The organism is Streptomyces sp. NPDC031064, assembly GCF_055570965.1.
This window is the reverse complement of record NZ_JBVIGF010000002.1, coordinates 616,987-674,657: the sequence shown is the minus strand read 5'-3', so window position 1 is coordinate 674,657 and position 57,671 is coordinate 616,987. Positions and strand designations below refer to the sequence as shown.

The window sequence follows — 57,671 nt, the reverse complement described above, 5'->3', positions numbered from 1 at the left end:
CGGGGCTTGATGGCGGTCAGGGCGGTGACGTCGAGGGCCTCGGCGGGGCCCACCGTCACGGTGTTGTTCACGGGCGAGATGTCCAGGACGTAGCGGGGCTTGCCGTCCGGGGCGGGGTGGCCGATGCGGAGGCCCTTGCGCTGGCCGATGGTGAAGCCGTAGGCGCCCTCGTGGGTGCCGATCTTGGCGCCGGACTCGTCGACGATGTCGCCCTCGGCCTTGCCCAGGCGGGAGGCGAGGAAGCCCTGGGTGTCGCCGTCCGCGATGAAGCAGATGTCGTGGCTGTCGGGCTTCTTGGCCACGGCCAGACCCCGCCGCTCCGCCTCCGCGCGGATCTCGTCCTTGGTGGTGAGGGTGTCGCCCAGCGGGAACATCGCGTGCGCGAGCTGCTTCTCGTCCAGGACGCCGAGGACGTAGGACTGGTCCTTGGCCATGTCGGAGGCGCGGTGGAGCTCCCGGCTGCCGTCCTCGCGGGTCACGATCGTCGCGTAGTGGCCGGTGCAGACCGCGTCGAAGCCCAGCGCCAGGGCCTTGTCCAGCAGCGCCGCGAACTTGATCTTCTCGTTGCAGCGCAGGCACGGGTTGGGGGTGCGACCGGCCTCGTACTCGGCGATGAAGTCGTCCACGACGTCCTCGCGGAACCGCTCGGCCAGGTCCCAGACGTAGAAGGGGATGCCGATCACGTCGGCCGCGCGGCGGGCGTCGCGCGAGTCCTCGATCGTGCAGCAGCCACGGGCGCCGGTGCGGAAGGACTGCGGGTTCGCGGACAGGGCGAGGTGCACCCCGGTGACGTCGTGGCCGGCTTCGGCGGCGCGGGCGGCGGCGACGGCGGAGTCCACGCCGCCCGACATGGCGGCGAGCACACGGAGGGGGCGCTGGGGAGTCTGAGTCATAGCCCTACCAGGGTACGGGCCCCGGGAACCATGCTCACGTGCGTATGCGTTGACGATCACATGGACGGGAAAAAGCGGGGGACGGTCGGCCGTCGCGCGGTGCTGATCGGCGGTGGGGCGGCGGTCGTGGGCGCGGCGGTGCTGGCCCGGGACGAGCTGCGGCGGGCCTGGTACCGGGTTCCGGGGGTGGAGAAGGACCGCGTCGAGGGTGCGCTGGACCATCCGGGCGCGCAGTGGACGGCGGCGTCGCGGGCGAACTGGCGGCTGGCGGACCGCCCGGACGACTTCACCATCGACCGGGTCGTCATCCATGTCGTCCAGGGCGACTTCCCGACCGCCCTGAAGGTGTTCAAGGACCCGGAGCACGGTGCGGCGACGCACTACGTCGTCCGCAAGGACGGGCACGTCGCGCAGATGATCCGGGAGCTGGACGTGGCGTTCCACGCGGGCAACCGGGACATGAACGAGCGGAGCATCGGCATCGAGCACGAGGGGTTCGTGGACCGGCCGCAGGACTTCACGGCGGCCATGTACGCGTCGTCCGCGAGGCTGACGGCCGGGATATGCGCGCGGTACGGCATCCCGGTGGACCGCGAGCACATCATCGGCCATGTGGAGGTGGAGGGGACCGACCACACCGATCCGGGGCCGCACTGGGACTGGGACCGGTACATGAAGCTGGTACGGGACGCCTCGCGGGCGCCGCGGACGGCCGCCGGGACGGCCGCTAGCTGAGTCCCGCCGTCCGGGCCCGCTCCACCGCCGGGCCGATGGCCTTGGCGACCGCCTCGACGTCGGCGCGCGTCGAGGTGTGGCCGAGCGTGAAGCGCAGCGTGCCGCGTGCCAGGTCCGGGTCGGTGCCGGTGGCCAGCAGGACGTGGCTGGGCTGGGCCACGCCGGCGGTGCACGCCGAGCCGGTGGAGCACTCGATGCCCTGGGCGTCCAGGAGCAGCAGCAGCGAGTCGCCCTCGCAGCCGGGGAAGGTGAAGTGGGCGTTGGCGGGCAGGCGGCCCTCCGGGGCCGGGTCGCCGCCGAGGATGGCGTCCGGGACGGCCGTACGGACGGCGTCGACCAGTTCGTCGCGGAGGGCGCCGATCTCGCGGGCGTACTCCTCGCGGCGCTCGGCGGCCAGCCGGCCCGCCACCGCGAAGGCGGCGACGGCGGGTACGTCGAGCGTGCCGGAGCGGACGTGGCGCTCCTGGCCGCCGCCGTGCAGCACGGGCACGGGGCTGTACTCACGGCCCAGCAGCAGCGCCCCGATGCCGTACGGGCCGCCGATCTTGTGGCTGGAAACCGTCATGGCGGCGAGGCCCGAGCCGGCGAAGCCGACCGGGACCTGGCCGAAGGCCTGGACGGCGTCGGAGTGCAGCGGTACGTCGAACTCGCGGGCGACGTCGGCCAGTTCGGCGACCGGCATGACGGTGCCGATCTCGTTGTTGGCCCACATCACGGTGGCGAGGGCGACGTTCGCCGGGTCGCGCTCGATGGCCTCGCGGAGCGCTTCGGGGTGCACGCGCCCGTAGCGGTCGACGGGCAGGTACTCGACGGTGGCGCCCTCGTGCTCGCCGAGCCAGTGGACGGCGTCGAGGACGGCGTGGTGCTCGACGGGGCTGGCCAGCACCCGGACGCGGCGCGGGTCGGCGTCCCGGCGGGCCCAGTACAGGCCCTTGACGGCGAGGTTGTCCGCCTCGGTGCCGCCGGAGGTCAGGACGACCTCGCTGGGGCGTGCGCCCAGCGCCTCGGCGAGGGCCTCGCGGGCCTCCTCGACGGTACGGCGGGCCCGGCGGCCGGCGGCGTGCAGCGAGGACGCGTTGCCCGTCACGGCGAGCTGGGCGGTCATCGCCTCGATCGCCTCCGGCAGCATCGGAGTGGTCGCGGCGTGGTCGAGGTAAGCCATGGTGCAACGATTCTACGAGCCCCCCGCCGACGGAGTATCAGCGCCGTATCGGCCGTATGGGACCCGGCGTCAGGCGATGCTCCAGGAGACCGTTCCGTCCAGGCTGACCAGCGTGGCGAGCAGGGCCAGGTCGGCGATGCCGAGACCGAGGCCGAGCAGGGCCCGCCCACGGCGGGTGGTGCCGCGCCGCAGTGCGAGGACGGCGAGGCCGATGGCGATGGGCCCGAGCAGGATGTTCATCACCAGCAGGCCCACCAGCCCCAGGACGAACGCAGCGACGGCCATCCCGTCGGCGTCACGGACACGGCTCCCGGTCCGGGAGCGCGGGGTCGAGGTGGTGAGTTCCATGGCGGTCTCCTCAGCGGTGCTGTCGTTAGCGGTGCTGTCGTTCCCGGATCGCGAAGATCAGCAGCCAGGCGCCGATGACGGCGGCGGCGACGAGAGTGACCGGGACCGGTACGTGGGCCGCGGTCCCGATGACGACACCCAGCATGAGCAGGGCGGCGACGATGAAGAACATCCGATGACCTCCCTCGGTCCTCTGTAGGGGCTGAATCGGAAAACAGTTGTTCACTGACTACCCAGTCTAGCGAGTGCCATCACTGGAGCGTCCGGGAGAACGGTTGTTTACTGAATGGCATGAGTCACACCTCCGGGATCCGGCAGGCCCAGAAACAGAAGACCCGTCAGGCCCTCCTGGACGCCGCCCTTCAACTCCTGGAGGGCCAGAGCCTGAGCAGCCTCGGCCTGCGCGAGGTGACCCGCGCGGTCGGCGTCGCCCCCGCGGCCTTCTACCGGCACTTCCGCGACACCGCGGACCTCGGCGTCGCCCTCGTCGACGAGGCCCTGGGCAGCCTGCACGGCACGATCCGTACGACCCTCGCGGCGACCGGCGACAGCGACGAACGGATCGCCGCCACCGTCCGGTTGATCGCCGGCCTCGTACGCGAGTACCCCGCCCACGTCCGGTTCATCGCCCGCGAACGGCACGGAGGCGTGGCGCCCGTACGCGAGGCGATCGGCGGCCAACTCGACCGGTTCGCACGGGAGGTGGCCGACGAGCTGGCCGGGCACCCCGAGAGCACGGGGTGGGAGCGGGACGACCTGCTCATGCTCGCCGGGCTGTACGTCGACCACATGGTGATGACCGCCTCGGCGTTCCTGGCGACCCCGCCCGACGCCTGGGACCGCGTGGCGCGCACCGCGCGGCGGCAACTGCGGCTGGTCAGTCTGGGGCGCCGCCACTGGCTGGAGTGACGTCCGCGTACAGGGCGAGCACCCCCGCCGCCCGCCGCGCCAGTTCGGCGCGCACCTCGGGCGGGTCGAGAACCTCCAGGTTCGCCCCGAAGGCCAGCAGCGCGCGGGTGTGCGGCACGTCCGGGAAGGCGAGCTCGATCCGGGCCCACTCCCCCGCCGGCTCCGGCTCCGGCTCGCCCGTCAACAGCCCGCCGTGCAGGCGCGTGAAGAGGTCGAGGCGCGACAGGTGGACCCTGGCCCGTACGCGCAGCCCCGCCGGGCGCTCCTCCACCTGGCGGCGCAGCACCTCCCACACGTCCGCGAGCTCCACCCCGGCCCGCCGCCGCACCGGGGCGTCGGTGACCGTCGCCCGCCGGATCCGGTCGGCGCGGTAGAGGCGGGGCGCGCCCCGGTGGTCCGCCGCCAGGTACCAGACTCCCGCCTTCGCCACGAGCCCGTACGGATCGACGGTGTACGTCCGCGCCTCCTCCGCACCGCTGTGGCGGTAGCGCAGCCGCAGCCGCCGGTCCGTGAAGACGGCGTCGTGCAGGACGTCCAGGTCCACAGCGGGGCTCGGGCCGCGCAGCCAGCGGTCCGGGTCGACGAGGATGCGGCGGCTGGTCAACTCGGCGGCCGGGCGGTGCGGTTCCGGGAGGGCGGCCATCACCTTGCGGAGCGCCGAGCCGAGGGCCCGGTCGAGCCCGAGCGCGGCGTGGGCGCCCTGGGCGGCGAGGACGAACAGGGCGCGCGACTCGTCGGCGGTCAGCCCGGTGACGTCCGTCCGGAAACCCGGCAGAAGGGCGATGCCACCGTGCCGGCCGCGCTCGGCGTAGACGGGGACACCGGACGCGGAGAGCGCCTCGACGTCCCGGTAGATGGTGCGTACGGAGACGTCGAGGCGCTCGGCGAGCTCGGTGGCGGGGACGAGGCCCCGCGTCTGGAGCAGCAGGAGGATGGAGAGCAGCCGGTCGGACTTCACCCCAGGGACATTAACCCCGTGGTGCGCGCGCGAGTTGACGGGACTGGGCCACCAGGCGGTCGGCGCTGTCCCATACTTCGGCGTCCTCCTCCAGGAAGCCGCCCGCGAGGTTGCGGGTGGTGATGGAGACCCGCAGCGGGCCGGGGGCGGGGCGGCAGCGTATGTGGGTGGTGAGCTCGACGGTCGGGGTCCAGCCGGTGAGGCCCAGCTCGAAGGAGGTCGGGGGCAGGGCGTCCACGGTGAGCAGCAGGGACAGCGGGTCGGGCTCGCGGCCGTCGGCCAGGCCGAACCAGCCGCGCATCTCGCCCTTGCCGGACGGGGCGCCGACGGCCCAGCCCAGGGTGGTGGGGTCGAGCTTGATGTCGAGGCGCTCGGTGATGGCGGAGGAGCCCGGGATGGGCGCCGGGCCGTCGGACGGGCCGAGGCAGTGCTCGCGTGGCGGGATGGCGGGCGGCTTGGCCGTGGTCCGTACGTCGTCGGGCAGGGAGTCGAGGTCACCGTAGGAGGCGAGGACCCGGATGCGCTCGACCTCGGTGCCGTCCTCCGCGTACTGGAAGAGCGAGGCCTGTCCGGTGGAGAGCGTGCGGCCGGTGCGCACCGTCTCGGTGCGGATCACGGCGGGGCCCGGCACGGACGGCGTCAGGTAGTGCGCCGAGATCGTGAACGGGTCGGGGTGCGGCAGGGCGTCGCCGAGCGCACGGCCGAGCAGGGCGAGGAGGTAGCCGCCGTTGACGGCCTGGATGATCGTCCAGCCGGCGGAGAGCTCCGCGTCGTAGACGCCGGGCTCCCGGAGGGTCACCGCGGTGTCGCGGTCGAACTCGCTGTCCATGCCCGGCACAGTACAACAGGAAACTACTAAGCGGTAGCTTTCCCCGGGAGCTGCTCCTCGGAGGCGGCGGAGCGGCGGTTCCAGGCCCGGGGCGCCCGCCAGTGGAAGCGCATGGCCAGCAGGCGGAGCAGGAACGTGGTCAGGGCGGCGAGGGCGCTGGTGAAAGGGTTCAGCATCTCGAAGCGGATGCAGAGGGCGACCATGGTGGCCCCCACGATGGCCGGCACCGCGTACAGGTCGCGGTCCCAGCGCAGCAGCGAGGGCACCTCGTTGGCCAGCACGTCGCGCAGCACGCCGCCGCCGACTCCGGTGGCCAGGCCCAGCACGGCGGAGAAGGTGAGGCCGAGGCCGTGCTCGTACGCCTTGGTCGTCCCCGCGACGCAGAAGAGGCCCAGCCCGGCGGCGTCGAAGACGTTCACGGCCGCCTGCGTGCGCTCGACGACCGGGTGGAGGAAGAAGACGAGCACGGTGGCGACGAGGGGCATGAGGAAGTAGCCGAGGTCGGTGAACGCGGCGGGCGGTACGGCGCCGATGACCAGGTCACGGAACAGCCCTCCGCCCAGGGCGGTGACCTCGGCGAGGACGGCGATGCCGAAGACGTCGAAGTTCTTGCGCACGGCGAGCAGGGCGCCCGAGATCGCAAAGACGAAGATGCCCGCGAGGTCGAGCGCGTGTTGCACGGAGGGGGTGAAGAATTCCTGGAGCACCGCCCAATTGTGCCGGTTCCCCCCGGGGGCTCCGCGCCCGCCGGACGGCTGCCCCCGGACGCGTCGTCCCGGCGCCCCCGTGCTCGGCCCCCGTGCCCGGTGCCCGCGGGGCGCCCCGCCGGGCTCGGTCGCCGTCGGGGCCGCTCCGGGGATCGTGTCCTGGGCTCTCCTTCGCAAGCTCAGTCGCTTTACGCCCAGAACACGACCCACTGCGCGTCCCCTTTCGTGGCCGGCCCGGGGCGCCGGTCACGGGGGGGGCCGCTCCCGGACGGTCAGGGCTTCTTCGGGGCGTCGTCCTCCGAGGACGGGGCGGAAGGCTCCGTCCCCGCCGTCCTCGTCGCCGCCACGATCTCGATCGCCTCGCCCGACGAGGCCAGGGGCGCGTCGCCCGGGGCCTGGTCCGGGGCGTTCTCGGGGTGGTGGCAGGCGACGCGGCGGCCCGGGGCCAGCTCCAGCAGCGGCGGCTCCTGGGTACGGCACATCTGCGTGGCCTTCCAGCAGCGGGTGTGGAACCGGCACCCGCTCGGCGGGGCGATCGGCGACGGCACGTCGCCCTTGAGCAGGATGCGCTCGCTCTTGGCCCCGCGCCGCCTCGGGTCCGGTATCGGGACCGCCGACATCAGGGCCTTGGTGTACGGGTGCATCGGCGCCTCGTACAGCGGCGTGCGGTCCGAGAGCTCGACGATCTTGCCCAGGTACATCACCGCGATCCGGTCCGAGACGTGCCGGATGACCGACAGGTCGTGCGCGATGATCACGTACGTGAGGCCCAGCTCGTCCTGGAGGTCGTCCAGCAGGTTCACCACCTGCGCCTGGATCGACACGTCCAGCGCCGAGACCGGCTCGTCCGCGACGACGAGCCGCGGCTTCAGCGCCAGGGCGCGCGCGATGCCGATGCGCTGGCGCTGGCCGCCCGAGAACTCGTGCGGGTAGCGGTTGTAGTGCTCGGGGCTCAGCCCGACCCGCTCCAGAAGGCCCTGGACCTCCTTCTTGACCCCGCCCTCCGGCTCGACGCCCTGGAGCCGGAACGGCGCGGAGACGATCGAGCCGATGGTGTGCCGCGGGTTCAGCGAACCGTACGGGTCCTGGAAGATCATCTGGATGTCGCGCCGCAGCGGCCGCATCCCGCCCGTGCTCAGGTGCGTGATGTCGGTGCCGTCGAACTCGACCTTGCCGCCGCTCGGCTCCAGCAGCCGCGTGATCAGCCGGCCCATCGTCGACTTGCCGCAGCCCGACTCGCCGACCACGCCGAGGGTCTCGCCGCGGCGCACCTCGAAGTCGATGCCGTCGACGGCCTTCACGGCGCCGACCTGCCGCTGGAGCAGGCCCTTCTTGATGGGGAAGTGTTTGACCAGGCCCTCGACCTTGAGCAGGGTCTCGGACGTCTGGGAATCCGTCGTGGCTTTGGTGTCGGTCACAGCTTCGGCGCAATCTCTTCGGTCCAGATCCGCGTGCGCTCCGCCCGCTCCATGTGGCAGGCGGAGAAGTGGCCGGAGCCCACCTCACGCAGTTCCGGGCGCTCGGTGCGGGTGATCCCGCCCTTGGGCACATCCGCGTACGGGCAGCGCGGGTTGAAGGCGCAGCCGCTCGGCACGTTGATGAGGGACGGCGGCTGGCCCTTGACCGGGATGAGCCGGTCGGTCTGGTCCCGGTCGATACGGGGCATCGACCCGAGCAGGCCCCAGGTGTAGGGGTGCTGCGGCTCGTAGAAGATCTTGTCGACCGGGCCGCGCTCCACGCACCGGCCGCCGTACATCACCAGGATGTCGTCGGCGATCTCGGCCACCACGCCCAGGTCGTGCGTGATGATGACGACCGCCGAGCCGAACTCCTTCTGGAGGTCCCGGATCAGGTCGAGGATCTGCGCCTGGACGGTGACGTCCAGCGCGGTGGTCGGCTCGTCGGCGATCAGCAGCTCGGGGTTGTTGACCAGCGCCATGGCGATCATCGCGCGCTGGCGCATACCGCCCGAGAACTCGTGCGGGTAGGAGTCCACGCGCTTGCCGGGCTCGGGGATGCCGACGCGGTCCAGCAGCTCGATGGCGCGGGCGCGGGCGACCTTCTTCGGCACCTTGTTGTGGATGCGGTACGCCTCCACGATCTGGCTGCCGACGGTGTAGTACGGGTGCATCGCGGACAGCGGGTCCTGGAAGATCATCGCCATCTCGCGGCCCCGAAGCCGCCGCACCTCGTCGGGGTCGGCGCTCACCAGCTCCTTGCCGTCGAGCCAGATCTCGCCGCTCACCCGTACGTTCTTGCCGCGTGCGCCGAGCCGGTGCAGGCCCATGATCGCGAGCGAGGTGACCGACTTGCCGGAGCCGGACTCGCCCACGACGCCGAGGGTCTTGCCCTTCTCCAACTGGAAGGAGAGCCCGTCCACCGACTTGACCAGGCCGTCGTCGGTCGGGAAGTGCACCTTGAGGTCGCGTACGTCGAGGAAGGCGCGCGGTTCGGAGGTGCCGGGGCGGTCCTCCACCACGGCGCCGGTCTTGGACAGTTCGGTCATGACACCCTCACGCGCGGGTCGACGACGGCGTACAGAAGGTCAACCACGAGGTTGAGGAAGACGACGAAGAACGCCGCGAGCAGTGTGACGCCGAGGATCGGCGGCAGGTCGTTGTCGGTGATCGACTTCACCGCGTACTCGCCGATGCCGTGCAGCGAGTACACCGACTCGGTGATCACCGCGCCGCCGAGGAGCAGGCCGATGTCCATGCCGAAGACGGTGACGATCGGGGTGAGCGCGGCCCGCAGGCCGTGCTTGGCGACGACCCGCCGCTCGCGCATGCCCTTGGCGCGGGCGGTGCGGATGAAGTCCTCGCTCATCGCCTCCAGCATCCCGGAGCGGGTGAGGCGGGCGTAGATCGCCGCGTACAGCAGGGCGAGGGAGCACCACGGCAGGAAGAGGGTGTTCGCCCACTGCGAGGGGTTCTCGGTGAACGGGACGTACGTCCGGCCGAAGATCTCCAGCTCGTAGCTGAAGAGCAGCAGGAAGAGCTGGGCGGTGAAGAAGATGGGCAGGGAGACGCCGGCGAGCGCGCCGCTCATGGCGGCCCGGTCGAAGAACGAGCCGGGCTTGAGGGCCGAGATGACGCCGACGACGATGCCGGAGACCAGCCACAGCACGGCCGCGCCGATGGCGAGGGAGATGGTGACCGGGAGCCGGTCGACGAGCTGCGGCCAGACCTCCAGGTTGGTCTTGAAGGAGTAGCCGAAGCAGGGCGCGTCGCACTGGACGGTGGTGGGACCCCGCTCATAGGTGGCGCCGGTGACGATTCCCCTGATGAAGTCCCAGTACTGGACGTAGACCGGTTCATCGAGGCCAAGATTCCGCTTGACCGCCGCGATGTCCGCGGGCGTGGGGTTCTTGCCGATGTACTGCTGGGCCAGTTGATCGGCGGTCTGGCCGGCCAGCTTCGGCAGGATGAAGAAGATGCCGAAGGTGACCGCCGTGACGACCAGCAGCAGGATCACTGCCGCGATCAGCCGGCGGATGATGTACGAGATCACGGGGACCGGCGCCGGTGCCCGCGGGCCGCACCGTGGATGCGGGGGCCCGCGGGCACCAATGCCTTCACCTGCCTTCCGGGGCTACTTCTTCGTGGTGCCGATGTTGAGGTAGTCGTACTGACCGCTCCAGGCCGCCGAGGCGACCATGTTGGTGCCGTGCGGCGAGCGGTAGTTCAGAACCTTGAAGTACGACAGCGGGACGATGGCCGCCTGCTCCATGACCTTCTTGTCGACCTCGACGTACGCCGTGTTGCGGGCGTTCTCGTCGGTGTTGGCGATGGCGTCGTCCAGCAGCTTGTTGATCGTCGGGTCGTTCAGCTCCGACAGGTTGGTGTTGCCGGACTGGCCGATGGCCTTGCCGTGCACGATCTGCTGGAGGTAGCCGTAGCCGGTCGGCCAGTCGGCACCCCACTGCATCATGATCAGACCGATGTTCTCCTTCTTGGTGAAGGACGGGACACCGGCGTAGTCGCTGAAGTACTTGCTGCCCGGGTACTGCTTGATCTTGGCGTCGATCCCGACCTTCTTCAGCGAGGCGACGACGGCGGTGGCGGCGTCGACCTCCTGCTGGCGCTCACTGCGGGCGGAGATGAAGGTGGAGATCTTCTCCTGGCCGCAGGCCTTCAGGTGCTGCTTGGCCTTGGCGACGTCGCCCTTGTTGCCCTCGGAGGGGTACAGGTCGAACTTCTGGTGGCCGGGGAGGTCGTTCGGCATCACGGTGGTGGCGATGTCACCGCGGATCGGGCCGCCCATCGCGGTCTGCACGGAGACCTTGTCGATGGCGTACTGCACGGCCTTGCGGCACTCGACGTTGTCGAACGGCTTCACCTTGGTGTTGATCGCCGTGTAGACGAGCCGGCCGCCGTAGGTGTTGTCGGTGTTGGCCTTCAGGTCTTCCTTGGACAGGATCTCCGCCTGCGTCTGGGCGTCGACGCCACCGCCCTTGAGGTCGGCGATGATGTCGCCGGACATCAGGTCCTTGTCGATGGTGGCCTGGTTGACCTTGAGGTTCAGGACGATCTTGTCCGGGTACTGCTTGCGCAGCGGGTCGGTCTTGGCGTCCCAGTGCTCGTTGCGGACCAGGACGACCTGCTGGCCGTCCTTGTACGTCTCGAACCGGTACGAGCCCGTGGAGAGGATGGACTTGGTGTAGTCCGCGCCCTTGTCCTTGGCCCTCGGCACCGGGGCGGTCTGCGGGGCGCTGACCAGGTAGTCGAAGTCCGCGAACGGCTTGTTGAGCTTGAAGACGATGGTGTGGTCGTCCGGGGTCTGGATGGACTCCAGGCCCTTCTCGCTCTTGTCCTTGTACGGGCCCTTGTACTTGGCCGGGTCCGCGAGGAGCTGCTGGAAGTAGTTCGGGCCGTTGGACAGCACGTCACGCGCGAAGTTGGAGCGCTCGACGGCGTACTTGACGTCCTTGGCCGTGACCGGCGTGCCGTCGCTGTACTTGACGCCCTTGCGGATCTTGTACGTCCAGGTCTTGCCCCCGTCGCTGGGGACACCCATGCCCTCGGCGAGGTCGGCGACGAGCTCGTTGCCCTTCTCGCCGGGGCCCGGCTTGAAGGTCGTCAGCGGGCGCGCGTAAAGGCGGCTGAAGTTGTAGATGAAGGAGTAGTACGTGTTGCCCGGGTCGAACGACTCGGGAGCGTCGGCCATCGCGTAGGTGACCGTTCCGCCCTTCTTGTCCGAGGCGTTGACGACACCGGTCGTCGCGGCGTTCGCCTTGGCATTGCCCTTGGCGCTCTGGCCGTCGTCCGCCTTGCTGCAGCCCGCGAGGAGCAGGCTGGCACTGCTGACGACCGCGATCGCGGCCACTGCTGACCTTCGCATTTTCGTCGAACTCCCCTTTGTTTTCGGAAACATGTCGGTACGTTCCCGGCCCGTTGGTGCGGCCGCCATGGGTGACGTGGCAGACGTCAGCGGCTGCGCGGGTCGAGAGCGTCCCGAAGGCCATCACCGAGCAGGTTGAAGGCCAGTACGGTGATGAAGATCGCGAGGCCGGGGACGAGCATGAACTGCGGATCAACCTGGAAGAAGTTGACCGCCTCCCTCAGCATGCCGCCCCACGAAGCCTGCGGTGGCTGGATTCCGACGCCGAGGAAACTGAGCGACGCCTCGAAGATGATGTTGGTCGGAATGAGCAGTGTCGCGTAGACCGTGATCGGCCCCACGAGGTTCGGCAGCAGCTCGCGGAAGAGGATGTACGGGCCACGGGCCCCCATCCCGCGCGAGGCGTCGATGAACTCGCGTTCCCTCAGGGCGAGGGTCTGGCCGCGCACGATACGTGCCATGTAGGGCCAGTTGAAGAACCCGATGACGAAGATCAGCACGCCGATGTGCAGGGGCAGGCCCTCCAGACCGAAGGCACCGCCCTGGAGCGTCGCCGAGATGGCGATGGCGAACAGCAGCAGCGGGAACGCCAGGAAGGTGTCCATCAGCCGGCTGATGAAGGTGTCCACACGGCCGCCGTAGTACCCGGCGATCAGGCCGAGCACCACGCCGATGACGTTGGACAGGATCGTCGCACCGAAGGCGACGACCAGCGAGACCCAGGAGCCCTCCAGGATCCGGGCGAGGATGTCGCGGCCGAACTTCGGGTCGACGCCCAGCGGGTGGTCCCAGCTCATCCCGCCGAACCCGCCCTTGGGGAGCGAGGTGTTGGGATCGACCAGGTCCTGCTGGAAGGCGTTCGGGTCCAGGCCCAGCAGCGCCTGGAGGGGCCGGGAGAGCATGGCGACCAGGATGAGCAGGACGACGATCACTCCACCGGTCACTGCCATCTTGTCCCGCTTGAAGCGGGTCCAGGCGATCTGACCGAGTGAACGACCTTCGATCTGCTTGGACTTGACGCCTTCAAGTACGGCCTCAGGCGCCGCCTCGGCCTGTGATCCGGTGGTCTCAATGGGTGCGGTCATCGTCCCTCGTGCTCGCCCGTGCCGACGGTCGCCGGCAGTGCTCGACGAACCGTCCGGGTCTGCGGCACGGTCCGTTCAGGGAGTGCGCGAATGCGCTGCACGCATGTGCGACGCCCCCTGGTTGGGGGGAGTCTTCAATGGGTTCACGATCACCCGCCAGACCTCACCGGGAATGTTTGCGCAACCGTGATGCGGGTTGCCGGCTTCCGTTATCCGGACGCAGTGATCGCCTCAGCGGACCAACTCGGCCACTATCGAAGCGAAACGGACACTCCGGCGGTCACCCTGCGGACACCGCCGTCGTCACCCGGCGGTCACCCTCACGGTCGCCGCGCGGTCGTCCCCGCGGTCACCCTCGCGGTCACCCTCACGGTCGCCGCGCGGTCGTCCTCGCGGTCACCCTCGGGGCGGGTAGCCGTACCCCGTGCCGGGCACGATGGGCGCGGTGGCGTGCGCCTCGCGGTCGTAGAACGGGCGGGCGTTGGCCCGCAGCCACATCGTCACCGGGTCGTACTCGTCGGACATCGCGACCGTCGACACGGGCAGGCCGTCGGGGACGGCGGTGACGGACTGGGCCATCATCGCGCGGACGGCATCGACCGACGCCTGGCCGGTGTCGTACAGGTCCAGGCCGATGGCGAGGTACGGGGTGCCCAGGGCGGGCTGGACCCAGGCGCGGCGCAGCGAGCGGACGGCGGGGGTGCGGTGGGCGTTCTGCGTGAGCAGGGCGTAGAACTGCGGGATCTGGATGGCCGGTTCGGACAGCTTGAGCGGGCCGGCGGGCATCCGGTCCAGGCCGGTGGCGATGCGGCGCAGGTCGGGCCAGGGGATGCCGACGCCGCCGCCCGGGGCGTGCGGATTGAGCCAGATGCCCCAGCGGTCGGGGTAGAGGGCGCGGGCGATGTCCCGGCCGCCGATGACCTCGTGGGCGCGGTTCCAGCCGGAGACGGCGAGCTCCTGGGCGGAGGTGACGCACGGGGCGTAACCGAGGCCGTCGACCTCCATGTTCCCGTACTGGGCGTCGGGCGAGCCGGCCTGGCCGTGCCAGAGCAGCATCCAGAGCCGGCCTTCGGCGAGGGCGTGCAGGAGCGCCTCGTACGCGTCGTAGCGTCCGGGCGTCACCTGGCTCAGCAGGTGCTCGACCTGCCCGGCCGCCGCTCCGGCCGCCGCGGTGCCTGACGCGCTCACCCTGGGTCCCGCCCCTCTTCCGTCCACCCGACCAGCTTATGCGTGCCCGCGCTGGTAGAAGGGCCGTACCTTCTCCAGCATCCAGTCGCCCACCGGGTCCTGCGCGATGTCGAGCAGGACCATGTTGACCGGCCACGGCACCTGTGCCCGGCCCAGCGCCCGGCCGAGGGCGTCCATCGGTACGTTACGGTCGGCGCCCTCCCAAGAGGAGAGCTGGACGCCGATGAAGAGGGTGGGGTCGCCGCCCTCGATGCTGGCGAGGCAGCGGCGGGCGGTCAGGACGGTGGCGGTGGCGTCGAACTCGGCGGCCGCGGCGGACAGGAAGTCGACCGGGTCCTCCTGCCAGTCCGGCTCGAACAGCCGCACCCGGGCGCCGCTCGCGGGGCCGTCCAGCGGAGTGCGTCCGGCCCGGCACAGTTCGGCCACGGCGGGCGGCGGCAGCGGGGCGCCGACGGCCCCGCCCGGGTTCACGGCGATGCCGAGCTGCGGCGGCAGGCCACGGGCGAACTCGACGGCCGGGGCGACGGCGTACGCCATGTGGGCGCCCACGCACTGGGTGAACTGCTGCTCGGAGCTGTAGACCGGGACGTACCCCTGCCCGTCGATCTCCAGGGTGGGCAGGTCCAGGTTCGGGCTGTCGGGACCGCCGCCGTTGGGAAGGGGCACCCAGACGTGGCTGCGGCCCAGGACCTCGAGGAGGCGGCCTCCGGCCGCGGGGTTGCCGAGCGAGGCGGCGAGCACCTCTTCGAGCTCGTTGCCCGGCCATGCAGTGTCCACTGGTGCTCCCGGTCCTTCCCCGCGTGTGCTGTCGCTGCCCGCAGCACCCTAACGCGGGCCGCCGCACCGTGGATCAGTGGAACGCGATCCGGGTCAGCGCGGACGCCGCCGGCCGGTCCAGCAGGATCGCGGACGCGCACCCGCGCGGCACGACGCCCCGCTCCGCGTCCCGCACCAGCCGGCCCACCGCCCGGCGGTGCCGCCCGAAGGCGTACCCGGACACGCCACGGCCCCGCTCCCGCTGGCCCTCCCGGGCCGTGCCGGGCGTGACGTCCAGCAGGAACAGGTGCAGGGCCGTGCCCCGCCGCGCCGCCTCGCGGGCCAGCCAGCGCCGCACCCAGGCCTGCGTACCGCAGTCGTGCACGACGACGCTCCGCCCGGCGCGCAGCGCCCGCCGCAGCCCCGCGTAGTGCGCGAGCCGGACGAGGGGCCGGTAGACGGCGTACGGCAGGAAACCGGGGACCCGGCGCTCCCAGCGTTCGCGGGCGTCCTGCGAGTCGATGCCGCGTCCCTGGGCCGTCCGGGCGATCAGGGTCGACTTGCCGCTGCCGGGCAGGCCCGAGACGACCACCAGGTCACCGTCGGTGAAGGTCAGCGCCCGGGGCCCGCGCCCGCCCCGGTCCCGCAGGTCGCGCACGACCGGCAGGGCGGGCGCGGCGGCCGCCGCCCGCCCCCGCGCGGGCAGCCCCGGCTGGGCGGGCACTCCCGTGGTCGTCGCGTACGCCCCGGTCCGCTGCAACGTCATCGCTACTCCCCCTGCTAGGGCCCGGCGGGTCCCTGGGTCGGCTTCTGTCGACCCTTGCCCAAGAAGTGTAAAGAAAGGGTAATAAGCCACAAGCGATTTGCCGACGAGACCCCGCGTGCAATGATGTGCGCGCCAAGCGCAGTGCGGTCGCGTTCGACCGTACCCACAACCGCATACCGGCCGCTTGAATCCGCGCGGGAGAGTTCCGGGTCCCGCCCGGGCGCCGAAGGAGCAAGTTCCTCCCTTGAATCTCTCAGGCCCCGTACCGCGTGGATGAGGCAGATCTGAAAAGCGGGCCGCCGTGGCGGCTCCACCCAAGGTGCAAGCCGAGGGCCGTCCCCGTACGGTCACGGTGAACCTCTCAGGTTCCGATGACAGATGGGGAGGATCGTCTTCGAGCCATGCCCTGGGAGCCACATCCATGAGCACTGCCCCCCGCCTGACCGCCCTCGATGCCGTGCATCGCGCGCTGGGCGCCACCATGACCGACTTCGCGGGCTGGGACATGCCGCTGCGGTACGGGAGCGAGCGCGACGAGCACAACGCCGTCCGCACGAAGGCCGGACTCTTCGACCTCTCCCACATGGGTGAGATCACCGTCACAGGCCCGCGGGCCGCGGACCTCCTGAACTTCGCCCTCGTCGGCAACATCGGCAGCGTCGGCGTCGGCCGCGCCCGCTACACGATGATCTGCCAGGAGGACGGCGGCATCCTCGACGACCTGATCGTGTACCGGCTCCAGGAGCAGGAATACATGGTCGTCGCCAACGCCTCCAACGCGCAGATCGTCCTCGACGCGCTGACCGCCCGCGCCGCCGGCTTCGACGCCGAGGTGCGCGACGACCGCGACGCGTACGCGCTGCTCGCCGTCCAGGGCCCCGAGTCCCCCGGCATCCTGAAGTCGCTCACCGACGCCGACCTGGACGGGCTGAAGTACTACGCGGGGCTGCCCGGCACCGTCGCGGGCGTGCCCGCGCTGATCGCCCGCACCGGCTACACCGGGGAGGACGGCTTCGAGCTGTTCGTCGAGCCGCAGCACGCCGAGAAGCTGTGGCAGGCGCTGCTAAAGGCCGGGGCGCCGGTGGGCCTGATCCCCTGCGGGCTCTCCTGCCGCGACACGCTGCGCCTGGAGGCGGGCATGCCGCTGTACGGGCACGAGCTGACCACGTCCCTGACCCCGTTCGACGCGGGCCTGGGCCGGGTGGTCAAGTTCGACAAGGAGGGCGACTTCGTGGGCCGTGAGGCCCTGGCGGCCGCCGCCGAGCGGGCCCAGATCGCCCCGCCGCGCAAGCTCGTCGGCCTGATCGCCCAGGGCCGCCGCGTCCCGCGCGCCGGCATGTCCGTGGTGGCCGGCGGCCGGGTCGTCGGCGAGGTCACCTCGGGCGCCCCGTCGCCGACGCTGGGCAAGCCGATCGCCATGGCCTACGTGGACGCGGCGCACGCCACGCCGGGTACCGAGGGAGTCGGCGTCGACATCCGCGGTACGCATGAGCCGTACGAGGTCGTCGCGCTGCCGTTCTACAAGCGCCAGAAGTGACCTCCCGCACCACCACCCCGTTCACCAGCACTCCCCCGCGTACAGGAGAATTCCCGTCATGAGCAACCCCCAGCAGCTTCGCTACAGCAAGGAGCACGAGTGGCTGTCGGCCGCCGAGGACGGCGTGTCGACGGTCGGCATCACGGAGCACGCGGCGAACGCGCTCGGCGACGTGGTGTACGTCCAGCTCCCGGAGGTCGGTGACACGGTGAGCGCGGGCGAGACCTGCGGCGAGCTGGAGTCGACCAAGTCCGTCAGCGACCTGTACTCCCCGGTGACCGGCGAGGTCGTCGCGGCGAACCAGGACGTCGTCGACGACCCGTCGCTGGTGAACAGCGCCCCGTTCGAGGGCGGCTGGCTGTTCAAGGTACGCGTCACGGAGGAGCCGAAGGACCTGCTCTCCGCCGACGAGTACACCGAGTTCTCCGGCAGCTAAGGACCTCCCCGATGTCGCTTCTGAACACCCCTCTCCACGAGCTGGACCCGGACGTCGCCGCCGCCGTCGACGCCGAGCTCCACCGTCAGCAGTCCACCCTCGAAATGATCGCCTCGGAGAACTTCGCTCCGGTCGCGGTCATGGAGGCCCAGGGCTCCGTCCTGACCAACAAGTACGCCGAGGGCTACCCGGGCCGCCGCTACTACGGCGGCTGCGAGCACGTCGATGTCGTCGAGCAGATCGCCATCGACCGCATCAAGGCCCTCTTCGGCGCCGAGCACGCCAACGTCCAGCCGCACTCGGGTGCCCAGGCCAACGCCGCCGCGATGTTCGCGCTGCTGAAGCCCGGCGACACGATCATGGGTCTGAACCTCGCCCACGGCGGGCACCTGACCCACGGCATGAAGATCAACTTCTCCGGCAAGCTCTACAACGTGGTCGCCTACCACGTCGACGACGCGACCGGTCAGGTCGACATGGCCGAGGTCGAGCGCCTGGCCAAGGAGTCCAAGCCGAAGCTGATCGTCGCCGGCTGGTCCGCCTACCCGCGCCAGCTCGACTTCGCCGCCTTCCGCCGCATCGCGGACGAGGTCGGCGCGTACCTCATGGTCGACATGGCGCACTTCGCGGGCCTGGTCGCCGCCGGTCTGCACCCCAACCCGGTGCCGCACGCCCACGTGGTCACCACCACGACCCACAAGACGCTGGGCGGTCCGCGCGGTGGCGTGATCCTGTCGACGGCCGAGCTCGCCAAGAAGATCAACTCCGCGGTCTTCCCCGGCCAGCAGGGTGGCCCGCTGGAGCACGTGATCGCCGCCAAGGCGGTCTCCTTCAAGGTCGCGGCGAGCGAGGAGTTCAAGGAGCGCCAGCAGCGCACCCTGGACGGCGCCCGCATCCTGGCCGAGCGCCTGGTCAAGGACGACGTGAAGGAGCACGGCGTGTCCGTGCTGTCCGGCGGCACCGACGTGCACCTGGTCCTGGTCGACCTGCGCAACAGCGAGCTGGACGGCCAGCAGGCCGAGGACCGCCTCCACGAGGTCGGCATCACGGTCAACCGCAACGCGATCCCGAACGACCCGCGGCCCCCGATGGTCACCTCGGGCCTGCGGATCGGCACCCCGGCCCTGGCCACGCGCGGCTTCCAGGCCGAGGACTTCACCGAGGTCGCCGACATCATCGCCGAGGCGCTGAAGCCGTCGTACGACGCGGACGCCCTCAAGGCCCGGGTGTCGGCTCTGGCCGCGAAGCACCCGCTTTACCCTGGTCTGTAGTCTCTGTAGGGATTACGTAGGTACGCAGGCGTTACGTACGTAACAGACCGACATGCGGGGCACCGCGCACACTGGACAGTGAGTGCGGTGCCCCGTCCCTTGCCCCGCCCCGCACCACCCGTGCCCCACCCGCGTTGCCCCTGCACCACCCCGGCAGACAGCGACGTCTTCCAACCAAGGAGTTCCCCGTGGCCATCTCGGTCTTCGACCTGTTCTCGATCGGCATCGGCCCGTCCAGCTCCCACACGGTCGGCCCCATGCGCGCCGCCCGGATGTTCGCCCGCCGGCTGAAGAACGAGGGCCTGCTGGCCCCGACCGCCGCGATACGCGCCGAGCTGTACGGCTCGCTGGGCGCGACCGGCCACGGCCACGGCACCCCCAAGGCCGTCCTCCTCGGCCTGGAGGGCAACTCGCCCCGCACGGTCGACGTCGAGACCGCCGACGAGCAGGTCGAGCGGATCAAGAGCACCAAGCGGATCAACCTGCTGGGCGCGCACGAGATCGGCTTCGACTTCGACGAGGACCTGGTCCTGCACCGCCGCAAGGCGCTGCCGTACCACGCCAACGGCATGACCCTGTGGGCGTACGACGCCGAGGGCGCCACCCTGCTGGAGAAGACGTACTACTCGGTCGGCGGCGGCTTCGTCGTGGACGAGGACGCGGTCGAGGGCGAGAACCCGATCGTCCCCGACGACACCGTGCTGAAGCACCCCTTCCGCACCGGTGACGAGCTGCTGCGGCTCACTCAGGAGACCGGGCTGTCGATCTCCGCGCTGATGCTGGAGAACGAGAAGGCCTGGCGCACCGAGGAGGAGATCCGCGAGGGCCTCCTGGACATCTGGCGGGTCATGCAGGCCTGTGTGTCGCGCGGCATGTCCCGCGAGGGCATCCTGCCGGGCGGCCTGAAGGTCCGCCGCCGCGCCGCGAACACCGCGCGCAAGCTGCGTTCCGAGGGCGACCCGCAGGCCCTGGCCATGGAGTGGATCACGCTCTACGCGATGGCCGTGAACGAGGAGAACGCCGCGGGCGGCCGCGTCGTCACCGCCCCGACGAACGGCGCCGCCGGCATCATCCCGGCCGTCCTGCACTACTACATGAACTTCGTGCCCGGCGCCGACGAGGAGGGCGTGGTCCGCTTCCTGCTCGCCGCCGGTGCGATCGGCATGCTTTTCAAGGAGAACGCCTCCATCTCCGGCGCCGAGGTCGGCTGCCAGGGCGAGGTCGGCTCGGCCTGCTCGATGGCGGCGGGTGCGCTCGCCGAGGTGCTGGGCGGCAGCCCGGAGCAGGTGGAGAACGCCGCCGAGATCGGCATGGAGCACAACCTGGGCCTGACCTGCGACCCGGTCGGCGGCCTGGTCCAGATCCCGTGCATCGAGCGCAACGGCATGGCGGCGGTCAAGGCGGTCACGGCGGCGCGGATGGCGATGCGCGGCGACGGCAGCCACAAGGTCTCCCTGGACAAGGTCATCAAGACCATGAAGGAGACGGGCGCCGACATGAGCGTGAAGTACAAGGAGACCGCGCGCGGCGGCCTGGCGGTCAACATCATCGAGTGCTGACACGCCGCCGGAACGTTTCCTTCCGGCGCGGCACCCGTGATGGGCTCGGCCCATGACGGAGAACGACAACGCATCGACGTTACGGGGCGGCCGGGCCACCCGCCGCACCCTGCTGACCGCCGCGGCGGGCGCCGCCGCGCTCGTGGCGACGGGCGCTTCCGGCGCCTTCGCCGCTTCCCCTCGCGCCGGGGCGCCCCAGGCGGCCGCCGCCGGGCGGTTGCGGGCGCTGGAGCGGCGGCACGGGGCCCGGCTGGGCGCGGTCGCCCGCAACACGGTCACGGGTGCGACGGTGCTGTACCGGGCCGGTGAGCGCTTCCCCATGTGCTCGACGTTCAAGACGCTCGCGGCGGCGGCCGTGCTGCGCGACCTCGACCGGCACGGCGAGGTGCTGGCCAAGCGCATCCGCTACACCGAGGCGGACCTCGTGCCGAACTCCAAGAAGTGCGAGGAGAACCTGGCCACCGGGATGACCGTCGCCGAGCTCTGCGACGCGACCATCCGCTTCAGCGACAACACGGCCGCCAACCTGCTCCTGCGCGAGCTGGGCGGCCCCACCGCCGTCACCCGGTTCTGCCGCTCCCTCGGGGACACCGTGACCCGGCTCGACCGCTGGGAGCCCGAGCTGAACACCTGCGAGCCGTGGCGTATCGAGGACACCACCACGCCCGCCGCCATCGCCGGCACCTACGAGCGCCTCGTCCTCGGCGACGCGCTCGACCGGGGCGACCGCGAGCGGCTGACCGGCTGGCTGCTGGGCAACACCACCAGCACGCACCGGTTCCGCAAGGGGCTGCCCGAGGACTGGCGGCTCGCCGACAAGACGGGCGGCGGCTCGTACGGCACCAACAACGACGTGGGCATCGCCTGGACGCCGGAGGGCACCCCGGTCGTCCTCGCCGTGCTGACCACCAAGCCGGAGCAGGACGCCGCCCCCGACGACCTCCTGGTCGCCCGTGCGGCGACGGTGCTGGCCTCGGCCGTCACCTGAGCACCGCCGAGTGCACGCTGAGCCAGTGGGGGTCGGGCACCACCGTCAAGGCCGCCGACACCACGACGACCCCCGCCAGCACCGCCAGCTCGGTGCGGGCGGGGGCCGCCGCGTCCCCGCCCCGGCGCAGCCGCCGGCGGGCGGTCACGGCCAGCGCGCTCGCCACGGCCACCAGCAGCAGCTTGACGATCAGGATCCTGCCGTAGGCCGTGGTGAACACCACCTCGGCCGGGAGGCGGCGCAGCGTCGAGCAGGTGCCGGTGACGGCGAGCGCGGCGTACAGCCAGCCGGCGAGCCGGGCGTACCGTGTCAGTGCCTCCCGTCCCCCGCCGTCGCGCAGCCGCACCGTCCGCAGCACGTACAGCAGCCCGCCCACCCACAGGGAGGCGGCCGTCAGGTGGACGACGGTGAGGGCGGTGCCCAACTCCGGGGTGTACGGCTCGGGGTGGGCGCGCAGTGCCTCCGCGCCGACCGCGAGCGCCAGCGGGCCGGCCGCCCAGCCCGGGCGCCCCAGCGCCACGCAACCGGCGGCCAGGGCGAAGGCGTTGGCCGTGGCGAGCAGCAGCGCGCCGTCCCGCGTCCCGTACGTGCCGGTGATGTCCAGGTCGCTGACCTCGGCGAGCAGCACGATCTGCCCGGCCGAGGCGGCGGCCCCGACGAGGGCGGCCCACAGGGCCCAGGAGCGGGGCGTGCGTCCCGGTCCGGCCAGCCGGGCGCCGGCGAGTTCGCCCAGGTGCAGGGCGAGGGCGGCGAAGACGGCGGCGCGCAGCACGGTCGTCGGGCCGGCCGCGGGGATGGGCAGTTCCCCGGTGCCGCGCATGGCGATCCCGGCGCCGAACAGCGCCACGGCCACCGCCACGAGCCCGCCCGCGGCGAGTGCGGTACGACCACGGCGCCGCCCGGTGGTCCGGGCGGCGCCGTCGGTGTGCGTGGTCACGCCTTGTTGAGGTGCGCCCAGAACTCCTCGAAGGTGAGCTGCCCGTCGCCGTTGCCGTCCTGCGCGTTGATCACGGCCTGGGCGACGGTCTCCGTGACGTTGAAGTCGCCCAACTGCGCCATGACGCTCTTGTACTCGGCGGCCGAGATGAGCCCGTCCCCGTTCACGTCGTACCGCTCGAACGCCTTGCGTGCCGCCTCGATGTCCGCCACTGGTCCACCCCTTCTTGGTGCATAACTGACGCCGGTCAGATTATCGGCAGGGGGTGTGGACCCGGTCCGGGGGCCATGGTCGGCTCAGCGGAAGACGCCGGTGTGGCCGAGCGAGTAACGGCCTGGCTGGGGGTAGACGGCGAGGCCGTGCGGGCCGCCGCCGACCGGGATGCGGGCCAACTGCCTGCCGGTCGTCGTGTCGACGGCGTACACCTCGGAGTCGTACCGCCCCGACAGCCACAGCACCTTGCCGTCGGCGGACACTCCGCCCATGTCGGGTGAACCGCCGTCCGGCAGCCACCACTTCTTGGTGAGCCTGTTCCGCGCGAAGTCGAACACGGAGATGGACCCCTCGCCCCGGTTGGGGATGTACATCTCCTTGGAGTCGCGCGAGACGTACAGCCCGTGGGCGCCCTTGCCGGTGGGCAGGAGCCGGGGGGTGGTGAAGGAGTCGCCGTCCAGCACCCACACGCCGTGCGCCATCATGTCGGCGACGTAGAAGGTCTTCCCGTCGGGCGAGACCTTCACGTCCTGCGGCATGGCGCCCTGGAAGGGCAACTTCTGCTGGCCGGTGACCTTCATCCGCTCGGTGTCGACCTTGAGCAGTTCGCCGGAGAACTCGCAGCTCACGATGAAGTACCGGCCGTCGGCCGAGAAGTCGGCGTGGTTGACGCCGTAGCAGGTGACCGGTTCGGTGTGGCGCCGTTCCATGGTGTGCGGGTCGCGGAAGACCAGCTCGCGGTCGAGGGAGGCCATGACGACGGCGTACTTGCCGTTGGGCGTGAAGTACAGGTTGTAGGGGTCGTGCACCTCGACGTCCTTGCCCCGGGTGCCGGTGGCGGGGTCGATGGGCGTGAGCGTGTGGCCCCGGTTGTTGTTGACCCAGAGCGTCTTGAGGTCCCAGGACGGCACGACGTGCTGCGGCTGGACGCCCACCGGGATGGTCTCGATGACCTTGTACGTCTTGGGGTCGATGACCGAGACGGTGTTGGACAGGGTGTTGGGGACGTACACCCGGGACGGGAAGCCCTTGACCACCGGGGAGAGCTTGCCGGGGCGGTCGGCCGCGTAGATGTCCTTCGGGTCGAGGACGGGCGGCATGCCCGGCAGGCCCGCCGGGGCGGCTTTCTTCGGTACGGAGAGGGGGACGGCGGCCTGGCTGCCGCGCACCTCGGGCCGGTCGGCGCCGCTGCCGCAGCCCGGGAGCGCCGCCGCGGTGGCGAGCAGGGCGGCGGCCGCGAGGAGGCTCGTGGATCGCTTCGTCAGGTGCGGCATGGTCACGCGCCCATTAAGGGTGCCGGGTCGTCGGCCGCGCTCCCCCGGCCGGCCCGGCCCGGGCTCCCCGGTCCCCGCCAACGACGTGACCGGTCGATGAATCACGCACCAGAGCCCATATTTATTCATGGTTTATGAGGTCAGTGGCTCATCTCACCTACGATTCATTCCCCCGCTGGCCCGATTTGCTGATTCTGTCCTGGTTTGGTCTTTTGGTGGCAAGGCCCCCCGTCTGCCATAGTCGGGGACACACGACCCCCATTGACCCGGGCCAGGTCGTTCCGGCGACCGTGGATACACCCCCCAAGTCCACGGCGCTCCATACGGAAGCCCCCGAGGGCGCCGCATCACGGCGCCAGGGGGCTTCCTTGCGTCGGCTCGCCGTCAGCGGTCGGAGACCCGCATTTCGAACCAGGTGGTCTTGCCGCGCGGCAGCAGGTCCACGCCCCACCGGTCGGAGAGCTTGTCGACCAGGAAGAGCCCGCGGCCGCTGGTGTCCAGCTCGTGCACCGGCATCAGGCAGGGCAGCCCCCGGGACGGGTCGCGCACCTCGATCCGGATCCAGCCGCGGCGGCGCAGCATCCGCAGCCCGAAGACCCGTGCGCCCGTGTGCCGGACGGCGTTGCCGACGAGCTCGGAGACCAGCAGGATCGCGTGCTCGGCGATCTGCGGGGTGAGCGCCCACTGCCGGAGCACGACGCACTGGGTCAGCCGGCGGGCGGTCGCGGCGGATTCGGGGCGGGAGGGCAGCCGCACCTCCTCCTCCGTCGGGTTGCCGAACAGTTCCAGCGCCTTGAGCGCCTGTTCGTCATCCGCGGCGGGTACCCACCGCGCGGCGGTAGCGCTGCCGCGCTGCCCCGGTTGCTCTACACCTTCCAGCCCCGCCATGCCCACCATCATGGCCGCCCGGCGGCCTCCGCGTGGCCGTTCCGGTGGAATCGATGCCCCGGAATGAGCGGTTCCCGGGGCATCACCCGGCATATGACCCTGGCACCAGGAGGCCGGAAAAGGGCACCTGACCTGCGGCGACACGGTCGGCACGGAAGGGCGTCCGGCCCATACGAGCCGAACCGCTTAAGGTCCCTTTAAGGCTGCCCTAAACCACCCACACGGCTGACAACTCGCCTTTCCTCAGAGGAACTTGGCCTTGCCCGGGCCCTCCTCCACGAAGCTGCGCATGCCGCGCTCCCGGTCCTCGGTGGCGAACAGCCCGGCGAACCAGTTGCGTTCCACGGTCAGACCCGTGTCGATGTCCGTCTCCAGACCGGCGTCGATGGACTCCTTGGCCGCGCGCAGCGCCAGCGCGGGCCCCTGGGCGAGCTTCGCGGCCCACCGTTGCGCCTGCTCGTAGACCTCGGCGGCCGGGACGACCCGGTCGACGAGCCCGATCGCGAGGGCCTCCTCGGCCTTCACATGACGGCCCGTGAAAATCAGGTCCTTGGCCTTGGACGGGCCCACCAGGCGGGCCAGCCGCTGCGTACCGCCCGCGCCGGGGATGAGGCCCAGCAGGATCTCGGGCTGGCCCAGCTTGGCGTTCTCGCCGGCGATCCGGAAGTCGGCGCACAGCGCCAGCTCGCATCCGCCGCCCAGCGCGTACCCGGTGACGGCGGCGACGACGGGCTTGGGGATGCGGGCGACGGCGGTGAACGAGTCCTGGAGGGCCTTGGAGCGCAGCACCATGGCCGCGTGGTCCATGGCCTGCATCTCCTTGATGTCCGCGCCGGCCGCGAACACCTTCTCGCCGCCGTACAGCACCACGGCACGCACGTCGTCGCGGCGGGCCGCCTCCTCGGCGAGCTCGCGCAGCCGGTCCTGGGTGGCGATGTCCAGCGCGTTCATCGGCGGGCGGTCCAGGCGGATGGTGCCGACGCCTTCGGAGACTTCGAGAGTGACTGTCATGGCCCGCAGGTTAGTCCCCGTTAACGACAACGGGCCCGGCGCTGTGAGGAACAGCACCGGACCCGTACGCACCACGTGTTACTTGATCCACTCCGACCAGGGCATGTTCCACCCGTTCAGGCCGTTCTCCGGCTGGATCTGCTTGTCCTTGGAGTTCTTGACGATCACCACGTCACCGATGATCGAGTTGTTGTAGAACCAGGCCGCCGGGGTCGAGCCGTCGTACGCGCCCCGCACGTCCCGCAGGCCCACGCAGCCGTGGCTGACGTTCGCCGAGCCGAAGGTCCCGCTGGAGGCCCAGTAGTTGCCGTGCACGAAGGTGCCCGAGGTGGACAGGCGCATCGCGTGCGGCACGTCCTTGATGTCGTACTCGCCGCCGAAGCCCACGGTGGCGCCGTTCATCCGGGTCACCTTGTACTTCTCGCTGATGACCATCTGGCCGTTGTACGTCGTCGTGGACGGCGCGCCCGCGGTGATCGGGATCGTCTTGATGACCTTGCCGTCACGGACGACCTTCATGGTCTTCTCGCTCGCGTCGACCGTGGAGACCTGGCTGCGGCCGATGGTGAACTTCACCGTCTTGGCCTGCTTGCCGTAGACGCCCGGGCGGCCCTCGACGCCGTCCAGGTCGAGCCGCACGGTCACCTTGGTGCCCGCGGCCCAGTACTTCTCGGGACGGAAGTCCAGGCGGTCGTTGCCGAACCAGTGGCCCTCGATGGGCACGGACGGCTCGGCGGTCACCTTGATGGCCTTCTCCACGGCCTCCGGGTTGGTGATGCCACGGGTGAAGTTGATCGACACCGGCATGCCGACACCGACGGTCGAGCCGTCCTCCGGCGTGTAGTGGCCGATGAAGGTGTTCTTCGGTACGAGGGTGGTGAAGGTGGTGTCCTTCGCCGACTCGCGCCCTTCGGCGTCCTTGGCGACCGCGTGCACCTTGTACTTGGTGCCGGCGGCCAGGTGCCGCACCGGCTCCCAACCGGTGCCGTCGGCGGCCGTCTTCCCCTCGACCTGGTTGCCCTTGGAGTCGGTGACGGTGACGGTCGTCAGTTTCCCCTTCTCGGCGGTGATCTTCAGGGCCCCGCTCGTCGCGACCGAGGTGGCGCCGTCCTTGGGCGCGATGGTCACGACGGCCTGCGAGGCCGCGTTCTCCACCTTCGCGCCGCCCTTGGCGCCCTTGTCCGCACCCTTGCCGCCGTCGGCGGAACCGGAACCCCCGCACGCCGTCACCAGCAGCAGCAACGCCCCCAGCACCAGAGCCAGCAGGCCCTTGCCCGCCCCGGCCGATGCACCCGATATCGGCTGCACGTTCACTTTGCTGTTCTCCCCTCGCACGGCCTGGCACCGCCACGGCCCGCACCCCCGCACGCCCCCACTCGCGCGTGCACCGCGATAGATAATCACACCGCGGGCGCTCCCGAGCACCCGCGCATGTCACCGTTCAGTCCCAAACGACGGACAATGAGGGGCAGCGAGGGTCAATGCAGGGCGGAACCGGCCTTCCACTGGTTCCATTCCATGTTCCAGCCGCCCAAACCGTTGTCGGGAGAAACCTTCCGGTCGGTCGAGTTGACCACCTCCACCACGTCACCGATCAGCGTCCGGTCGAAGAACCAGCCCGCCGGGGACTCCGGGTCGCCGCCCTTCACATCGCGCAGCCCCACGCACCCGTGGCTGACGTTGGCCGAGCCGAAGGAGGACTCCGGCGCCCAGTAGTTGCCGTGCAGGAACGTCCCCGAGTCGGTCAGCCGCATCGCGTGCGGGACGTCCTTGATGTCGTACTCGCCCTTGCCGTCCTTCTTCTTGAAGCCGACCGTGGCGCCGTTCATCCGCGTCACGTCGAACAGTTCGGTCACCACCATCTTCCCGTTGTACGTGGTGGTCTTCGGCGCCCCCGCCGTGATCGGCAGCGTCGTGACGAGCCGGCCGTCGCGCCGCACCTCCATGGTGTGCTCCTCCGCGTCCACCCGGGAGACCTGCGAGCGGCCGACCGTGAACCCGATCGTCTTGTGCTGGATGCCGTACACCCCCGGCGCCGCCGCCACGTCCCGCAGCCGCAGGTCGACGGTCACCTCGGTACCGGGCTTCCAGTACGCGCGCGGGCGGAAGTCCAGGCGCTCCTTGCCGAACCAGTGGCCCACCACCTCCACCGGCGGGCGGGAGGTGACGCGGATGGCCCGCTCGACGGCCGCGCGGTTCTCGATCGGCCGGTTGAAGGAGAAGGAGACGATCATTCCGGTGCCGACGGTGGAGCGGTTCTCGGGCTTGAAGTAGCCGATGAACCGGTGCTCGGGCACCGCGGTGGTGAACGTGGTGTGCCGCGCGGAGCGCCGCCCGTGCGCGTCCAGCGCGACCGCGTCCACGCTGTACTTGGCGGCCAGCGCGAGCCGGACGCCGGGCGCCGGGCGCCAGCGCAGCCCGTCCTCCGAGATCGCACCCGGCACCTGGACCGGCTGCGCGTCCTCGACCTTCACCACCTTGACCCGCTCCAGCCGCCCGCTGGGCACCCGCACCTCCACCCCGCCGTCCGGGGCCACGCCCTTGGCCCCGTCCTCCGGCGTCACCCGGATGGTGTCGTCCGGCGACCGCCCCTTGCCGCCCATGCCGAGGTCCAGGCCGCCGTCACCGGTGCACCCGGCCAGCCCTGCCATCAGCCCTGCACATGCCACGGCAGCGGCCACGCAGAGCCCTGCCCGCTTCAGTACGTGTCTCACGATGCGACCAACGACTGCCACCCTCCAGGGGAAACGTGAGTGCGGGTCATGTTGGGAGCCGGGCAGTCCGGGCAGAACAGGGGGAGGACCACAAGCGGGGCCGCGGCCGGGACGCCGCGGCCTCGTGGCGAGTGAGCCGAAGGGGTGCGGCGGGTGCCGAGAGGGAGAACGCGCGGAGGCTGTGAGGAACGAGCAGCCGAGCACGATCGACCGTCGACACACGCTTGAGCACCCCGGAGGTGAACCGAGCCGCCATAAAAGGGAGCCGCGGGAGGCCGGCAGGTGTCGAGCGCAGCCGAGCAGCAGGCAGTGCAGCGTGCGGTGGGTGACGCACTGCTGGACGGGAGGCCCGCCCCCGCCGGGGCACGGCGCCATGGGCCGGACGGGCTCCACCAGGACCCGGACCCGCCCACCCCACCCCTATGGCCGGGCGCGCCCACGCCGCTCGGTGCCCGCTTCCGGGCCGGTCCGGGCGGGGCGACGGGTACGAACTTCGCGCTCTGGTCGGGCGGCGCGGAGGCGGTCGAGCTGTGCCTGTTCGACGAGGACGGCACCGAGAACCGGCTGCCGCTTACCGAGCTGACGCACGAGATCTGGCACGGCTTCGTGCCGGGCGTACGGCCGGGGCAGCGGTACGGCTACCGGGTGCACGGCCGCTGGGACCCGTGGACGGGCGCCCGCTGGAACCCGGCGAAGCTGCTCCTCGACCCGTACGCGCGCGCGGTGGACGGGGACTTCACGCTGCCGCCCGAGGTGTACGGGCACGTGCGGGACTGGCCCGAGCAGCACGTGGCCGACACCGTGCGCGACACGCGCGACTCGGCCCCGTACGTGCCCAAGGGGGTGGTCGTCCACGATGACGACGACTGGTGCGACGACCGGCGGCCCAAGACGCCTTGGGCGGACTCGGTCATCTACGAGGTCCACGTGCGCGGCTTCACCAAGCGCCACCCGGGCATCCCGGAGGAGCTGCGCGGTACGTACGCGGGCCTCGCGCACCCGGCCGCGATCGAGCACCTCGTCTCGCTCGGCGTGACGGCGGTGGAGCTGCTGCCGGTGCACCAGTTCGCGCACGAGGACCACCTGCTGCGGCGGGGGCTGCGCAACTACTGGGGCTACAACTCCATCGGCTACTTCGCGCCGCACGCCGCGTACAGCGCCTCGGGCACGGCCGGGCAGCAGGTCGGCGAGTTCAAGCGGATGGTGAAGGCGCTGCACGCGGCGGGCATCGAGGTGATCCTCGACGTGGTCTACAACCACACGGCCGAGGCGAGCGAGCTGGGGCCCATGCTGTCGCTGCGCGGCATCGACAACCGCGGCTACTACCGGCTGGCCGCCGACGCCCGCCGGTACGCCGACTACACGGGCTGCGGCAACACCCTGCACGTCGTCCAGCCGCACGTGCTGCGGCTGATCACCGACTCGCTGCGCTACTGGGTCACGGAGATGGGCGTCGACGGCTTCCGCTTCGACCTGGCGGCGGCGCTGGCCCGCTCCATGCACGACGTCGACATGCTCTCGCCGTTCCTCGCGGTGATCGCCCAGGACCCGGTGCTGCGGCGCGTGAAGCTGATCGCCGAGCCGTGGGACGTGGGCAACGGCGGCTACCAGGTGGGTGCGTTCCCGCCGCTGTGGACGGAGTGGAACGACCGCTACCGGGACGCCGTGCGCGACTTCTGGCGCGGCGCGCTGCCCGACGTACGCGACCTCGGCTACCGGCTGTCCGGGTCCAGCGACCTGTACGCGTGGGGCGGCCGGCGCCCGTACGCCTCCGTCAACTTCATCACCGCGCACGACGGCTTCACGCTGCGGGACCTCGTGTCGTACGAGCGCAAGCACAACGAGGCCAACGGGGAGGGCAACCGGGACGGCACGAACGACAACCGGTCGTGGAACTGCGGCGCCGAGGGCGAGACCGACGACGAGGGGATCAACGCGCTGCGGCGGCGGCAGGTGCGCAACCTGCTCACCACCCTGCTGCTGTCGACGGGCGTGCCGATGCTGGTGGCGGGCGACGAGATGGGCCGCACCCAAGGCGGCAACAACAACGCCTACTGCCAGGACAACGAGACCGGCTGGGTCGACTGGTCACTGCCGGAGCGGCTGGGGCCGCGCGGGCTGCTGGACCTGACGTCCCGGCTGCTGGCGCTGCGCCACGCCCACCCGGTGCTGCGTCGCCGGGCGTTCTTCTCGGGCCGCCCCCAGGGCGCGGACGGGCTGCGGGACCTGGCGTGGTTCACGGCGGCGGGCGCGGAGATGACGGAGGCGGACTGGTACGCCCGGACCGCGACGATCGGGATGTACCTCTCGGGGCGGGACATCCCGGGCCGGGACGCGCGCGGTGAGCCGGTCACGGACGACAGCTTCCTGGCGGTGCTCCACGCGGGCGCCGAGCCGGTGGACTTCCGCCTGCCGGGCCCGCCGTGGGCGGAGGCGTACGAGCTGGTGGTGGACACCGCGCGGGAGGACCAGTCGGGCGCGCCGGGCACGGTGCACCCGGGCGGGGAGGTGGTGACGGTGCCGGCGAGGTCGGTGCTGCTGCTGAGGGTCCGGGACTAGTCGAGGATCGCTCGACCCGGGGAAAAGCGCGTGAGCGATGTCAGTGGCGAACCGTAGGCTCACTGCTGATGTCGGAACAGGATGCAACGACCAGAGAACGTTCAGTTGTTCGCACGCTGCTGCGGCTGTGGCCGTACGTGCGCCCGGTGCGGGCCCGGGTGGGGGCGGCGGCCGTCGTGGCGGTGGTGGCCTCCTGCCTGGGCCTGGTCATCCCGCTCGTACTGAAGTGGATCGTGGACGGGCCGGTGGCCCGCCGCGACCCGGGCGGGGTGTGGCTCGGGGCGCTGGTGGTGCTGGCGCTCGGGCTCGCGGAGGCGGCGCTGTTCGGGCTGCGGCGGTGGCTGGTGGCGCGGCCGCTGGCGGGTGTCGAGGCGGCGATGCGGGCCGGCCTGTACCGGCACCTCCAGCGGCTGCCGGTCGCGTTCCACGACCGCTGGCCGTCGGGGCAGTTGCTGTCCCGGGCGACGACGGACCTGTCGCTGATACGGATGTTCCTGGCCTTCCCGATGACGTTCCTGTTCGTCAACGGCGTGACGGTGGTGGCCGGCTGCGGGCTGCTGCTCGCGCAGGACTGGACGCTGGGGCTGGTGCTCCTGGTGCCGGTGGTGCCGCTGATCGTGGTGTGCCACTTCTTCGAGTCGCGCTACTCGCGGGTGGCGCGGCGGGCCCAGGACCAGGTCGGGGATGTGACGACGCTCGTCGAGGAGAGCGTGCTCGGCATCCGGATCATCAAGGGCTTCGGCCGCCACCGCAGCCAGATGGCGGGCTTCCGCGCGCTGGCGGAGCGGCTGCGGGGCACCGAGCTGGCCAAGGCGCGGATGCTGGCGGGGATCTGGGCGGTCATCACCATCGTGCCCGAGCTGGCCATCGGGGCGGCGCTGGTGCTGGGCACGGTCCAGGTCGCGGACGGCGCCCTGTCGGCCGGGACGCTGGTGGCGTTCCTGTCGACGGCGCTGGCGCTGCGGTGGCCGGTGGAGTCGATCGGGTTCCTGCTGGCGATGAGCCAGGAGGCGGCGACGTCGGTGGAGCGGTTCTTCGAGGTGATGGACGAGGCGGAGGAGGACACGGGCGGGAGCGGTGCGGTCATGGCTCCCTCCTCCGGCGGGCTGCGCTTCGAGAACGTGTCGTTCCGCTACCCGGACGCGCCGGAGGGCGCGCCGCCGGTCCTGGACGGGGTGGACCTGGTGGTCCGCCCCGGCGAGACCATGGCGCTGGTCGGTGCCACCGGTTCGGGCAAGACGACCCTGACCGCGCTCGTGCCGCGGCTGCACGAGGTGACGGGCGGGCGCATCCTGCTGGACGGGGCCGACGTGGCGGCCCTGCCCCGGGAGCGGCTTCGCGAACTGGTGTCGGTGGCCTTCGAGGAGCCGACGCTGTTCTCGGCGAGCGTCGGCGAGAACGTGCTGATGGGCGCCGGCCCCGGGGGCGCGGGTGAGGCCGAGCTGTGGCGCGCCCTGGAGGTCGCCCAGGCCGGGTTCGTACGGAACCTGCCGCAAGGCGTCGCGACCCAGGTCGGCGAGCAGGGCCTGAGCCTCTCGGGCGGCCAGCGGCAGCGGCTGGCCCTGGCCCGTGCGGTGGTGGGCCGGCCGAGGTTCCTGGTGCTGGACGACCCGCTGTCGGCGCTGGACGTCCACACGGAGGCGCTCGTCGAGGCCGCCCTCCGGGAGGTGCTGCGGGACACGACCGCCCTGGTCGTTGCCCACCGTCCGTCCACGGTCATGCTGGCCGACCGCGTCGCCCTGCTGTCGGCGGGCCGCATCGCCGCGGTGGGCACCCACCAGGAACTGCTCCGGGACAGCGCGGAATACGCCTGGCTCATGTCAGGAGCCGAAACGACGGGGGGCACACGATGACGAACCCAGCCGGGGGCCCGCCCCCACAGACCCAGGACGAGACCCCGCGAGCGCACGCGCCCACCGAACCCCGCGCACCCGGCGGGGGCAAGGCGCCCGGCGGCGGCAAGGCGCCCGGCGCGGGCGGGGTAGCCGGCGCGGGCGGGGCACCCGGCGGGGGCAAGGCACCCGGTGGGGGTGGCGCACCCGGCGCGGGCGGGGCACCCGGCACGCCCGGCGGGGGCAAGGCGCCCGGCACGCCCGGCGGGGGCAAGGCGCCCGGCGGGGGCAAAGCGCCCGGCGGCGGCGAGGCGCCCGGTGGGGGTGGGGCGGCCGAGGCGGTGGAGCCGTCCGGTCCGGCCGGGGTGGACGCGTTCGACCGGGATGAGCTGCCCGTGGCGGAGGGAGCCACGCGGAGGTTGCTCGGGTCGCTGCTGGCGCCCCGGTGGGGGCGGGTGGTGCTCGCCGCGTTGACGCTGCTGCTTCAGCAGGCCGCCGTGCAGGCCGGGCCGTTGCTCGTCGCGTACGCGATCGACCGCGCCGTGCCCGCCCTGCGGCGCGGTGACCACGGGCCGCTGGTCGCCGTGGCGGTGGGGTACGCGGTGTGCGCGGCGGGCGCCGGGCTCTTCCAGTACGCGTTCGTCCGCACCGCCGCCCGCGTCAACCAGGACGTCCTGCTCGACCTGCGCGGGCGGATCTTCCGGCACGCGCAGGCGCTGAGCATCGACTTCCACGAGCGCTACACCTCCGGGCGGCTGATCTCGCGCTCCACCACGGACGTCGAGTCGTTGCGCGAGCTGCTCGGCGAGGGCCTCCAGGAGCTGATCGGGGTGTTCCTCTCGTTCGTCTCCATCTCCGTGCTGCTGCTCTGGCTGGACCCCGGCATCGGCGCGGTGGCGGTGGCTTCCTTCGTCCCGCTGTTCCTGCTGGTCCGGCTCTACCGGCGGCGCGCGGCCGTGGCGTTCAGCGCGCGCTCGACGGCCATCGCCGCGGTCATCGTGAAGTTCGCGGAGACCATGAACGGCATCCGGCCGGTGCGCGCGTTCCGCCGGGAGCGGACCAACGACGTGCGGTTCCAGGAGCTCAACCACGACCACGAACGCCGTAACGGCGACGCGATACTGGAGATGGCCCGTTATGTCGTCGGCTCCCGGCTGGTGGCGAACACGGCCGTCGCCGGCATGGTGCTGTGGGGTGCCTACCGGGTCGCGGCCGGGACGCTGGCGCTGGGGGTGCTGGCGGCGGCCGTGCTCTACATGCGGCGGCTGTACGACCCGATCGACCGGCTCGCGATGTTCCTCAACTCCTACCAGTCGGCGGCCGCCTCGCTGGAGAAGATCGCGGGGCTGCTGGCCCGGACGCCGACGGTGCGGGAGCCCGCCGTGCCGACGGAGCTTCCCGACCGGGCGGGCAACCCCGGCCGCGAGGTGGTGTTCGAGGACGTCCGGTTCGGGTACCGAACGGGCGGCGAGGTGCTGCCGCGCTTCTCGCTGACCATCCCGGCGGGGCAGACCGTCGCGGTGGTCGGTTCCACGGGCGCGGGCAAGTCGACGCTGGCCAAGCTCCTGGCCCGCTTCTACGACCCGACCGGCGGCCGGGTGCTGCTCGACGGCGTGGACCTCCGGGCGCTGGCCACGCCGGAGCTGCGGCGCGGGGTGGTGATGGTGACCCAGGAGGCGTTCCTGTTCTCCGGAACGGTCGCGGAGAACATCGCGATCGGCCGGCCGGACGCCACTCGCGAGGAGATCGAGCGGGCCGCGAAGGCCATCGGCGCCCATGACTTCATCGCCGGCCTCCCGGACGGCTACGACACCGACGTGCGCAAGCGGGGCGGCCGTATCTCGGCCGGGCAGCGCCAGTTGGTCGCCTTCGCCCGGGCCCTGCTGGCCGACCCGGCGGTGCTGATCCTCGACGAGGCGACCAGCTCCCTGGACGTCCCGGGCGAGCGGGCCGTGCAGCGCGCCATGGACACGGTGCTGCACGGCCGCACGGCGGTGGTGATCGCGCACCGGCTGTCCACGGTCGAGATCGCGGACCGGGTGCTGGTGATGGAGGGTGGCAGGATCGTGGAGGACGGCTCGCCGACCGAACTGATCGGGGGCCAGGGGAGGTTCGCGGGTCTGCACCGGGCGTGGCGGGAGAGCCTGGTGGGGTGACCGAGTCGCTCGGCTGTCGGAATATCCGTGCACGTGCATGGAGTTGGTAGCAGACATGACCACCGACACCACCCCTGTTACCGACCGCTCGTTCCTCTTCGTCCTCGGCAGCTCCCGCGCCGACGGCAACACCGAGATCCTGGCCCGGGCTGCCGCCGAGCAGTTGCCCGCCGGCGTCCCACAGCACTGGGTGGACCTGAACACGCTGTCCCTGCCCGACTTCCAGGACGGGCGGCACGAGACCACCTGGTCGCCCGGGGAGACCGAGGAGGAGCTGCGGCGGGCCACTCTGGCCGCCACCGACATCGTCATCGCCTCACCCCTGTACTGGTACACGCTCTCCGCGCAGACCAAGCGCTACCTCGACTACTGGTCGGGCTGGCTGACGGTGCCCGGCTCGGACTTCAAGCGGCGGATGGCGGGCCGGACGCTGTGGGGGGTGACGGTCATGGCGCACGAGGAGGAGGTCGTGGCCGACGGCCTGGTGACGACCCTGAACAACTCGGCGGCGTACATGGGGATGCGCTTCGGCGGGGTGCTGTTCGGCAACGGCTCCCGGCCGGGCCAGGTGCGCAACGACGAGCGGGCGATGGTCCGCGCCAAGACCTTCTTCCAGCGTGAGGCCCCGCTCGCCCGCTTCCCCTACGAGGAGGCGTAGCCCCGCGCCGGCTCCGCCCGGCCACGGCCGGCTCGGGAAGCCCCGAGCCGGCCGGCTTTCTCTCCGAATGGCTCCGGCCCCGGTCATTTCTCCGGGTTGGAATCATCGTCATCGCTGGAAGCGATGACGACCCCTCTCGACAACGATGCGGGCGAATCACCGGATACATGGACGCGAGCCGCGTGGGGCGGGCCGAAAACATCCACGAAGACGTCGGGGTACCGTTCGATCCTGTCCAGAACGAAATGCGGCGCACCGGCACCGGAACCTTCCTCGAGCGTGAAGGTCTGACCGACCCGTGCGATGCCGCCCACGCATCGCACGATCACAATCCCGCCGCCCTCGCCGGCCTCTTCGACGCTATGGACCTGCAGCCGACTAGCCTCTTGCATATTTGTAAGCCTCCGCGACGAATTGCGATATCTGATCCGGTGTGAGCTTGGGGATGTCCCACTCCAGCGCGTCGCTGATGTTCTGGTAGGTATGCAGCTTGGGAATGCTGATCCCCATCTGGTCCAGGATATCCTTCGCCACACTGGACGGAATCGTCACGCTGGCCCGCTTGGCGAGCTCGGATGCGTGGAGCCCCACGCCCACCTCCGCCTCGGCGCGAATGAACCCCGGTTCCATCGGGACTCCTTCGAGGGCACTGCGCGGAATGAGCTGGAGTACGGCGTCCCCGAACTGTTCCGAGTGCCGAGCGAACGTGGCTGCGACGCCGGGGTCCGTGGACGTGGGCGTGAAACCGGACTTCTCAATGTTGACGCTGGCGTTGAAGCCCTCCGTTGTCCCCCGGAAGAGGTGCTCCTCCTCCGGACACCCGAAGAGTCCGAAGGGATCTATCTGCGAGTGAGGATTGGGTACGTAGGTAACGGAGTTCGCGGCAGGGGCCAGGCCGAGCGGATCGGACGTGAGGTAGCGGCCTGTCTCGGGGTCGTAATAGCGGTGGAGATTGTAGTGAAGCCCGGTCTCAGGGTCGAAGCGCTGACCCGGGAACCGCAAGGGGGTATGGGCGGTACTTGACGCGGCCCATGTCGTGGTGCCCCACAGCGTGGTGCGGGTGCTCCACGCCAGGTCGCCCGATTCGTCGACGAGCTCACGCGGAGTGCCGATCAAATCGGTGACGATGGAGAAGAATCGTTCGTCGATCGCTTCCCGCGTCGCGGTGGGCGCGAGGATGCGTTCCGTCTGCGTGAGGGGCCGAAGGCCGTGATGGTCCCACGTGACGGCGACGGGTCGGGGAAGGGCCTCGCTCTCGGTGGTCTCCTCGCAGAGTGTCACCCCGTCCCACGTGAAGATCGTCCTCTCGGCGACGGTCCGGCCGTCCGGAGCGAGGCGCTGCTTGGCGGTCCGGCGGCCCAGTGCGTCGTACTCATAACGCCAGACCGTGCCGTCCGGTGTGGTCACCGACCGCATGCGGTTTTCGGCGTCCCACTCGTAGCGCCAGGTTTCGGGCTTGCGCGACAGGCGTGACCTCTGCCGGAGGGTGATGCGGCCGAGGGCGTCGTGTTCATAGCGCACGTTGCCGGCGCGTGTCATGACCGTGCCCTCATAGGTGCGCGGTCCGGTGGCCTCCTGGCCGGCGTGCGAGGCGGGCCAGGAGGCGTGGGTCTGGTTGCCGGCCTCGTCGTACGCGTAGCGCTCCGTCCAGCCTGCTGCCTGGACGGCGGTGACACGGCCCGACGGGTCGAGGTCAAAGGTGCGGGACCCGGTCAACTGATCGTCGATGCCGATGAGGTTGCCGTCGGCCCGGTAGGCGTAGTCGCGGCGTTGGATGCCGCGGCCGCCCGCGCCTGTGACCTGTTGGCTGGTGAGGCGCCCGAGGCGGTCGTACTGGGACGTATAGGTGATCGTGTCACCTATACGTCGGGTGATCTCCTGGCCCGAGGCATCGTGCTCGAAGGTCAGTGTGCGGCCGGAGGTCGTGAGGGAGGTGCGGCGGCCTGCCGCGTCGTAGACCCACGTGCTGGCCGCGCCGGTGGGGGTGGTCCGGCCCGTGCGGCGGCCGAGCTTGTCGTAGGTGTAGGTGAGGGTGCGATCGTTGACCGTCTCCGACTTCAGGCGCCCATGACGATCGCGCAGGTACGTGATCGTCGCGTCCGCGTTGCGTGCTTCCGCGAGCTGGTCGAAGAGGTCGTAGCTGTAGGTGGTGACGGCTCCGGCGGCGTCCTTGCGGGTGACGCGGTCGAGTTCGTCGCGTTCGTAGCGGATCGTCTGGCCGAGGGCGTCGGTACGCGAGACGAGACGGCCGGCGGCGTCGCGCACATACGTGATGGTGCGGCCGTCGAAGTCCGTCTCGGATATGAGTCGGCCCGCCGCGTCGTACTCGTAGCTCCAGGTCCGCCCCTGTGGGTTGAGGACCTGGGTGAGGCGCAGCTCGTGGTCATGGGTGAACTCATAGCGCACGCCGTCCGGGCCCGTACGAGCGCTCATGAGATCGAAGTGGGCGTACTCGAAGCGTGACACCCTCCCCATGGGATCGGTGTGGGTCAGGCAGTTGCCCTCACCGTCGTACGTCCACGACTGCTGGGTGCCGTCGGCCTCCACGCGGCGGGCGAGCTTGCCCTCCGGGGTCCATTCGAGGCGCGTGGTGTTGCCGAGCGGATCGGTGACCACGACGGGGCGGCCGAAGGCGTCGCGGCTGAACCGGGTGACCCCGCCGAGCGGGTCGGTCATTTCGACGGGCAGGCCGGCCGCGTCGTTGTGGATCCGGGTGGTGTTCCCCAGTCCGTCCGTTACCGCTGTGGTGTGGCCCGCCTCGCTCAGCAGGAAGCGCGTCACGGCACCGGCCGGGTCCGTGACCGCGACCCGGTTTCCCCGCTCGTCGTACTCCTGGCGGACCGAGGTGTGGTTCGGATGGGTCACTCGTACCGGCAGACCGAGTTCGTTGTACTCGGCGGACAGCGCACGGCCGTCCGGCCGGACCGCCGACGTCCTGCGGCCGGATTCGTCGTACTCGAAGCGGGTCGTACGGCCGAGCGCGTCCGTCCGGGACAGCAGCCGGTTGTAGCGGTCGCGTTCGAAGCGGGTGACGGCGCCGAGCGGGTCGATCTCCTTGACGATCTGGTGCGCGTCGTTGACCACGTACTGATGAACCGCGCCACTGCCGGTCGTGGCCCTCGTGACGCGCAGCCCGGTCTCGGGGTCCGTGCCGTCGTAATCGAGCCGCAGCGCCATGTGACCGTCGACGCCGCCCTCGGCGATGCAGCGGTTGCGATCGTCGTAGGTGTACTCGTAGCGCCTGCCGTTGGTGTCGGTCCACGAGGTGAGCCGGCCGCGTTCGTCGTACGCGAACCGCAGGGGTATCCCCGAGGAGTTGATGACCTCGGTGAGGTGGCCGCCGGTGTAGCCGTAGCGCAGGACCTCCTGGTCCGAGCCGTCCGGCGCCCCGCCTGCGAGGTGCAGCGCCGTGATCCGGTCCTCGGAGGTGGTGAGCTTCAGGTGGTAGCCGCCACTGTGCACGATCGCCGTCGGCGCACCGGTCTCGTCGTCGTACTCGAAGGTGACCCAGTTGCCGTTGCGGTCATCGATCTGCGTCAGCAGGGCCAGGTCGTCGTGGCGGGGAACGAAGTGACGAACGCGCCCGCTCCCCGGGTCGGTGACGGTGTATCCGCCGTCCGCGTCCCGGTCCAGAGGCCAGCGTGGTCCGTGGCTGGGCAGTACCGGGACGCCCGGAGCCGGGTGCGGATACGCCAGGAGCAGGCCGTCCTCGGCGATCAGAACGACACCCTCGGAGTCGATCTCCAGGCGCTGGTCCGCCGTGGAGGACCAGGAGGGGCCGAACCAGCGCCCGGCCCGGTAGTCGGATGCCAGGCGACGGCGGAACACCAGTGGCAGTGTGCCGGGCAGCGCGATGTCCGTCTGCGGCAGGTACATCACGCCGGTGGCCAGGTCGACCGGGTCGGAGGGGTCGTTCTCCGCCACGCGCTCGGTCCGGGACGGGTCGGCGGGATCCTGCACACCATTGCGCCCGGGTCCGTCGAGGCCACCGTGGCCCGTGCCGTTGCGCATACCGGCCCGCAGGCCGCCCCTGAGTACGCCGGCGCCCTTGGTGCCGATCAGCTCCGGGATGAGACGACCGAGGAACTCGGCGGGGTCCCCCTTCGCCGCCTCCCAGGCGTTCTTCAGGGCGCGGTCGGGGTTGGCGGCGGTGGAGACGAGCCCGCTGAGCGTCATGTTGACGCCCTTGTAGTACTCAGCGGGGTGGGTCAGGTTGTAGCCGTCCATCGGGTTCACGGACCGCACGAAGTTGATCAGGCCCGCGGCGCCCTTGGTCACCCCGCCCAGAAGGTGCATGCCCTCCGTGCTGGAGGCCATGCTCCAGTCGGCGAGCTCCAGTTTGAGCTTCTCCCTGCCCTTGGGTTCCTTGGGGGCATGTGCCATCGCGCTCGTGACGGCCGTCTTCGCCTGCTCGGCCGCCTCGTTGCGGGCGCGGCGGGCGTCCCTGAGGATCTCCTGGGCACGCGTGCGCAGGGCCTTGCCCGGATCCGTGCCGGGCTTGGGCAGTGGTTTGTCGCTGTCGCGGGCCGACTCGTATGCGGCGACGTCCTTCTCGTGCGCCGTGGAAGCCTGCTGGCCCTGCTTGTACAGGACGATCGCCTCGCGGGCCATGGACTGTGCGCTGGTGATGGCGTTGGAGTACCGCTCCAGGGCACCGGCCGCGGCCTCGAAGGCGTCAGCGGCGTGCAGCCAGTCGGTGGGCAGGGTGGAGAACTTGTCGCGGAAGGTGTCGGCGGCCTCGCCCTTCCAGTTGCTGGAGTCGAGCTTCTTCATCCCCGCGCCGACGAGGTCGAATGCGAGCTGGAAGTCCCGCAGGTTCTTCACCGAGTCGGCGATCTTCGCCGGATTGCCGTGGATCAGCTCGTTCGGTTCCTCGGTCTGCCCGAGCTGCTGTTCACCGACCTCCGCGCCCATCGACGAGGCGAATCCGTCACCCCAGTCGGTGACCAGGTCCGCCGCACGCTTGTGACCATGGTCCTCCAGGTACTGTCCGGCCTTGTCGGTCGCGTAGTCCGCGGCCTCGCCGACGATCTTCTTGCCCTTGTCGATTCCCTCGTCGATCCCGTCGACGACCTTGTCGGTCGCTTTGCCGGCGAGGTCGCCGATGATTCCGAAGTCGGTCATCAGCCGCTCTCCCCCCACCGCGGCTCTTCGGCCTGCGCAACCGTCGCCTCGTCCGGATCGAACGTCTCGCGGAAGTCCACGTCCATCCGGTCACGCAGTCGGGGATCGAGCAGACCTGACCGTTCCATCGAGTCCATCTGTGCGTCCATGACGTCATAGCCGGTGTTCTTCCAGGCCTGCTTCACCTCCTCGTGGGCCTTCGTCATCGACTCGGCGCTGTAGTCCGGGTTGTCCAAGACGCTCTGGGTGCTGATCGTGTCCCAGCTCATCTGCTTGACCTGGTCCTCGCTCAAGTGCGGGTTGCCGTTCAGTGAGTTGACACCGATCTTGATCGAGTCCTTGACGTACTGCTCCTGCTCGTGGAACGAGCCGGCCGACAGCCCCACCCCCTGCGCGAAGAGGTTTCCCTTGAGCGTCAGCGCCCGCACGCCCCATTCCCAGCGCTCGCAGAACGTCCTGAACTCCTCCGTGAGCCCCGCGTGGCCGAGCTCCAGCCCGGACAGGGCCAGGTCGGAGAAGCCCCGGCCGGCCGTCGCCTCGCCGATCATGCCGAGCTCCTTCAGCTCGGCATGGGCCAGGTCGATGCCGATCGCGATGGCCGCCAGCGCCACCGGCGGCGCCTTGAGGTCCGGCTCCTGACCGCTCATGCGTTCCCCCCGAGATCGACCGCCACCGCATCTGGCACGATGCCCATGACGGGCGGGAACAACATGCCCTCCTCGCTGCCCGCGTCCAGCGCCACCCCGGCCGGACCCGGCAGCATCGGCACCATCACGTCCAGGAGCCGCGCACCGAGAACCGTCCGGTACGTCCATTCCCTGTCCGCCTCGGCCCGCGCCCGCGCGAAGGCGGCCAGCGCCTCCTCGTCGGAGAACGCGCAGATCCACCGCACCCCGTTCTGCTCCGCCGTCCACAGACTTCCGTGGTCGTCGAACGGCACCAGCACCGCACTGCGCCGGAATTCGCCCAGGAACGCCGCGAACTCACGCCGAGCGGAGGTCAGGTCATCGCCGGACGGCTCCGCCCGCGGGGCGGACGGCGCCACCGGAGGGGCGGAGGGAGGGGCGGAAGGAGTGGGCGCCGATGTCTTCGCATGTGGTGGGTCCGGCGGCGCTTCGGTCAAGTCGGCCAGTTTTGAGCGTGGTTCCGCCCTCGATGCTGCATCCCCGTTTTCAGCCATGCCCGGAATGCTGTCATGATCACATTCACGATAGCAACAGAGTGAAGACCGAGTACCGCCGGTAAGCGGTGTGGCAACCACCATAGCCGCTCACCGGAACCGAAGCGGGACCGCCCGCAGCCCGCGACCCCGCGGTGACCACAGGGCGCGCGGCACGCCGGAATCCGTCCGCTCAGCGAACACGGGTTTTCGGGCAACGGACGATTTCCGGCCAATCTGTTGACGCGCTCCTGACAGCGAGCCGTGGCGGGCGCCACTCTTACCCCGTTCTCCGCACCACGTGTTCGACGCGTGTTCCTTTGTTCGTTCCGCACGTGTTCCGCACCTTTTCCGCGCTTGTTCAGGCTGCTCCGCCCGGCCGGCCCACCCAGCCGTCCGGTACCCCCCTCGCAATAAGGAGTCTGCGTGAGATCCACGCCAAGCCGTCGCGCCACCGCGACCGGTGCTCTGATCGCCGCCGCCGCCATGCTCGCCGTGGGCGTGCAGACCGGTGCCGCCACCGCCGCCGATGACCCGTGGACCGCCGCCCCCAAGGCGCAGGCGGCCGGCAAGGCCGACCCCGGCGCCCTGCCCGCCGACCTCTCCCCCGCGCAGCGCACCGCGCTGATACGCGCGGCCGAGGCCACCAAGGCCGACACGGCCAGGGAACTCGGCCTCGGCGCCCAGGAGAAGCTCGCCGTCCGCGACGTCGCCCAGGACCGCGACGGCACCACCCACACCCGCTACGAGCGCACCTACGCCGGGCTTCCCGTCCTCGGCGGCGACCTCGTGGTCACCGAGACCAAGGCCGGGCGGACCGAGGCCGTCAGCAAGGCGTCCCGTGCGGAGCTCAAGGGCGTGGACACCACGGCGGACATCGCCCCGGCCGCCGCCGAGAAGCAGGCGCTGAGCGCCGCCCGTGCCGAGGGCTCCAAGGCGACCGACGCCGAGCGCGCGCCGCGCAAGGTGGTCTGGCTGGCGCAGGGCAAGCCGGTCCTCGCGTACGAGACCGTCGTCGGCGGCCTCCAGCACGACGGCACCCCGAACGAGCTGCACGTCGTCACCGACGCCACCACGGGCGCCAAGCTCTTCGAGTGGCAGGCCGTCCACAACGGCACCGGCAACACCCAGTACAGCGGACAGGTCACGCTCGGCACCGCGCCCTCGTACACGCTGACCGACACCGGCCGCGGCAACCACAAGACGTACAACCTCAACCGCGGCACCTCGGGCACCGGGACGCTGTTCTCCGGGCCGGATGACATCTGGGGCGACGGCACCCCGCAGAACCTGGAGACGGCCGGCGCCGACGCCCACTTCGGCGCCGGGGTCACCTGGGACTACTTCAAGAACGTCCACGGCCGCTCGGGCATCAGGGGTGACGGCGTCGGCGCGTACAGCCGCGTCCACTACGGCAACGCGTACGTCAACGCGTTCTGGCAGGACAGTTGCTTCTGCATGACGTACGGCGACGGGGCGGGCAACGCCAAGCCGCTGACGTCCATCGACGTGGCCGCCCACGAGATGACCCACGGCGTCACGTCCAACACCGCCAAGCTCGTCTACAGCGGCGAGTCGGGCGGCCTGAACGAGGCGACCTCCGACATCTTCGCCGCCGCCGTCGAGTTCTACGCCAACAACACCCAGGACAAGGGCGACTACTTCGTCGGCGAGAAGATCGACATCCGGGGCAACGGCACCCCGCTGCGCTACATGGACAAGCCGAGCAAGGACGGCTCGTCGAAGGACTACTGGTACTCCGGTATCGGCGGCATCGACGTGCACTACTCCTCCGGCCCGGCGAACCACTGGTTCTACCTGCTCTCCGAGGGCAGCGGCACCAAGACCATCAACGGCGTCACCTACGACTCGCCGACCTCCGACGGCCTGCCCGTCACCGGCATCGGCCGCGACAAGGCCGCGCTGATCTGGTACAAGGCCCTCACCACCAAGTTCACCTCGACCACCAACTACGCCGGAGCCCGCACCGGTACCGTCGCGGTCGCCACTGAGCTGTACGGCGCGGGCAGCGCCGAGGTGAAGGCCGTGGAGCACGCCTGGGCCGGCATCAACGTCGGCTCGCGCCCCGGCGGCGACCCCGGCACCGGCAAGGTCTTCGAGAACACCACCGACGTCGCCATCCCGGACAACGGCGCCGCCGTCACCTCCACGGTGAACGTCACCGGTATCGCCGGCAACGCCCCCGCCACGCTCAAGGCGGACGTGGACATCGTCCACACCTGGCGCGGTGACCTGGTCGTCGACCTGGTCGCCCCGGACGGCTCCGTCTACAACCTGAAGCCGTTCAGCTCCTCCGACTCGGCCGACAACGTCAAGGCCACCTACACGGTGAACGCCTCCAGCGAGGTCGCCAACGGGAGCTGGAAGCTCCGTGTCCAGGACAAGGCCGCGCAGGACACCGGCTACATCAACAGCTTCAAGCTGACCTTCCCGTAAGCCGGGGAGCGGATGACCGGCCGCCCGGTGGCACCCCGAGTGCCGCCGGGCGGTCGTGCGTGCGGCGGTGGTACAGCAGGGGCGTACGCTCCGGGTGATGGGCGCTGTGCACCACCCGTCCCACCAGCAGCGTGTGGTCCCACACGTCATAGCAACTGTCGACGGCGCAGACGACGCTGGCCGCCGCTCCCGTCAGCACCGGCTGGCCGTCCTGCACGGCCCACGGCACGCCCGTGAAGCGCCGGCCCGGCGGCTCCTCCGCGAACCGCCGCGTCAGGTCGCGCTGCTCCCAGCTCAGCACGTTGACCGCGAAGGCGCCGACGCGCCGGATCTCGCGGGCGGTCCGGCCCGCGGCCGCCAGGGAGACCAGCAGGCCGGGCGGGTGGAGGGAGAGGGACAGCACCGCGCTGGCCGTGCACCCCACGGGCCCGTGGCACGCGGCGGCGGTGACCACCGTGACGCACGTGGGCATGTGCGCCATCGTGGCGCGGAAGGCGTCCGCCTCGGGGGTCATCGCGCGCCCCGGTACGGCGCCAGCGCGGCCCGCAGCTCGTCCGGCACCGGAACCGGCCGCATGCCTTCCTCGGTGCGGCGCATGCACGCCACCGTCTGGCCGCCCCGCGCGACGAGCTGGGGCACCGGGGCGTTGGTGCGGTAATAGTCGAAGCCCATGCTCACCTGGTGGTCGCCCGACGCGGTCAGCGACATCCGGATGCCCACCCGGTCCATGGCGTACAGCTCGCTGAAGTACGCGCAGTGGCAGTCCACGGTCACCAGGGCCAGCTCGCCCCGCAGCGCCCGCAGCACCCCCGGCGCCCGTTCCGCGAGGAACCGCTCCCGGCAGTGGCCCTGCCAGCGGAGGTAGTTGGTGAAGTAGACGTTGCCGACGAGGTTGGTCTCCTCCAGCGTGACCAGGTGCTCGTACGTGTACGTGGGTGTCGTCACCGTCGTCATGGGGCCTCCTCCTGGCCGCTGAGCACCGCCACCGCCACCCGCTCCCCGACCCGCTCCACCCGCAGCACCCCCGAGGCGATCAGGGCGTCACCGGAGCGCAGCAGGACCCACCCGCCGTCGAAGACACCGCCCAGGGTGAGGGGCGCGCGGGCGGGCCGGCCCGCCTTGGCCAGGCACTCCAGCGCCGTCCACACCCGGGTGGCCGCCACGTCGAACGGCTCACCGCTCTGCCGCAGCAGCAGCTCCGTCAGGGCGAGCCGTTCGGTACCGAGGACGCGTCCCCAGTCGTCCTCGCCGCGTGCCGTCACGGCCTCCCAGTCGCACGCCACCGGTCCCCGAGCACCGTTGTCGACCTGGAGCACCAGGCCGCCCAGGTGGCTGCGGGACAGACCCGGGCCGGGGCGCCGCGCGGTCCCGGACCGTTCACCGGGCCGGACGCTCACGCGCAGCTCCTCGCCCAGACCGAGGGCCGTCGTGGCCCGCTCCAGCAGGACGCCCAGCAGCGGCACCGGCCAGGGGCGCTCCCCGCGCGGCAGCGGGCCGACGTCCCTCAGCCGCAGCCCGCGCCACCGGACGACGGGGCTGCCCGTGGCGTCCAGGCCCTCCGCGTCCCAGGTGTACTCGCCGTCCGCGGCGGCGCGTTCGGTGCCCCCTACGCGCTCCACCGGCCCCGTGCCCGGCCGGACCGACAGGGAGTCGGCGGCCACCGGCAGCAGCCTGCGGTGCGGCACGCAGGCCTGGAGGGCGTGCAGCGTGGCGTCGTTGGCGGACGGGTCGCCCAGCAGCGGCGCGGCGAGCGGCGGCGGGAACCACGGGACGGGCCGCCCGGCCGCCAGGGTGGCCAGGCAGGTGCGCGCGGAGGGCGCCGTCAGGCCGCGTACCCGCCGGAAGCGGCCGGTGTGGAAGTACAGCGGCCCGTACAGCTCGTCGGCGCCCAGCTCCCCGGCGCCCGACGCGGGTCGTGCGTGGTGGCCGTTCGGACAGGGCGCGGCGAGCGGGAAGACGGCGCGGAAGTGGTCCACGCAGAAGTCGCTCTCGTCGCTGCGCAGCACGGCCTCCACGCGGTCGCCCCGGTGCAGGGCGCACACCCGTACGGTCCGGGCGCCCTCGTCCGGTACGGTCACCGGGCGCGTCCAGGCGATGTCGCGGGCCTCGTGGAGGGGGACGCCCGCCAGGGCCGAGGCCGCCTGGGCCATGGCCTCCAGGCCGAGCACCCCGGGCAGCCAGACGACGCCGTCCAGCCGGTGGCCGGTCAAGTAGGGGTCGGTGCGCAGGCCGAGCCGCGCGTCGGCGACCAGCTCGACGCCCGGGTGGTGGACGCGGAGCTCCGCCAGGAACCGCTGCGGCGGGCCGGGCACGGGCGGCACCGGCACGTCGCGCCCGAGCCTGCCGTGCACGGCGACGGTGGGCGGGACGCGGTCCCCGGCCGCGAGGAGGCGCAGGAACAGGTCGGTGCCGGTCTCCGGGGCGATGGGGGTGACGTCCTCGCGCACGAGCGCGTCGAGCACGCCGAGCCGTACGCCCATGCCGGCGCCGGACCACACCGACCAGTCGATGTTCAGGACGCGGCAGTGTGGCGCCGGCTCCGCCGCGAGCCGTTCCAGCTCGGTGCGCAGTACCCCGTTGGCCAGCGCGTAGTGGCTCTCGCCGGGCAGGCCGTGACGGCCGATCACCGAACCGAAGCCGACGAGCAGCCGCAGCCGTTCGATGGGCAGCGCGGCGAGGAGGTGGCGCAGTCCGGCCGCCTTCGGGGCGACATGGGCCTCGACGCGCGCCTCGTCCAGGTCGGCGAAGCGCACCGGTTCGTTGACCCCGGCGGCGTGCAGGACGCCGGTGACCGGGCGGCCGAGCCGGTCGGTGAGCCGGCGTACCGCCCGGGCCACCGCCGTGGCGTCGGCCAGGTCGGCGGTCTCGTACGCGGCGCTCACCCCGGCCCCGGCCAGCGCCGCCAGGTTCGCCCGCAGCGCCTCGTCGCGCTCCGGGCGGGCGCGGCCGATCAGGGCGAGCCGGACGCCCGTCCTCCGCCCGAGGGCCATGGCACAGGTGTGGCCGATGCCCTTGCCGCCGCCGCTCACCAGCAGCACGTCGTCGGGGCCCAGCGGCAGCGGCCGTCCGGGGCCGGGCTCGGGGAGCCGCAGCACGTGGGCCGCCGGGACGTGCGGCGTGCCGTGGTCGTCGAGGACGAGCTCCTGGTACCGGCCCGGTTCGGTGCCCGCGAAGCGGGTGGCGTGGCCAAGGCCCGCCTCGGTCGGCGGGACGCGGAGCAGGGTGACGCCGAGGCCGGGGTGTTCCTTGTGGAGGCTGCCGAGGAATCCCGCGAGGGCGGTGTCGTGGGCGACGACGACCAGGCGCCCGGTGCGGATCGCGGAGCGGGCGGCGGCCAGCAGCCGGGCGACCGGCGGCGGGCCGGGTGCGGGCGGTACGTAGAGCAGGTCGGTGTCCTCGTCGGACGCGGTGGCGTAGATCTCCTTGGCGCGAACGGCCAGTTCGCCGTCGCCGAGCACCGTGGTGCGCCACCCGGGGCTCGGCGACGGCAGGCCGCGCCGGGCGCGGTGCGGCCGCTCGGTGAAGCAGTGGACCCAGGTGTCGACGCCGGTGACGGCGGTGTCGGGCGCGGGTCCGGCGGCGGACGGCAGCGCGTCGAGCGCCTCGACGAGGTCGCGCACCCGGGCGTCGGCCAGCGAGAGCGGGGCGGCCGGCGGGCGGCGGCCCATGCGGTGCGCGGCGGTGGCGGCGAGCTGGGTGACCGTCAGGGAGGTGAGGTGCAGGTCGGTCAGCAGCCGGGTGTCCATGCCGATCAGCCCGGGCTCCAGCTCGGTGGTCCGCGCGAGCAGGTCGCGTACGGCGGTGGTGGTGTCGGTGGCGGTCGCCTCCGGTGCGGGATGCGGGGCGGCTTCCGGCCCTTCGGGGTCCGGCTCCTGGTACGGCGGCGCCGCCGAGCACGGGCTGCTGAGGAAGGTCCGCTCCCGCCAGAGGTCGAACGGCCGCGCCGCACGGCCCGCCGTCAGCGCGTCGAGCCGCTCGCACGCCCCGGCGGCGAACAGGGCGGCCGCCGCGTGGGCGGTGCCCGCGGCGTCCCGGTCACCGAAGTCCCGGTCACCGGAGCCCACCGTGACGACCGGGATGCCGCAGCCCTGGTCGGCGAGCAGGGCGGCGAGGCCCTGTCCGGGGCCGCAGGCGCAGAACAGGTCCGTGTCCGGCAGGACGCCGCTGACCGCGTCCCAGAACCGCACGGGTGCGGTGACCTGTTCGGCCAGGAGGTCCGCCAGGTCGTCGTCCGGGGTGAGCGCCCTGGCGTGGACGGTGGACACCAGGCGGCGCGCGGGCGGGCCGAAGTCCAGGTCGTCCAGCACCCGGCGCAGCGGAGGGACACAGGGCCGGACCGCCGGGGAGTGGAAGCCGTGCGACACGGGGAGCACCGTGCGGGCGACCCCCGCCCGGGCGGCCCGTTCCGCCACCGCCCGCAGGTCCGCCTCCGGTCCGGCGACCACCACCGAACGGGGGCCGTTGTGGGCGGCGACGACCAGGCCGGTGCCCGCGCACAGCGCCAGCGCGGCGGACGGCTCCGTACGCAGGCTGAGCATGCCGGTCCCGGAGGCGCCGAGGGCGGCCATGAGCCGGCCGCGCGCGCGGACGAGCCGGAAGCCGTCCCGTACGGAGAGGGCACCGGCCCACACCAGCGCGGTGATCTCGCCCAGGCTGTGTCCGACGGCGGCGTCCGCCGTGACGCCGAGGGCGTCCAGCACGCGCAGACCGGCGAGCGAGGCCCGGTGGATGGCCGGCTGGGCCGTCTCGGTGCTCGCGGGGCCGGCCAGGCCGGGCGCGCCCTGTCCGGGGAACAACAAGGTGACCCGGCCCCGCACGCCCTGCCCGATCCAGGCGCCGGGCAGGCGGGTCAGGTCGCGGCCGGGTCCGGCGCCCTCGGCCAGGCAGGCGGTCACGGAGGCGGCGCGGGCGGCCAGTTCGCCGGGGGTGGCGGCGACGACCGCGGCCCGTACCGGACCGCCGGGCCGCTCGCGGGCCGACCGGGCGGCCAGGTCGTGGACCTCGGCGAAGGACAGCCGGTGCGCGACCTCGGCCACGCGCGCGAAGAACGCGCGCACCTGGCCCGCGTCCGCCCCGGCGGCGGCGATGACGGCGTGTTCGGGGGCGGGACGGCGTACCGGCAGGGGGCCGGGAACCCGGCGGGGGGCGGGGGTGGTGGGCGCGGACAGCACCAGGTGGGCGTTGATGCCGCCGAAGCCCATGGAGCTCACCCCGGCCAACCGGGGCCCTTGCGGCCAGTGTTCGGCCTTGCGGAGGACGCGCAGCGGTGACGTGGGCGACCGCAGTACCGGGTGCGGGGTGTCGCATCCGGTGGTCGGCGGCAGCACGGCGGTGTGCAGGCTCATCGCCGCCTTGATGACGCCCGCCGCCCCGGCCGCCGCCTTGGTGTGCCCGATGTTGGCCTTCACCGTGCCGAGCGCCGCACGCGCGCGTGCGCCCTCCCGAAGCGCGGTCAGCGCGGCCAGCTCCACCTCGTCGCCGACCCGCGTCCCGGTGCCGTGCCCTTCGTGGAGCCCCACCTCGCGCGGGTCCGCGCCCGCCAGGTCGTACGCGCGGCGCAGGGCGAGCAGTTGCCCGTCCCGGCCCGGCCGGGTGATGCCGCCGCTGCCGTCGGAGGAGACGCCCCAGCCGCGGATCTCGGCGTACACCCGCAGTCCGGCGGCCCGTGCGTCGGCCGCCCGCGTCAGCGCGAGCATGCCGCACCCCTCGCCGGGCCAGAAGCCGGCCGACCGCTCGTCGTACACCCGCATGCGGTCGGTGGCGAGCGCGCCGGTCTTGGCGAACCCGACCAGCTCGAACGGGTCCAGGCTCAGGTCCACCCCGCCGGCCAGGCCGAAGTCGACGCTGTGGTCGGCGAGCGCCCGGCACAGTTCGACGACCGCGAGCAGTGAGGAGGCGCAGGCGCCGTCGACGGTGTAGCCGCCGCCGTGGAAGTCGAAGTGGTTGCAGATCCGGCCGGCGATGGTGTTGGACAGCGCCCCGGCGAGCGACTCCTCGGTGGTCGGCGGGAACGGCGCGAGGTATCCGGCCGCCGCCCGGCGCACCACGTCGTCGCGTACGTCCCCGGTGATCCGGGCGGCCTCCAGGGCGGCGGCGAGGACCCGGCGTACGTAGGGCCAGCGCAGCCGGAGCGTCCCGGCGCGGGTGGCGTCGCCGGTGAGGCTGTTGCCGAGGACCACCGCCACCCGGTCCCGGACCAGCCCGGCCCCGCCCGGGAAGCCGGCGTCGTCCAGCGCGCGGGCGGCCGTCTCCAGGGCGAGCCAGTGGGCGGGGTCACCGGCCCGGTACACCGGCCCGGGGATGCGGAAGGCCGACCGGTCGAACCTCCAGCCCTCCAGGACGGCCGCGTAGAGGCTGTACGTCTTGTCGGCGGCCGTGGGGTCGGGGTCGTGGTAGTCGTCGGTGTCCAGCCGTTCCCGTGGCAGGAGGCGGAACGCGCGGCGCTGGTCCAGGACCATCTCCCACAACCGGCCGGGCCGGTCGGCGTCCGGGTAGCGGCAGGCCATGCCGACGATCGCGACGGCCCGGTCGTCGTACGCGCCGCTCATCGTGACTCCGCCGCGAGCGACCCGCGCCGGGCGGCCGGCAGCCACGCCGGGACCCGCACCGTCATCGGCGCCAGGCGCTCGGCGGCCACCAGGACGAGCGCCCGCAGCAGGCAGGCGATCACCAGCGCGAAGAAGAGGCCGAAGACGATGTGGAACTGGACGAGTACGCCGTAGACGGCGGCGGTCGTCGCCCCGAACACCACCTGGTGGCGCGGGCGGGCCGGGGTGGTGCCCGGGTCGGTGATCATGTAGTTGGTGAACAGGACGAACGCGACGCCCGTCATCGGCAGCAGCGCGCTCGCCAGTGAGATGTCGGTCAGCGCCCAGCGGATGACGCCCTGCGCCACGAAGCCGGCGGCCCAGCCGGCGATCAGCGGTGTCTTGCGCGTCAGTTTGGCGTTCAGCATGGTCCCGGCCGCGAGCACCGCCAGCGGGATCAGCCAGTCCAGCGGGCCGGAGGTCCACTCGGTGAACTGGTACGGCGGTGCGATGCCGACCCAGGGGAACAGCAGCAGGACCAGGACGATGCCGGTGTTGCTGGGGTTGAGGACGTGCCGGGGCCGCCCGGCGGCGCGGACCTTGACGACGTACTTGCTCGCCACGCCCGCGACGGTGGCCAGCACGGTCGGCATCAGCCGGTCGTTGGCGTACAGCAGCATGGCGCAGGCGAGCGCGGTGATGTAGGCGGGCAGCAGGAAGTCCACGATCGCGCCGGGGGAACGCCCGGCGAACCAGGGGCGGGCCCGCCGGGCGTAGGTGTCGACGGTGGCCAGCACGCCCTCGGCGGCCAGGCCGGACAGCACCGCGACGACCGGGGTGAGGTAGGCCTGTTCGAAGCCGAGCAGGGTGTGGCCCACCACGGTCAGTACGGTGATGGAGAGCCCGAACCGGCGCAGTGCGGCGCTGCGCGGGTCGTCCGGGCCGCCGAGCACACGGCCCATCGTGCGGCCGAGTCGGGTCATCGTGCCTCCTCGGTGAGGACGAGCTCGTGCCATCCGGGGCGGAGCGTCGCGGTACGGGTGTGGGTGCGGCCGTGGCCGTCGCGCCAGGTGAGGCGTACGGGGAACGCCTTCGCCCGGGTGTCGCCGAGGCCGAAGGTGATGTCCGGGGCGTTCACCCCGTTGTGGCCGTTGGCCGGATAGACCTGCTCGGTACGGACGGTGCCGTCGGGCAGCGTGAGGCTGGCGGTGGCGCCGATGGCGGGCCGGGTCGGGCCGTGGGCGGTCGGCAGCCGTAGCCGGAGCCCCAGGGCGGGGTGTGCCGGGCCGGTGTTGCGGTACAGCACCGACGGCGCCCACTGGTTGGCCACGACGAAGTCGAGCCGGCCGTCCGTGTCGACGTCGCCGACCGCGAAGGCGCGGCTGACGGCGTCCGTGCCGACGCCGACCTCGCGGGCCACGTCGGTGAAGCGGCCGCCGGAACCGGTGCGGACGAAGAAGGTGTTGCGGTCGTGGCCGGACAGTTCGGTGCCCGCCGGGAAGTGCGGCCACAGCCGGGGGTGGTCCAGGATGAGGTCGTTGGACATGGCCGTCTCCTGCAACTGCGCCCACCTGTTGGTCCGTCCGGCGACGAATCCCGTGGCGTGCATGATCTCCGGGCCGCCGTCGTTGTCGAAGTCGGCGGCCTTCACGTCCCAGGTCCAGCCGGTGCGGGACAGCCCGAGCGGTTCGCTGTGGTCGTCGTAGGGGGCCGTGCCCCGGTGGAGGGCGCGGCCGGCGGCCTTCGGGGTGCCGGTGGCGGTGAACGCGAAGTTGCTCTCGTGCAGGGCGAAGTTCTCGGCGATGTTGGCGACCAGGATGTCGGGCACCCGGTCGGGGCCGAGCTGGGTGAAGGCCACGCCCATGCCCTTGAAGGAGTCCCGGCCCAGCACCTTGGACTTGGGGGTGGTGGCGTGCCGGACGCCCACCGCCTCGCTGAACCGGATGCGGCCCGGGGAGGACCGGTTGACCAGGAGCTGGTCGGGGCCGAAGTCGTTGGCCACGTACAGCTCCGGGCGGTGGTCGCCGTCGAGGTCGTACGTCCCCATGGCGAGGGTCCAGCCGCGCGCGGCCCCGGTGTCGAAGGCGCCGGGCACCTCGGTGAACCGGGCGTCGGGGGCGGGGCCCCGGGTGGCACCGGTGAAGCGCAGCAGCCGGTTGGTGCCGCCGTTGCGGGCGTTGGACAGGGAGGCGTTCATCACGAGGTGCCGGGGCTGGTGGGCCGTCGGGTCCAGGACGCGGGCGCCGTCCGGGAAGTAGTTGCCGAACGCCAGGTCCAGGTGTCCGTCGCCGTCGTAGTCGCCGAGCGTCGCGGCGTTGGTGTTCCACACGGCGCGGGGGCGGACGAGCTCGCGGACGAGGAAGGCCCCGGCGCCCGGCGGGAGGCCGGGGCGGCGCATGAACAGGGCGGGCGAGCGGCCCCAGTAGTAGACGATCACGTCCTGCCATCCGTCCTCGTTGAGGTCGGCGGGCAGGCAGCCCATGGGGGCGACGTGGGCCGGCATGGTGGCGGCCGGCGGGCGGAGGGTGAAGGGGGCGTACCGGTGGCCGGTGCCGGGGGCCGGGCGGACGGTCACCGTGTCGGTGCGCGGGTCGACCAGGCAGATGTCGCGGGAGACGCTGCCCCCGTCGGCCGCGAGGAGCGCCACCCCGGCGCCCACGGAGGAGATCCAGGACGGGATGTCCTTGTACGCGGGGGCGACCGGCCGCAGGGTGCGCTCGCCCGGCCGCTCGGCGGGGGACACGAGGTGCGGTGAGAAGGCGAACCGCTGGGCGAGGCGGTCGCGTTGGGCGTCGGACGCGGCGGGCGGCTGACTGAGGTGCCACAGCAGCAGGCAGGCGAGCAGCGCGGTGACCCGTGCGAGGTTCCGGCGCGCGAAGGTCGTCATCGTCGCCATGGTCAGCGGTCCCCTCTGCGGCTGCGGTCGTACGCGGCCCGGATTCCGGCGCGCCAGCGCTGGTAGTGGACGGTGCCGGTGGCGTCCGGCCCGAGCGCGGCGAGGGAGCGGTCGGTCCAGCCGGCCGCCTCCTCGACGGTGGCTCCGGTGAGGACGGGGGCGGCTTCGGCGGTGTGCTCGGGCACGGTGCCGGAGATCCGGTGCGCCGTGCAGGCGAAGGCGGCGCCCTGGGCGAGGTGCGCGCGGTGCTCTCCGGCCAGGTCGGTGAGGTGCTCCAGCTCCTTGGGGGTGGCGCCGCCCGCGTAGCCGGCGGCGAGTCCGGCGCCGCTCCACAGGTCCGCGCGCCGCTCGGCGGGGAACTCCGCGATCCGCAGGGCGATGCCGTCGGGGTCGGCGCACTCGTGGAACCAGAGCGCCCGCCCGAGGCCCTGGTCGCGGATGGCCCGCTCGTCGGCGGTGAGCCCGCGCTCGACGTGCCGGCGTCCGATGACCCGGTCGGGGTGGAAGAAGCCCTGGTGGAATCCGTACCCGTCCCAGGCCAGCCAGCATTCGGGCGGCCCGGCGCCGGGGATGCCGTTGCGCGGGCGCAGCCCGAGCCGGGCGTACGCCCACCCGGCGCCGACCTGGGCGAGGTGCGGGTACCGGGCGGCGGGTCCGGCCAGCAGGGCGGCGAAGCGGCGGCCGCGTGCGGCGGTGAGCAGGTCCAGTACGCCGCAGGCCATGCCGGCGCCCTCGTAGGCGAATCCGCGCCGCTGCGGCGGCAGGCGTTCCACCTCCGCCGCCAGGCCGGTCAGGGTGCGGGCGTCCAGGGCGGCGTGGAAGCCGTGGAGGAAGGCCTGTCCGGCGGCTTGCAGGGTGGCGCGCGCCGGGCCGGGGCGGAGCCGGAAGCGGCGTACGCCGAAGTCGACCTGGGCGGTGTCCTGGCGCAGCAGCGGGATCACGACGCGGCGCAGCGGGCGCGGCACCACGGAGGACGATGACGAGAAGGGGGAGAGCATGTCAGCCGGGCTCCTGTTTTCTCTGAGCTTTGGCGATGGCACGTTCCATGAGGGCGATCGTCAGGTACGGCTTGGCCACGGCCTGGAAGTCGAGACCGGGGCCGAGGGAGCGGACCGTGCCCTCCAGGACCAGCAGTGACAGGATCGGGAAGACGAACTGGGGGTCGGCGTACAGTCCGTGGCGGCGCTGGAGGGCGAACAGCCGTACGGCGAAATCCATCAGGTCGAAGTCGGCGGCGGTCGCTCCCGTGCAGGACTCGATGAGCGCGGCGAGGTCGCGCCGGAAGGCGTCGGTGTCGGTGCCGGGGCCGGCGCGCGCGGTGGAGAGCACGATGCGGGCGCACGCTTCCCCGTCGCCGAGGCCCATGGCGTGGAAGAAGTCGGTGAACTTGTCCCGGGCGTGCGGGGTCAGGCGCACGGTGAACCCGGCGTCCACGATGGTGACGTCGCGGCCGGGCCCGCAGACCAGGTTTCCGGGGTGGAGGTCGCAGTGGACGAATCCGTCGAGGAACAGCATGTGGTAGGCGGCGCGCAGCGCGGTGACGGCGGCCTGTTCGCCGTCCGTCCCGCCGGGCGGCGGCCGGTGCAGGCCGTCGAGGTACTCCATGGCGAGGACCTCGGGGCCGCACAGGTCGTCGTACACGGCCGGCACCCGCACGTGGGGTTCCTCGGCCAGGTTCTCCTTCAGGAAGCGGAGGCTTGTCCGCTCGCGGTCGAAGTCGAGCTGTCCTCGCAGGGACGCGGCCAACTGCCGCATGATCTCGGCGACCGGCACGCCCCGCAGGGGCGGGAGCGGCGCGGCGAGCCGGGCGAGGGCCAGCATGACGGCCAGGTCGGTGGCCAACTGCCGGGCGACGCCGGGGCGGCGGACCTTCAGGGCGACGGTCCGGCCGTCGGTCAGGCGGGCCCGGTATACGCAGGCGATGGTGCCCGCCGCCACCGGGGGGCGTGCGGCCAGGCCGGGGTCGCCCCGCAGCAGGCGCCTCAGCTCGGGGCCGAAGTGCCGTGACCCGTCGCCCAGCGGTAACGGCCGCACCTGGGCGTGCAGGGTGCTCAGCACCCGGGCGACATGACGAGGGACCACGTCGGCGCGGGTGCTGAGGATCTGGGCGACCTTGACGAAGGCCGGCCCGAGTGCGGTCACCGTCTCCAGGAGCCAGGCGTCGCGCCGGGGCGCGAAAGCCCGGGAAAAGCGGCCCCTGCCGGGTGACAGCGAGCAGCGCAGAGCGACGGCGCCGAGGACGGCCAGCCGGACCGTCAGGATGAGACAGACGCGCAGGCTCCGTACGAGCCCGGCGGCGACGGTCACCTTCGGGTTGTCGGCATGGCTCATCAGGCACCCCCGCCCCCGCCGTCACCGGCTCCGGATCAGCCGCCGACGCGGACCGGGAACTTGTCGATCGTGGCGATGACCTGGTCGTTGTCCGGGTGGACCAGCTTGATCGGGTTCTCCAGCCGGTAGAAGTCACCGTCCGGCGGGAACTTGCTGAGCTCCGGGCTCAGGAGCTTGGCGGGCTCCTTGGTCCGCAGGACCAGCGGCTCCGGCCGGGCCTGGGCGGAGCCGCCCTCGCCGGAGCCGGGGGGCCGCTCGATGGTCAGCCTGAACGACAGGAACATGACCGCGCTGAGCTTCGGCGGGAAGTGCTGGACGATGTTGAGCAGGCTGTCCGGAGTCGCCTCCATGTTCTCCTGCTCGATGGTGATCTTGCCGAGCTGCGGGTGGTCGGCCTCCACCTTGTGGCCGATGACCTTCAGCACGACGGCCTTGTGGGGCGGTTGGTCGGGGTGGGTCTCCACCCGGACCTTGATGCCGCCCTTGAACTCGACGTTGACGAGTGCGGTACGCACCTTGAGCGGCACATTGGCCGCATAGCAACTGCAGGGGATTTCGGCGCCGATGGACGGCAGCACGGTGGCCGTGGGCACGAGAGAACCTCCGAACATAACTCGGGGAGTGTGTGGGGTGCACTTCCGACATTCCCGCACACCGCCATTCGGACCATTCTCCAGGCGCTATTCACCCGTCCGGGTGGCGAATACACCCGCTATTGGCAAGATCTCGACAGAAAGAGGTCGGCCAATAAATTCTCCACCGAGAAATGGCCGGAATATGTCGGCCGGAATTCATACCCCGTCGAGCTGCCGCCCCCGGGTCTCCGGCGCGAGGAATACGAACGCCACCGCCGCCAGGGCGAGCGGCACCGCCGCCACCAGAGCCGTGACCTCCATGGGCGGGACCGCCGCCGTCCCCACCGCCAGCGCCAGCACGAGCACCCCGCCGGCCTTGCTCACCGCCGCCGCCCAGCCCGTCCCCCGGGCCCTGAGCGCCGTCGGGTACACCTCCGAGCTGTACGCGGCCACCACCGCGGCCGTCGCGCTGATCCCCCACAGCGGCACGAACAACAGCAGCCGCATCAACGACCCGTCACCGGCGACCGTCTCCCCCGCCACCGCCAGCACCACCAGCGCCCCGGCGGCCGCCCCCGCCACGACGACCGCCGTGCGGCGGCTGCTCCACAGCCCGTACAGCAGCGCGGTCAGCAGGTTGAGCGGCAGGCTGAGCAGCGCGCTGTCCCGCAGCACGCGCGCCGAGGACGCCTCCAGGTAGCCGACGCGCCCGAGGTTGACGGGCAGCCACATCTGGAAGCCGTACGCCAGCAGCCCGGCGCCCGCCGCCAGCAGGGTCAGCACCGCCGTACGGCCGGTGAACCCCCGCTCCCACAGCCGCAGATACCCGGGCCCGGCGCCCGGCCCCGGCGAAACGGCCACGGGCCCGGACACCGGCACCATCGTCGAGCCGT

General features: G+C 71.9%; 47 protein-coding genes and 1 riboswitch (2 of these 48 only partly in view). Of the genes, 12 read left to right on the top strand and 35 right to left on the bottom strand.

The features are described 5' to 3' along the window. Window positions 1-893, bottom strand: the 5' portion of a protein-coding gene (mnmA, locus tag ACZ46W_RS09750; RefSeq protein ID WP_468334050.1) for a tRNA 2-thiouridine(34) synthase MnmA. The gene continues 232 nt to the left of window position 1, outside the view; only the first 893 of its 1,125 coding nucleotides appear in the window; the start codon lies at window positions 891-893; the stop codon falls past the left edge of the window. 60 nt (window positions 894-953) lie between these two features. On the opposite strand from mnmA, the gene ACZ46W_RS09745 reads away from it, so the two are divergent. Beyond that, window positions 954-1,628, top strand: a complete 675-nt coding sequence (locus ACZ46W_RS09745) for an N-acetylmuramoyl-L-alanine amidase (protein ID WP_468334047.1) — start codon at window positions 954-956, stop codon at window positions 1,626-1,628. Here ACZ46W_RS09745 and ACZ46W_RS09740 read toward each other — a convergent pair. The 3 genes from ACZ46W_RS09740 to ACZ46W_RS09730 form a co-directional block, all read right to left on the bottom strand. Then, window positions 1,621-2,790: a cysteine desulfurase family protein gene (locus ACZ46W_RS09740; RefSeq protein ID WP_468334044.1), complete on the bottom strand. Its 1,170-nt coding sequence runs from the start codon at window positions 2,788-2,790 to the stop codon at window positions 1,621-1,623. The two genes, ACZ46W_RS09745 and ACZ46W_RS09740, sit on opposite strands and share 8 nt — an antisense overlap. Before the next feature lie 69 nt (window positions 2,791-2,859). After that, complete coding sequence (locus ACZ46W_RS09735; RefSeq protein ID WP_468334041.1) at window positions 2,860-3,138, bottom strand: DUF4190 domain-containing protein; 279 nt, start codon at window positions 3,136-3,138, stop codon at window positions 2,860-2,862. A 25-nt stretch (window positions 3,139-3,163) separates the two neighbouring features. After that, entirely contained in the window at window positions 3,164-3,310 is a 147-nt protein-coding gene (locus tag ACZ46W_RS09730) for a hypothetical protein (RefSeq protein WP_468334038.1), read from the bottom strand. Window positions 3,311-3,429: 119 nt separating this feature from the next. Between ACZ46W_RS09730 and ACZ46W_RS09725 the strand changes: the two genes are divergently transcribed. Further along, a complete protein-coding gene (locus ACZ46W_RS09725) occupies window positions 3,430-4,047 on the top strand; it encodes a TetR family transcriptional regulator (protein ID WP_468334036.1) in 618 nt (205 codons plus the stop codon). Here the strand turns inward: ACZ46W_RS09725 and ACZ46W_RS09720 are convergent. From ACZ46W_RS09720 to ACZ46W_RS09670, 11 genes are all read right to left on the bottom strand, one after another. Continuing rightward, entirely contained in the window at window positions 4,016-5,005 is a 990-nt protein-coding gene (locus ACZ46W_RS09720) for a helix-turn-helix transcriptional regulator (RefSeq protein ID WP_468334033.1), read from the bottom strand. The genes ACZ46W_RS09725 and ACZ46W_RS09720 overlap by 32 nt on opposite strands. A 10-nt stretch (window positions 5,006-5,015) precedes the next feature. Further along, on the bottom strand, window positions 5,016-5,834 hold the full coding sequence (locus tag ACZ46W_RS09715) for a thioesterase family protein (protein WP_366127243.1): 819 nt from the start codon (window positions 5,832-5,834) through the stop codon (window positions 5,016-5,018). A 26-nt stretch (window positions 5,835-5,860) separates the two neighbouring features. Then, complete coding sequence (locus ACZ46W_RS09710) at window positions 5,861-6,541, bottom strand: trimeric intracellular cation channel family protein (RefSeq protein ID WP_468334030.1); 681 nt, start codon at window positions 6,539-6,541, stop codon at window positions 5,861-5,863. Between the two features lie 272 nt (window positions 6,542-6,813). Then, window positions 6,814-7,959, bottom strand: a complete 1,146-nt coding sequence (locus ACZ46W_RS09705) for an ABC transporter ATP-binding protein (protein ID WP_468334027.1) — start codon at window positions 7,957-7,959, stop codon at window positions 6,814-6,816. Continuing rightward, the gene (locus tag ACZ46W_RS09700; protein ID WP_468334024.1) at window positions 7,956-9,047 is read right to left on the bottom strand and encodes an ABC transporter ATP-binding protein; all 1,092 of its coding nucleotides are present in this window, start codon (window positions 9,045-9,047) and stop codon (window positions 7,956-7,958) included. Before ACZ46W_RS09700 ends, ACZ46W_RS09705 begins: the two co-directional genes overlap by 4 nt. Further along, entirely contained in the window at window positions 9,044-10,051 is a 1,008-nt protein-coding gene (locus tag ACZ46W_RS09695; RefSeq protein ID WP_468334021.1) for an ABC transporter permease, read from the bottom strand. Before ACZ46W_RS09695 ends, ACZ46W_RS09700 begins: the two co-directional genes overlap by 4 nt. An 81-nt stretch (window positions 10,052-10,132) precedes the next feature. Continuing rightward, window positions 10,133-11,881 carry an ABC transporter substrate-binding protein gene (locus ACZ46W_RS09690; RefSeq protein ID WP_468334018.1) on the bottom strand — a complete coding sequence of 583 codons (1,749 nt, stop codon included), beginning with the start codon at window positions 11,879-11,881 and terminating at the stop codon, window positions 10,133-10,135. An 86-nt stretch (window positions 11,882-11,967) separates the two neighbouring features. Further along, window positions 11,968-12,966 (bottom strand): ABC transporter permease, encoded by a 999-nt coding sequence (locus ACZ46W_RS09685; protein WP_468334015.1) that lies wholly within the window; start codon window positions 12,964-12,966, stop codon window positions 11,968-11,970. 396 nt (window positions 12,967-13,362) lie between these two features. After that, on the bottom strand, window positions 13,363-14,154 hold the full coding sequence (locus ACZ46W_RS09680) for an enhanced serine sensitivity protein SseB C-terminal domain-containing protein (RefSeq protein ID WP_366127250.1): 792 nt from the start codon (window positions 14,152-14,154) through the stop codon (window positions 13,363-13,365). Between the two features lie 36 nt (window positions 14,155-14,190). After that, window positions 14,191-14,931, bottom strand: a complete 741-nt coding sequence (locus tag ACZ46W_RS09675) for an enhanced serine sensitivity protein SseB (protein ID WP_468334012.1) — start codon at window positions 14,929-14,931, stop codon at window positions 14,191-14,193. 73 nt (window positions 14,932-15,004) lie between these two features. Then, window positions 15,005-15,676 (bottom strand): AAA family ATPase, encoded by a 672-nt coding sequence (locus ACZ46W_RS09670; RefSeq protein WP_468334009.1) that lies wholly within the window; start codon window positions 15,674-15,676, stop codon window positions 15,005-15,007. 185 nt (window positions 15,677-15,861) lie between these two features. Continuing rightward, window positions 15,862-15,954, top strand: a riboswitch (glycine riboswitch). Between the two features lie 143 nt (window positions 15,955-16,097). Between ACZ46W_RS09670 and gcvT the strand changes: the two genes are divergently transcribed. The 5 genes from gcvT (at window position 16,098) to bla (ending at window position 21,467) form a co-directional block, all read left to right on the top strand. Continuing rightward, window positions 16,098-17,213 (top strand): glycine cleavage system aminomethyltransferase GcvT, encoded by a 1,116-nt coding sequence (gene gcvT, locus ACZ46W_RS09665; RefSeq protein WP_468334006.1) that lies wholly within the window; start codon window positions 16,098-16,100, stop codon window positions 17,211-17,213. A 58-nt stretch (window positions 17,214-17,271) separates the two neighbouring features. Further along, window positions 17,272-17,649, top strand: a complete 378-nt coding sequence (gene gcvH / locus ACZ46W_RS09660; RefSeq protein ID WP_468334003.1) for a glycine cleavage system protein GcvH — start codon at window positions 17,272-17,274, stop codon at window positions 17,647-17,649. 11 nt (window positions 17,650-17,660) lie between these two features. Further along, window positions 17,661-18,920 (top strand): serine hydroxymethyltransferase, encoded by a 1,260-nt coding sequence (glyA, locus tag ACZ46W_RS09655; RefSeq protein WP_366127255.1) that lies wholly within the window; start codon window positions 17,661-17,663, stop codon window positions 18,918-18,920. Between the two features lie 188 nt (window positions 18,921-19,108). After that, on the top strand, window positions 19,109-20,479 hold the full coding sequence (locus ACZ46W_RS09650; RefSeq protein ID WP_468333999.1) for an L-serine ammonia-lyase: 1,371 nt from the start codon (window positions 19,109-19,111) through the stop codon (window positions 20,477-20,479). A 52-nt stretch (window positions 20,480-20,531) separates the two neighbouring features. Then, window positions 20,532-21,467, top strand: coding sequence for a class A beta-lactamase (bla, locus tag ACZ46W_RS09645; protein ID WP_468333996.1), 936 nt, complete (start codon window positions 20,532-20,534; stop codon window positions 21,465-21,467). On the opposite strand, the gene ACZ46W_RS09640 is transcribed toward bla, so the two are convergent. The 7 genes from ACZ46W_RS09640 to ACZ46W_RS09610 form a co-directional block, all read right to left on the bottom strand. Continuing rightward, window positions 21,460-22,404: a CopD family protein gene (locus ACZ46W_RS09640; protein WP_468333993.1), complete on the bottom strand. Its 945-nt coding sequence runs from the start codon at window positions 22,402-22,404 to the stop codon at window positions 21,460-21,462. The two genes, bla and ACZ46W_RS09640, sit on opposite strands and share 8 nt — an antisense overlap. Beyond that, entirely contained in the window at window positions 22,401-22,616 is a 216-nt protein-coding gene (locus ACZ46W_RS09635; RefSeq protein ID WP_468333990.1) for an EF-hand domain-containing protein, read from the bottom strand. The genes ACZ46W_RS09640 and ACZ46W_RS09635 overlap by 4 nt, the downstream gene beginning before the upstream one ends. A gap of 84 nt (window positions 22,617-22,700) precedes the next feature. Next, window positions 22,701-23,891 carry a YncE family protein gene (locus ACZ46W_RS09630; protein ID WP_468334729.1) on the bottom strand — a complete coding sequence of 397 codons (1,191 nt, stop codon included), beginning with the start codon at window positions 23,889-23,891 and terminating at the stop codon, window positions 22,701-22,703. Window positions 23,892-24,275: 384 nt separating this feature from the next. After that, window positions 24,276-24,791, bottom strand: coding sequence for an ATP-binding protein (locus ACZ46W_RS09625; RefSeq protein ID WP_366127259.1), 516 nt, complete (start codon window positions 24,789-24,791; stop codon window positions 24,276-24,278). 231 nt (window positions 24,792-25,022) lie between these two features. Further along, on the bottom strand, window positions 25,023-25,790 hold the full coding sequence (locus tag ACZ46W_RS09620) for an enoyl-CoA hydratase/isomerase family protein (RefSeq protein WP_468333987.1): 768 nt from the start codon (window positions 25,788-25,790) through the stop codon (window positions 25,023-25,025). Window positions 25,791-25,868: 78 nt separating this feature from the next. Then, window positions 25,869-27,104, bottom strand: a complete 1,236-nt coding sequence (locus ACZ46W_RS09615; protein WP_468333984.1) for a L,D-transpeptidase — start codon at window positions 27,102-27,104, stop codon at window positions 25,869-25,871. A gap of 164 nt (window positions 27,105-27,268) precedes the next feature. Continuing rightward, complete coding sequence (locus ACZ46W_RS09610) at window positions 27,269-28,504, bottom strand: L,D-transpeptidase (protein WP_468333981.1); 1,236 nt, start codon at window positions 28,502-28,504, stop codon at window positions 27,269-27,271. Window positions 28,505-28,786: 282 nt separating this feature from the next. On the opposite strand from ACZ46W_RS09610, the gene glgX reads away from it, so the two are divergent. The 4 genes from glgX to ACZ46W_RS09590 all read left to right on the top strand — a co-directional run bounded on the left by glgX (window position 28,787) and on the right by ACZ46W_RS09590 (window position 35,709). Next, window positions 28,787-31,063, top strand: coding sequence for a glycogen debranching protein GlgX (gene glgX / locus ACZ46W_RS09605; RefSeq protein WP_468333978.1), 2,277 nt, complete (start codon window positions 28,787-28,789; stop codon window positions 31,061-31,063). A gap of 68 nt (window positions 31,064-31,131) precedes the next feature. After that, entirely contained in the window at window positions 31,132-32,916 is a 1,785-nt protein-coding gene (locus tag ACZ46W_RS09600) for an ABC transporter ATP-binding protein (protein WP_468333975.1), read from the top strand. After that, a complete protein-coding gene (locus ACZ46W_RS09595) occupies window positions 32,913-35,051 on the top strand; it encodes an ABC transporter ATP-binding protein (RefSeq protein WP_468333972.1) in 2,139 nt (712 codons plus the stop codon). The genes ACZ46W_RS09600 and ACZ46W_RS09595 overlap by 4 nt, the downstream gene beginning before the upstream one ends. Window positions 35,052-35,106: 55 nt before the next feature. Then, a complete protein-coding gene (locus ACZ46W_RS09590; protein WP_468333969.1) occupies window positions 35,107-35,709 on the top strand; it encodes a flavodoxin family protein in 603 nt (200 codons plus the stop codon). 83 nt (window positions 35,710-35,792) lie between these two features. Here the strand turns inward: ACZ46W_RS09590 and ACZ46W_RS09585 are convergent, their stop codons facing one another. The 4 genes from ACZ46W_RS09585 to ACZ46W_RS09570 all read right to left on the bottom strand — a co-directional run bounded on the left by ACZ46W_RS09585 (window position 35,793) and on the right by ACZ46W_RS09570 (window position 42,013). Beyond that, complete coding sequence (locus tag ACZ46W_RS09585; RefSeq protein ID WP_468333966.1) at window positions 35,793-36,023, bottom strand: hypothetical protein; 231 nt, start codon at window positions 36,021-36,023, stop codon at window positions 35,793-35,795. A gap of 64 nt (window positions 36,024-36,087) precedes the next feature. Continuing rightward, on the bottom strand, window positions 36,088-40,833 hold the full coding sequence (locus ACZ46W_RS09580; protein WP_468333963.1) for a putative T7SS-secreted protein: 4,746 nt from the start codon (window positions 40,831-40,833) through the stop codon (window positions 36,088-36,090). Further along, the gene (locus ACZ46W_RS09575; protein ID WP_468333960.1) at window positions 40,833-41,480 is read right to left on the bottom strand and encodes a hypothetical protein; all 648 of its coding nucleotides are present in this window, start codon (window positions 41,478-41,480) and stop codon (window positions 40,833-40,835) included. Before ACZ46W_RS09575 ends, ACZ46W_RS09580 begins: the two co-directional genes overlap by 1 nt. Beyond that, a complete protein-coding gene (locus tag ACZ46W_RS09570; RefSeq protein ID WP_468333957.1) occupies window positions 41,477-42,013 on the bottom strand; it encodes an SseB family protein in 537 nt (178 codons plus the stop codon). The genes ACZ46W_RS09575 and ACZ46W_RS09570 overlap by 4 nt, the downstream gene beginning before the upstream one ends. Before the next feature lie 405 nt (window positions 42,014-42,418). Between ACZ46W_RS09570 and ACZ46W_RS09565 the strand changes: the two genes are divergently transcribed. Further along, entirely contained in the window at window positions 42,419-44,449 is a 2,031-nt protein-coding gene (locus ACZ46W_RS09565; RefSeq protein ID WP_468333954.1) for a M4 family metallopeptidase, read from the top strand. Here the strand turns inward: ACZ46W_RS09565 and ACZ46W_RS09560 are convergent. From ACZ46W_RS09560 to ACZ46W_RS09520, 9 genes are all read right to left on the bottom strand, one after another. After that, window positions 44,430-44,963 (bottom strand): flavin reductase family protein, encoded by a 534-nt coding sequence (locus ACZ46W_RS09560; RefSeq protein ID WP_468333951.1) that lies wholly within the window; start codon window positions 44,961-44,963, stop codon window positions 44,430-44,432. The two genes, ACZ46W_RS09565 and ACZ46W_RS09560, sit on opposite strands and share 20 nt — an antisense overlap. After that, window positions 44,960-45,403, bottom strand: a complete 444-nt coding sequence (locus tag ACZ46W_RS09555; RefSeq protein ID WP_468333948.1) for an acyl-CoA thioesterase — start codon at window positions 45,401-45,403, stop codon at window positions 44,960-44,962. Before ACZ46W_RS09555 ends, ACZ46W_RS09560 begins: the two co-directional genes overlap by 4 nt. Continuing rightward, a complete protein-coding gene (locus ACZ46W_RS09550) occupies window positions 45,400-50,997 on the bottom strand; it encodes an SDR family NAD(P)-dependent oxidoreductase (protein WP_468333945.1) in 5,598 nt (1,865 codons plus the stop codon). Before ACZ46W_RS09550 ends, ACZ46W_RS09555 begins: the two co-directional genes overlap by 4 nt. Next, window positions 50,994-51,959: an enediyne biosynthesis protein gene (locus ACZ46W_RS09545; RefSeq protein ID WP_468333942.1), complete on the bottom strand. Its 966-nt coding sequence runs from the start codon at window positions 51,957-51,959 to the stop codon at window positions 50,994-50,996. The genes ACZ46W_RS09550 and ACZ46W_RS09545 overlap by 4 nt, the downstream gene beginning before the upstream one ends. Next, entirely contained in the window at window positions 51,956-53,863 is a 1,908-nt protein-coding gene (locus ACZ46W_RS09540) for a CRTAC1 family protein (protein ID WP_468333939.1), read from the bottom strand. The genes ACZ46W_RS09545 and ACZ46W_RS09540 overlap by 4 nt, the downstream gene beginning before the upstream one ends. A gap of 11 nt (window positions 53,864-53,874) precedes the next feature. Continuing rightward, window positions 53,875-54,870 (bottom strand): DUF1702 family protein, encoded by a 996-nt coding sequence (locus ACZ46W_RS09535; RefSeq protein ID WP_468333936.1) that lies wholly within the window; start codon window positions 54,868-54,870, stop codon window positions 53,875-53,877. Window position 54,871: 1 nt separating this feature from the next. Then, window positions 54,872-56,203 (bottom strand): ABC1 kinase family protein, encoded by a 1,332-nt coding sequence (locus tag ACZ46W_RS09530; protein ID WP_468333933.1) that lies wholly within the window; start codon window positions 56,201-56,203, stop codon window positions 54,872-54,874. A gap of 35 nt (window positions 56,204-56,238) precedes the next feature. Next, window positions 56,239-56,796: a hypothetical protein gene (locus ACZ46W_RS09525; RefSeq protein ID WP_468333930.1), complete on the bottom strand. Its 558-nt coding sequence runs from the start codon at window positions 56,794-56,796 to the stop codon at window positions 56,239-56,241. Window positions 56,797-56,994: 198 nt separating this feature from the next. After that, window positions 56,995-57,671: the end of an MFS transporter gene (locus tag ACZ46W_RS09520; RefSeq protein ID WP_468333927.1), read on the bottom strand. It continues 874 nt past the right edge of the window; the window shows 677 of its 1,551 coding nt (coding positions 875-1,551); its start codon lies off the right edge, out of view; the stop codon is at window positions 56,995-56,997.

Bases quoted from the DNA above. Each gene is read 5' to 3' on its own strand.
- ACZ46W_RS09745 (WP_468334047.1), top strand. From the start codon at position 954: ATGGACGGGAAAAAGCGGGGGACGGTCGGCCGTCGCGCGGTGCTGATC.
- ACZ46W_RS09740 (WP_468334044.1), bottom strand. From the start codon at position 2,790: ATGGCTTACCTCGACCACGCCGCGACCACTCCGATGCTGCCGGAGGCG.
- ACZ46W_RS09735 (WP_468334041.1), bottom strand. From the start codon at position 3,138: ATGGAACTCACCACCTCGACCCCGCGCTCCCGGACCGGGAGCCGTGTC.
- ACZ46W_RS09730 (WP_468334038.1), bottom strand. From the start codon at position 3,310: ATGTTCTTCATCGTCGCCGCCCTGCTCATGCTGGGTGTCGTCATCGGG.
- ACZ46W_RS09725 (WP_468334036.1), top strand. From the start codon at position 3,430: ATGAGTCACACCTCCGGGATCCGGCAGGCCCAGAAACAGAAGACCCGT.
- ACZ46W_RS09715 (WP_366127243.1), bottom strand. From the start codon at position 5,834: ATGGACAGCGAGTTCGACCGCGACACCGCGGTGACCCTCCGGGAGCCC.
- ACZ46W_RS09700 (WP_468334024.1), bottom strand. From the start codon at position 9,047: ATGACCGAACTGTCCAAGACCGGCGCCGTGGTGGAGGACCGCCCCGGC.
- ACZ46W_RS09690 (WP_468334018.1), bottom strand. From the start codon at position 11,881: ATGCGAAGGTCAGCAGTGGCCGCGATCGCGGTCGTCAGCAGTGCCAGC.
- ACZ46W_RS09685 (WP_468334015.1), bottom strand. From the start codon at position 12,966: ATGACCGCACCCATTGAGACCACCGGATCACAGGCCGAGGCGGCGCCT.
- ACZ46W_RS09670 (WP_468334009.1), bottom strand. From the start codon at position 15,676: ATGACGTTGCAGCGGACCGGGGCGTACGCGACGACCACGGGAGTGCCC.
- gcvT (WP_468334006.1), top strand. From the start codon at position 16,098: ATGAGCACTGCCCCCCGCCTGACCGCCCTCGATGCCGTGCATCGCGCG.
- gcvH (WP_468334003.1), top strand. From the start codon at position 17,272: ATGAGCAACCCCCAGCAGCTTCGCTACAGCAAGGAGCACGAGTGGCTG.
- glyA (WP_366127255.1), top strand. From the start codon at position 17,661: ATGTCGCTTCTGAACACCCCTCTCCACGAGCTGGACCCGGACGTCGCC.
- bla (WP_468333996.1), top strand. From the start codon at position 20,532: ATGACGGAGAACGACAACGCATCGACGTTACGGGGCGGCCGGGCCACC.
- ACZ46W_RS09630 (WP_468334729.1), bottom strand. From the start codon at position 23,891: ATGCCGCACCTGACGAAGCGATCCACGAGCCTCCTCGCGGCCGCCGCC.
- ACZ46W_RS09625 (WP_366127259.1), bottom strand. From the start codon at position 24,791: ATGATGGTGGGCATGGCGGGGCTGGAAGGTGTAGAGCAACCGGGGCAG.
- ACZ46W_RS09620 (WP_468333987.1), bottom strand. From the start codon at position 25,790: ATGACAGTCACTCTCGAAGTCTCCGAAGGCGTCGGCACCATCCGCCTG.
- ACZ46W_RS09600 (WP_468333975.1), top strand. From the start codon at position 31,132: ATGTCGGAACAGGATGCAACGACCAGAGAACGTTCAGTTGTTCGCACG.
- ACZ46W_RS09595 (WP_468333972.1), top strand. From the start codon at position 32,913: ATGACGAACCCAGCCGGGGGCCCGCCCCCACAGACCCAGGACGAGACC.
- ACZ46W_RS09590 (WP_468333969.1), top strand. From the start codon at position 35,107: ATGACCACCGACACCACCCCTGTTACCGACCGCTCGTTCCTCTTCGTC.
- ACZ46W_RS09580 (WP_468333963.1), bottom strand. From the start codon at position 40,833: ATGACCGACTTCGGAATCATCGGCGACCTCGCCGGCAAAGCGACCGAC.
- ACZ46W_RS09575 (WP_468333960.1), bottom strand. From the start codon at position 41,480: ATGAGCGGTCAGGAGCCGGACCTCAAGGCGCCGCCGGTGGCGCTGGCG.
- ACZ46W_RS09570 (WP_468333957.1), bottom strand. From the start codon at position 42,013: ATGGCTGAAAACGGGGATGCAGCATCGAGGGCGGAACCACGCTCAAAA.
- ACZ46W_RS09560 (WP_468333951.1), bottom strand. From the start codon at position 44,963: ATGACCCCCGAGGCGGACGCCTTCCGCGCCACGATGGCGCACATGCCC.
- ACZ46W_RS09555 (WP_468333948.1), bottom strand. From the start codon at position 45,403: ATGACGACGGTGACGACACCCACGTACACGTACGAGCACCTGGTCACG.
- ACZ46W_RS09550 (WP_468333945.1), bottom strand. From the start codon at position 50,997: ATGAGCGGCGCGTACGACGACCGGGCCGTCGCGATCGTCGGCATGGCC.
- ACZ46W_RS09545 (WP_468333942.1), bottom strand. From the start codon at position 51,959: ATGACCCGACTCGGCCGCACGATGGGCCGTGTGCTCGGCGGCCCGGAC.
- ACZ46W_RS09540 (WP_468333939.1), bottom strand. From the start codon at position 53,863: ATGACGACCTTCGCGCGCCGGAACCTCGCACGGGTCACCGCGCTGCTC.
- ACZ46W_RS09535 (WP_468333936.1), bottom strand. From the start codon at position 54,870: ATGCTCTCCCCCTTCTCGTCATCGTCCTCCGTGGTGCCGCGCCCGCTG.
- ACZ46W_RS09530 (WP_468333933.1), bottom strand. From the start codon at position 56,203: ATGAGCCATGCCGACAACCCGAAGGTGACCGTCGCCGCCGGGCTCGTA.